Raw genomic sequence first — 55,578 nt, 5'->3', positions numbered from 1 at the left:
CCGCCAACTCCGTGGCCGGCTCGTAGCTGTCGTAGCACGGGTCAAACACGATGACCTCGTCACCGCTGTGGATAACCGCCTGAATTGCACAGAAGATCGCCTGGGTCGCGCCTGGCGTCACCGTCACTTCGCTGTCGGCATTCACGGTCACGCCGTAACTGCGCGCGATCTTCGCGGCAATCTGCTCACGCAATGCCGGCAATCCGGTCATCGGCGAATATTGGTTATGGCCACTGGCAATGTGCCGACCTACCGCGTCGCGCAAGGATTGCGGGCCGTCAAAATCGGGAAAGCCCTGGGACAGGTTGATGGCTCCGGTCTGCGCCGCGAGCTGAGACATCTGCGTGAAAATAGTGATGCCGACATTCGGCAGCTTACTGGTGATCATCGGGGGTTCCCTGCTCAACACCCGGCTCTGACGACGGCGCGGGAGAGCCCGAGGATAGCCCATCCGGCGCCCATAAAAAAAGGGCGCCGGATGGCACCCTTCTCTCATGCGGATGGTTCCCAAGCTCTGCCTGGGAACGGTCAACGGCCAGCGACCTTACTTCTTGTCGCGGCGCTTCTTGTCGGCTTTCTTGTGGTGCGACATCAAGCGACGCTTCTTGTTGACCTGGCGGTCGGTCAGCGTGGTTTTGTTGCCTTCGTACGGGTTATCGCCGCCCTTGAATTCGATGCGGATCGGCGTACCGACCAGCTTCAGCACGCGGCGATAAGTGTTCTCCAGATAGCGCACATACGACTTCGGCACTTTCTCGATCTGGTTACCGTGGATCACGATGATCGGCGGGTTGGCACCACCCAGGTGGGCATAACGCAGCTTGATCCGGCGGTTGTTGACCATCGGTGGCGCGTGCTCGCCAACCGCGTCTTCCAGAATCTGGGTCAGACGGTTGGTCGGCCAGCGGGTGACCGCCGACTTGAACGAGTTCTGCACGGACGCGTAGAGGTTGCCCACGCCAGTACCGTGCAGGGCCGAGATGAAGTGGATGTCGGCGTAGTCGACGAAGAACAGTCGACGTTGCAGCTCGACCTTCACGTAGTCGCGCTCGCTCGGCGTCATGCCGTCCCACTTGTTGATCGCGATCACCAGCGCGCGACCCGATTCAATGGCAAAGCCCAACAGGTTGAGGTCGTGATCGACCACACCTTCGCGGGCGTCCATCACGAAGATCACCACGTTGGCGTCTTTGATCGCCTGCAGGGTTTTGACCACGGAGAACTTTTCGACTTCTTCGTGGATCTTGCCGCGCTTGCGCACACCGGCGGTGTCGATCAGCGTGTACTTCTCGTCGTTTCGCTCGAACGGGATGTAGATACTGTCGCGGGTGGTGCCGGGTTGGTCGTAAACGATAACGCGATCTTCACCGAGCATGCGGTTAACCAGCGTCGATTTACCGACGTTCGGACGACCGATGATGGCGATCTTGATCCCGTCTTTTTCACTCGGGCCTGGAATGCGCTTGGCTTCCTCGCCTTCGGCGACGATCTCTTCCTCTTCGCCTTCTGCCGGCTCGTCATCATCGCGCGGGAAATCGCTCAGGGCGGCTTCCAGCAACTGTGTGATGCCGCGACCGTGAGCACCGGCGATCGGAATCGCGTGGCCCATGCCCAGTGGGGCGAATTCGGCGCGGGCCATTTCCGGGTCGATGTTGTCGACCTTGTTGGCAACCACGTGGGAGCGCTTGTTACGTTTGCGCAGGTGTTCGGCGATCATCTGGTCGGCGGCGGTGAAACCGGCCTTGGCATCTACCAGGAACAGAACAACGTCTGCCTCTTCAATGGCCAGCAGCGACTGCTCGGCCATTTTTTCGTCCATACCATGCTCGTCACCGGAGATACCGCCGGTGTCGATCAGAATGTAGGAACGCCCTTGCCACTTGGCCTCACCGTACTGGCGATCACGGGTCAGACCGGACAAGTCGCCGACGATGGCGTCGCGAGTCCTGGTCAGGCGGTTGAACAAGGTGGATTTGCCGACGTTCGGTCGGCCCACCAGGGCGATTACGGGAACCATGCGGCTCTCCACTTCGTTATTTCAGAAAATACAAAAGCCGCTGCGAGGCAGCGGCTGGTGCTCGGGGCAACGCCTGATAGCGCTGCAAGCCCCGAAAATCCGGGGCCGCCTGGGGGGGTTAACCCCAAGCATAGTTGTTACTTGATGGTCAGGGCTTCCAGTTTGCCACTGTTGCCATACACATAAATCGTGTCACCCACCACCAGCGGACGGGCACGCAGGCCGTCGCTGTCGATGCGCTCACGGCCAACGAAACGACCGTCGACCTGGCTCAGCAGGTGCAGATAACCTTCCAGGTCACCCACAGCTACATAGCTGGAGAACACTTCCGGAGCCGACAATTGACGGCGGGCCAGCGAATCGTTGCTCCACAATGCAGTGGTGGAACGCTCGTCGACGCCTTCAACCGTGCCCGAAGACAGGCTCACGTAAACGCTGCCGAAACCCTGAGCGATACCGGCGTAGCTCGACGCATCGCGCTGCCAGAGTTGACGACCGCTTTCCAGATCCAGTGCCGCAACACGGCCCTGATAGCTGGCCACGTACAGCGTACCGCCGGACAGCAGCAGACCGCCGTCGATGTCGACCACGCGCTCCAGTTCCGAACGGCCCTGTGGAATAGCGATGCGCTGTTCCCAGACCGGCACGCCGTTGGTGATGTCCAGCGCGACCACTTTACCGGTCGACAGGCCTGCCACCGCAAAGCGGTTGGTCACCAGCGGAGCACTGGTGCCACGCAGGGTCAGTACCGCTGGCGTGCTGTCATACACCCAACGCTGGTTGCCGGTGGAGGCATCCAGACCGACCAGACGATCGTCCTGAGTCTGCACCACGACCACGTCGCCGTTGTTGGCCGGCGGCGCGAGCACTTCGCTGTTCACGCGAGCACGCCACTTCTCTTCACCGTTGATGGCGTCGAGGGCGACAACTTCGCCGCGCAACGTACCGATCATGACCAGGCCGTAACCCACGCCTACGGCGCCGGAAACTGGCAGTTCAAGGTCTTTTTTCCACTTAACGTCGCCATTGCTGCGGTCGAGCCCCATGACCACGCCGGTCACATCGGCGGCGTAGATGGTGTCGCCGTCGATCGCCGGCACCAGCATGTTGTAGGTTTCACCCTGACCATCACCGATTGAGCGACTCCACTGTTTGTGCAGAACCACTTCTTCTTTGAAGTCGGTCAGTTCGGCCGGTGGTAATTCTTTTTTGCTGTTGCTGCTGCAACCCGCGGCCAGAATGGCCAGAGCCAGCAATGCTGCATGCTTCCAACGGATCACGTCACGCATCCCCTTTGGCCAGGTCGTCCAGCTTGATTTGAAGGCCACCGACCGCCGCTTCATCCGACAGTGCTGCCTTGGCTTTTTGATACGCCTTGTTCGCGTCGTCAGAACGGCCCAGCTGTACCAGCAGGTCGCCCTTGAGTTCTTCACGAGTGGCCAGGAACGCTTTGTCGGCGTCGCCGTCGAGCAGCTTCAGGGCGTCTTCGGCCTTGTTCTGCGCGCCCAGCACCTGCGCCAGACGCTGACGGGCGATTTCGCCCAGCGCCGGGTTGGCCGGTTTGTCGACGATGGCTTTGAGCTCGGTCGCCGCGTCGTCCAGCTTGCCGCTGTCGACCGCAACCTTGGCCACGAACAGGCTGCCGTACTGCGCGTAGGCAGTACCGCCGAATTCGCTGTTGAGCTTGCCGGCCAGATCCGCAACACGGGCAGCGTCAGGCTTGCCGTCCGGGGTCAGCGTGGTTTCCAGCAATTGCTGATAGAGCACCGAGGCGCCTTGCGACTGGTTGCTCTGATACTTGTGAAAAGCCTGCCAGCCGAACACGATGACCAGCGCCAACAGGCCGCCAGTGACCAGAGGTTTGCCGTTGCGTGTCCACCAGTCCTTCAAATCCGCCAACTGTTCGTCTTCGGTACTCGACACCCCAATACTCCTTAATCGCTAAATCGGCTGTTTAGACAGCTTCAACCCTGCACGACGCAGGTGGCCAGGTGAGCGGCAAGCGCATCCCAGGCAATGCTTTGTTGTTCGCCCTGGCCACGCAGGGGTTTGAAACCTACCACTTGCTGGGCCATCTCGTCGTCACCCAGGATCAGTGCGTACAGCGCACCGCTCTTGTCGGCTTTCTTGAACTGGCTTTTGAAACTGCCGGCGCCGGCATTCACTTGCAGACGCAGGTTTGGAAGTTGATCGCGAACACGTTCAGCCAGGGCCAGACCGGCCAGCTCGGCTTCTTCACCGAAGGCGCAGAGGTAGACATCAACCTGACGGGAGATTTCTTCCGGGATCTGCTCAAGGGTTTCGAGCATCAGCACCAGGCGCTCGATACCCATGGCGAAACCGACGCCAGTGGTTGGCTTGCCGCCCATCTGCTCGACCAGACCGTCATAACGGCCGCCCGCGCAGACAGTGCCTTGGGCGCCGAGCTTGTCGGTGACCCATTCGAAAACGGTTTTGCTGTAGTAATCGAGGCCGCGAACCAGCTTCGGGTTGAGCACGTAAGGAATGCCCACGGCGTCCAGACGCGCCTTCAAGCCTTCGAAGTGTGCACGGGATTCGTCGTCCAGGTAGTCGGCCATTTTCGGCGCGTCGACCAGCACAGCCTGAGTGTCGGCATTTTTAGTGTCGAGCACGCGCAGCGGGTTGGATTTCAGGCGACGCTGGCTGTCTTCGTCGAGTTTGTCGTGGTGCGCCGAGAGGTACTCGACCAGCGCTTCACGATAACGTCCACGGGACTCGCTGGTGCCGAGGCTGTTGAGCTCGAGTTTGACCGCATCACGGATGCCCAGCTCGCCCCACAGGCGCCAGGTCATGATGATCAACTCGGCGTCAATGTCCGGACCGTCGAGGTTGAACACCTCCAGACCAATCTGGTGGAACTGACGATAACGGCCTTTCTGCGGACGCTCGTGGCGGAACATCGGGCCGATGTACCAAAGCTTTTGCACCTGACCACCGCCGGTGATGCCGTGTTCGAGCACAGCGCGCACGCACGCGGCAGTGCCTTCCGGACGCAGGGTCAGGGAGTCACCGTTGCGGTCTTCGAAGGTGTACATCTCTTTTTCGACGATGTCGGTCACTTCACCGATGGAGCGCTTGAACAGCTCGGTGAACTCGACGATCGGCATGCGGATTTGCTTGTAACCGTAGTTATCCAGCAAGCGCGCAACGGTGCCTTCGAAATAACGCCACAGCGGGGTCTGTTCGGGCAGGATGTCGTTCATGCCACGGATGGCTTGTAGAGACTTGCTCACTTTAAATCCTTAAATTCGTTCGGCTCTGGTTCAGGCTCAGCCGCGTGCGATAACCGCTGCGTCAGCTTCGACCTTCTCGGCCGCCTTCTCGCGGATCAGCTTTTCCAGCTCGTCCACCAGATTGTCATTCGTCAGTTTCTGCGACGGCTTGCCGTCGATGTAAATCAGGTTTGGCGTGCCGCCGGTCAAGCCGATATGGGCTTCCTTGGCTTCGCCGGGGCCGTTGACCACGCAACCGATCACCGCGACATCCAGCGGCACCAGCAGGTCTTCAAGACGCCCTTCCAGCTCGTTCATGGTTTTGACCACATCGAAGTTCTGCCTCGAGCAGCTCGGGCAGGCGATGAAGTTGATGCCACGGGAACGCAAATGCAATGACTTGAGGATGTCGTAACCGACCTTCACTTCCTCGACCGGATCGGCCGCCAGCGAAATGCGGATAGTATCGCCAATCCCCTCGGCGAGCAGCATACCTAGGCCCACGGCGGATTTCACCGTGCCCGAACGCAATCCACCGGCTTCAGTGATGCCCAGGTGCAGCGGCTGGACGATTTCTTTGGCCAGCAAACGATAGGCTTCGACGGCCATGAACACGTCGGAAGCCTTCACGCTGACCTTGAAGTCCTGGAAATTCAGGCGTTCGAGGTGTTCGACGTGGCGCAGAGCGGACTCGACCAACGCCGCCGGAGTCGGCTCGCCGTATTTCTTTTGCAGGTCTTTTTCCAGGGAACCGGCATTGACGCCGATGCGGATCGGAATCCCGCGATCACGGGCAGCATCGACCACGGCACGCACCCGGTCTTCGCGACCGATGTTGCCCGGATTGATACGCAGGCAGTCCACACCCAGTTCGGCCACGCGCAGAGCGATCTTGTAGTCGAAGTGAATGTCGGCAACCAGCGGCACCTTGACCAGTTGTTTGATCCTGCCGAATGCCTCGGCGGCGTCCATGTCCGGCACCGATACGCGGACGATGTCGACGCCGGCGGCTTCCAGACGATTGATTTGCGCAACGGTCGCAGCGACGTCATTGGTGTCACTGTTGGTCATGCTCTGAACAGCAATGGGCGCATCGCCGCCCACCGGAACGTTACCGACCCAGATCTTGCGCGAAACGCGACGTTTGATTGGAGATTCGCCGTGCATGACTTATTGACCCAACTTCAGGCGAGCAGTCTCGCCACTGGTGAACGGAGCAACATCGACCGGCTGGCCGTTGTAGCTGACCTGCGCGCCACGGGCATAACCCAGACGTACGGCAAATGGTGGCTTGCCGGCCACTGAAAGGCTGTCGCCCTTACGCTTCAGACCACTGAACAGCACTTTACCGCTGCCGTCGGTGACTTGCGTCCAGCAATCGGCGACGAACTGCACCGATACCTGACCTTGACCCGCCACCGGAGCGGTTGCTGCAACAGCAGGAACCGTCGGCGCGACTGGCGCTGTGATGGTGGGTGCCGGTGTAGCCGGAACCGCAGGTGCCGGGGTGGCCGGAGTAGCAACGACCGGGGCCGGGGTGTGAGCCGGAGCGGCTGGGGTTGCGACCGGAGCAGCAGGAGCCGTCTCGGTGGCCGGAGCGGCGGCTTCAGGGCCAGTCGACTCTGCCGTGGTATCCGATTGCGGCAGTGCCAGCGAAGTCGAACCTTCAGCCTGGTTTTCTGCGACAGCCTGGTCTTCCGGTTCGTCGATCGGGTGAATCTGCGTGGTGCCGTCAGCGCCTTCGACTTCGACGTGCTCAGGCGCCAGGCTGGTCAAATCCTTGGTGCGCAGCGAGGTCTGATCCTGCCACCAGACGAAACCGCCGCCGATGACCGCGATCAGCAACAGCAGGCTGACGATCCGCAAAATGGTATGGGAAACCCGCACTGGTTCTTCGATACGACCCAGCGCATGGACGTTGCTGCCCTGGGAATCGGTGCCGGTGGACTGGTCGAATTGCTGAACCAGAACGGTCTGGTCCATGCCGAGCAACTTGGCATAGGCGCGAATGTAACCGCGAGCGAATGTATGCCCCGGCAGCTTGTCGAAAGCGCCGGCTTCAAGATTGCTCAGGGAAGTCACGGTGAGGTTGAGCTTGAGGGCCACTTCGGCCAGCGACCAGCCATTGCTTTCGCGGGCCTGGCGCAGGGTCTCACCGGGGTTAACGCGATTCGCTGCTACAACTTCGGGATGCGCCGCTTTCATCATTGCTCCGACAGGTATTGCTGATATTCCGGCGTACCGGGATAGAGTCGTTTTAATTGCAGGCCGTAACTGGCGGCCTTGTCGCGATCTTCAAACACTTTTGCCAGCCGAACGCCGAGCAATAGACTACGTGCATTTTGTTCGGTAAGCAGGCTGAAACGGACGTAATAGTCACGCGCGGGCACATAATGCCTGTCTTCGAAAGACAACTCAGCCATTTCCAGCAATGCGCGCGGTTGTTGGCGGTTCAAACGCAGCGCCTTTTCCAGTTGCTGCTGCGCCAAATCACGCTCACCGAGCTTCGAAGCGGTCATGCCGAGGTTTTCGAATACACGCGAACGCTCAGGATACAGGGTATCGGCGGCGGCCTGTTCAAAACGCTCGTAGGCTTCCTTGTAACGCTGTTCTTCGTAGAGAAAACTGCCGTAGTTGTTGAGGATGCGCGCATCGGCGGGACGGGAGGACAAGGCTTTGCGAAAGTGCTCGTCAGCCAGTTTCGGCTCCATTTCGGCCTGAAACACCAGACCGAGGGCGGCATTGGCGTCGGGGTCAGAGCTGTCGAGCTCCAGCGCTTTCTTCAGCGGCACCTTGGCCCGCTCGGTCATGCCCTGCTGCAAGTACCCCAGCCCCAGCTGCACGTAGGCAGCCCGCGCTTCATCGCGGCCCTTGCTGGTCTTCATCGGGTTGTAGTCACCCGACAGGACACAACCAGCACACAGGCTGGCCAACAGCAACAGCAGCGCAAAGCGCAGGGACATAGAGATCCTCTCTTAGTTAGTGTTCGCGGCGTTCTGTGCCAGATCGCTGTCGGCGTTCAATTCACGCACGGCGATGTAACGTTCGCTGCGACGGGTGCGATCCAGCACCTGCCCTACCAATTGACCACACGCGGCGTCGATGTCTTCACCCCGGGTGGTGCGCACAGTGACGTTGAAACCGGCCTGATGCAACTGATCCTGGAAACGACGGATCGCGTTGTTGCTCGGACGCTCGTACCCGGAGTGCGGGAACGGGTTGAACGGGATCAGGTTGATCTTGCACGGGATGTTTTTCAGCAGTTCGATCATTTCCACGGCGTGCTCAAGCTTGTCGTTGACGTCCTTGAGCAAGGTGTACTCGATGGTCAGCACACGTTTTTCGCCAAGGGCGGACATGTAGCGCTGGCACGACTCGAGCAGCATCTTAAGCGGATATTTCTTGTTGATCGGCACCAATTGGTTACGCAATGCGTCATTCGGTGCGTGCAGGGACAACGCCAGGGACACATCGATGTGCTTGGCCAGCTCATCGATCATCGGCACCACACCCGACGTGGACAGGGTCACGCGGCGCTTGGAGATCCCGTAGCCGAGGTCATCCATCATCAGATGCATGGCGGCGACCACGTTGTCGAAGTTCAGCAACGGCTCGCCCATACCCATCATCACCACGTTGGTGATGGCGCGGTCGATGGTCGCCGGGACGCTGCCGAAAGATTTGTTGGCAATCCACACCTGGCCGATGACTTCGGCGGCGGTGAGGTTGCTGTTGAAGCCTTGCTTGCCGGTGGAGCAGAAACTGCAGTCCAGGGCACAGCCTGCCTGGGACGAAACGCACAGAGTGCCGCGTTTGCCCTGGGGAATGTAAACGGTCTCGACACAGCTGCCGGACGCCACGCGCACCACCCACTTACGGGTGCCGTCGCTGGAGATGTCCTCGCTGACCACTTCGGGACCACGGACCTCAGCAACGGCCTTGAGCTTTTCGCGCAAGGCCTTGCTGACGTTCGTCATGGCGTCGAAATCATCGACGCCAAAGTGGTGAATCCATTTCATTACCTGACCGGCACGGAAACGCTTCTCCCCGATTGAGTCGAAGAATTTTTCCATTTCCGGCTGGGTCAGACCCAGCAGGTTTGTTTTAACAGTCGATGTAGTCATGGATTCACCTTCACTCTTTAAGCAATGCTTAGCGAGTGGTTACTTCAGTAGCTGCGAAGAAGTACGAGATTTCGCGAGCAGCAGCGGCTTCGGAGTCCGAACCGTGTACGGCGTTGGCGTCGATCGACTCAGCAAAGTCAGCACGGATGGTGCCGGCAGCAGCTTCTTTAGGGTTGGTAGCGCCCATCAGCTCACGGTTGCGAGCGATAGCGTTTTCGCCTTCCAAAACCTGAACAACAACTGGACCGGAGATCATGAAAGCAACCAGATCACCGAAGAAACCGCGCTCTTTGTGCTCAGCGTAGAAGCCTTCAGCTTCAGCTTTGGACAGCTGCTTCATTTTCGAAGCAACAACTTTCAGGCCAGCTTTTTCGAAACGGGTAACGATTTCGCCGGCTGCGCCTTTTGCAACGGCGTCAGGCTTGATGATGGAGAAAGTGCGTTGAACAGCCATGGTGTAACTCCAGAAACGGTAATTTGCGAAAAATTAAACCCGCGAATTATACGCGGGTTCTTGGGTATTGCCTAACCTGCGAGGACGATCAGTCTACTTCTTCGATCCAGAGAGCCTGAACCGCTTCCAACACCTTCTCGCCGACACGGCCAGAGGTGTTGTCGAAGTCAGGCAGTTCCATGATCCATCGCTGCAGGTCGACGAAATTGACAGAAAGCGGATCAACATCCGGCTTGGCTTCAGCCAATTCTTCTGCAATGCGTTGAACATCATTCCAACCGTAGCTCATGACAGTCTTACCAGTCAGTGCGGCGCTTCGGCCGCATGGTTAAGCGAATATTTCGGAATTTCGACGGTGATATCTTCTTCACCAACGATAGCCTGACATGCCAGGCGTGATTGCGCTTCCAGACCCCAGGCACGATCGAGGAAATCTTCTTCCAGCTCGTCAGCCTCTTCCATCGAGTCAAAACCCTCACGGATGATGCAGTGACAAGTGGTGCAGGCGCAGACGCCGCCGCAGGCGCTTTCCATTTCGATGTGGTGTTCGTGGGCCAGTTCGAGAATCGATGTGCCGGGCGCAGCCTCGACCACCATGCCTTCAGGGCAAAACTTCTCGTGGGGCAGAAAAATGACCTGCGGCATCAGATATCCTCGATTTCATTCAGATTGCGCCCCGACAGAGCGGCTTTCACCGTCTGATCCATGCGGCGGGCAGCAAAAGCATCGGTCACTTGCGACAGACGCTTGGTCTGCTGCTCGATGGCATAGCCATCAGTGCCTTTCATCAGTTCGGTGAGTTCCTGCACTTGCAGATCGATGACCATGCGCTCTTCGGCGTCGAGCAAACGCTCGCCATCAGCCTCCAGAGCCCCCTGCACCGCTTCTATCAGGCGCTGAGCATCGACTTGCTGCTCACGCAGAACGCGGGCGACCTTGTCGTCATTGGCGTGCTGGAACGAATCCTTGAGCATTTTGGCGATTTCGCCGTCGGTCAGACCGTAGGACGGTTTGACCTGAATGCTCGCCTCGACGCCCGAACCCAGTTCACGGGCAGAAACGCTGAGCAGACCGTCGGCATCGACCTGGAAGGTCACGCGAATCTTCGCCGCACCGGCAACCATTGCTGGAATACCGCGCAACTCGAAGCGTGCCAGCGAGCGGCAGTCGCTGATCAGCTCGCGCTCACCTTGCAGCACGTGGATTGCCATGGCCGACTGGCCGTCTTTATAAGTGGTGAAGTCTTGCGCGCGAGCGACGGGGATGGTGGTGTTGCGCGGGATCACCTTCTCCATCAGACCGCCCATGGTTTCCAGCCCCAGGGACAGCGGGATCACGTCGAGCAGCAGCAGTTCGCCGCCATCGCGCTTGTTGCCAGCCAGCGTATCGGCCTGGATCGCGGCACCGATGGCCACCACTTGATCCGGATCGATTTCAGTCAAAGGCTGACGACCGAAGGCTTCGGCAACAGCTTCGCGAACGCGCGGAACGCGAGTCGAACCGCCAACCATGACCACGGCATGCACGTCTTCCAGCTCTACGCCAGAATCGCGAACGGCGCGACGGCAGGCTTTCAGGCTGCGTGCAACCATCGGCTCGATCAGCGCATCGAAGGCTTCGCGGGTCAGCTGTGCTTTCCAGTCACCGTAGGCCACTTCAACACTGGCCGAATCGGTGAGGGCCTCTTTGGCCGCGCATGCGGTTTGCAGCAGATTACGTTGAGCGCCCGGATCGAGATCGGCAGACAGGCCAGCGCTCTCGATGATCCAGCCGGCAATCGCGTGATCGAAGTCATCGCCGCCCAGCGCGCTGTCGCCGCCGGTGGCCAGAACCTCGAACACACCGCCAGTCAGACGCAAAATGGAAATATCGAACGTACCGCCACCCAGGTCGTAAATCGCGACCAGGCCCTCGGCATGCTGATCCAGACCGTAAGCCACAGCCGCGGCGGTCGGCTCGTTGAGCAGACGCAGCACGTTGAGACCGGCCAGTTTGGCCGCGTCTTTGGTGGCCTGACGTTGAGCATCGTCGAAGTACGCCGGAACGGTAATCACCGCGCCCACTAATTCGCCACCCAAGGTCGCTTCAGCGCGCTGACGCAGAACCTTGAGAATATCGGCAGAGACTTCGACTGGGCTTTTCGGACCCTGCACTGTGTCGATGAACGGCATGTGCGATTCGCCACCGACAAAGCGGTATGGCAATTGCTCGCCCAATTGCTTGACGTCGGACAGACCACGACCCATCAAGCGCTTGACCGACAGCACGGTATTCAAAGGATCGGAGGATGCGGCCAGCTTGGCCGACTCGCCGACTTCGACGCGATCGGCGTGATAACGCACAGCGGACGGCAGGATGACCTGCCCGTTTGCGTCAGCCAGTGGCTCGGAAAGACCACTGCGCAACGCAGCGACCAGCGAATTGGTAGTGCCCAAGTCGATCCCCACAGCCAGACGACGCTGGTGCGGTTGAGGACTTTGGCCGGGTTCGGCGATCTGCAGTAGGGCCATCGTGATCAGGACTTATCTGTATATCAGGCGTGCGACCGGAGCGGCACTGGGTTAATCGTCGAGGCGCTCTTCTAACTGGCGCACTTCGTAGGTGAGCTTGTCGAGGAACTGCATGCGCCGCATCAGGCGTTCGGCCTGTTCACGTTGCGCCGCATCATCCCAACAGGCTGCGAAGCTTTCGTTGAGTTCTTCCTGAGCGACCTTCAAGCGACGCTTGAACACCGCGACACCGTTGAGATCGGCGCTGTCCTGGAGGTCTTCGAGTTCTTCGCGCCACTGCATCTGCTGCAAAAGAAACTCGGGGTCATGAACCGTGACCTCCATCGGCACTTCATGCCCGCTGATGGTCAGCAGGTAACGTGCACGCTGGGCTGGACTCTTGAGCGTCTGATAAGCGTCGTTAAGGCGCGCAGACTGCTCGAGTGCCGAGCGCTGCTCACGCTCGGAAGCGTCGGCGAAACGATCAGGATGAACACCGCGCGCCAACTCACGATAGCGCGTGGCCAACTGCTCGAGATCCAGACGGAAACTCGGTTGCAGCTCGAATAAAGCGAAATGACAAGGAATACCCACGACAAGCCTCAGATGTTGAAGCTTTCGCCGCAGCCACATTCACCGCGAACGTTGGGATTGTTGAACTTGAAGCCTTCGTTCAACCCTTCCTTGACGAAATCGAGCTCGGTGCCGTCCAGGTAGGCCAGGCTCTTCGGGTCGATGATCACTTTTTCGCCGTGACTCTCGAACACCTGATCCTCTGCAACCACCTCGTCGACAAACTCCAGCACGTAGGCAAGGCCGGAACAGCCTGTGGTGCGAACACCCAGACGAATCCCTTCACCTTTGCCGCGCCCGTCGAGGGAGCGCCGCACGTGTCGAGCAGCCGCTTCTGTCATGCTGATAGCCATCGTTGACTCCTTACTCGTCGCCTAATGCTTAGATCAAGCCTTTCTTCTGCTTGTAATCGCGAACAGCCGCCTTGATAGCGTCTTCAGCGAGTACCGAGCAGTGAATTTTCACTGGCGGCAGGGCCAGTTCTTCGGCCAACTGGGTGTTCTTGATGGTTTCCGCTTCGTCCAGGGTCTTGCCCTTCATCCACTCGGTGGCGAGGGAGCTGGAAGCGATCGCCGAACCGCAGCCGTAGGTCTTGAACTTGGCGTCTTCGATAACACCCTGATCGTTGACCTTGATCTGCAGACGCATCACGTCGCCGCACGCCGGAGCGCCGACCATGCCGGTGCCAACATCAGGATCTTCCGCGTTCATCTTGCCGACGTTGCGCGGGTTTTCGTAGTGGTCGATGACCTTTTCGCTGTAAGCCATGATTCTCAATCCTCACTCATCAGGGCCGCTCTTGAGACCCTGCAACTGCGCTGCGTCAGCCGCCGCGTCGCTACAGGATCTGTATCCGGCGGCTTCTATATTTAGTGTGCCGCCCACTCGATCTTCGAGATATCGACGCCGTCTTTGTACATGTCCCACAGCGGCGACAGAGCGCGCAGCTTGGTAACGGCCTCGCAGACTTTCTGCGCGGCGTAATCGATTTCTTCTTCGGTGGTGAAACGGCCGAAGGTAAAGCGGATCGAGCTGTGTGCCAGTTCGTCGTTGCGGCCCAGGGCGCGCAGCACGTACGAAGGCTCCAGCGATGCCGAGGTGCAGGCCGAACCGGACGACACCGCCAGATCCTTGAGCGCCATGATCAGCGACTCGCCTTCAACGTAGTTGAAGCTCAGGTTCAGGTTGTGTGGAACGCGGGCGGTCAGGCTGCCGTTGACATACAGCTCTTCCAGATGTTCGACCTGCTTGTAGAAACGGTCGCTCAACGCCTTGATGCGGACGTTTTCGGCAGCCATGTCTTCCTTGGCCACACGGAACGCTTCGCCCATGCCGACAATCTGGTGAGTCGCCAGCGTACCGGAGCGCATGCCACGTTCGTGACCGCCGCCGTGCATGGTCGCTTCGATGCGCACACGCGGCTTGCGGCTGACGTACAGCGCGCCGATGCCTTTAGGGCCATAGGTTTTATGGGCGGAGAACGACATCATGTCGACTTTCAGTTTCTGCAGGTCGATATCGACCTTGCCAGTGGACTGAGCGGCGTCGACGTGGAACAGGATGCCTTTGGAACGAAGCAGCTCGCCGATGGCGGCGATGTCGTTGACGGTGCCGATTTCGTTGTTCACATGCATCACGGAGACCAGGATGGTGTCATCGCGCAGTGCAGCTTCAATCATGGCCGGAGTGATCAGACCGTCGGTCTGAGGCTCGAGATAGGTCACTTCGAAACCTTCACGCTCCAGTTGGCGCATGGTGTCGAGGACAGCCTTGTGCTCAATCTTGGTGGTGATCAGGTGCTTGCCCTTGGAGGCGTAGAAATGTGCCGCTCCCTTGATTGCCAGGTTGTCGGACTCGGTGGCACCGGAGGTCCAGACGATCTCACGCGGGTCGGCATTGACCAGATCGGCCACCTGACGACGGGCGTTTTCGACGGACTCTTCAGCTTTCCAGCCGAACACGTGGGAACGGGAAGCCGGGTTACCGAAGTTTCCGTCGACCAGCAGGCATTCACTCATTTTTTGCGCAACACGCGGATCAACCGGGGTGGTCGCAGAGTAATCAAGGTAAATCGGCAATTTCATGGACTATCTCCTAAATCAGGGCTGGCGTGCCGCTAGCTCTCTGGCTGTCATTCGACGGCGGACGCTTCAATCTTGTCCAGGCGTGGCGCCTTGCTGTTGCAACGGCGCTGGTCCTGACGCTGGGCTACTTCTTGCACCTCACGGCGAGTCACAAGGTCAGCCAAGCTGATACCACTTAGAAATTCGTGAATCTGCAGGCTCAAGTCGCACCACAGATGATGGGTCAGGCAGGTGTCGCCGGAGTGGCAATCGCCCTGGCCCTGGCACTTGGTCGCATCGACCGATTCGTTGACCGCATCGATCACTTGCGCCACCTGGATGCCCTGCATGTCGCGAGACAGCTGGTAGCCACCACCGGGACCGCGAACACTGGAGACCAGGTTACTGCGGCGCAGCTTGGCGAAAAGCTGTTCGAGGTAGGACAGGGAGATGCCTTGGCGCTCGGAGATATCGGCCAGGGACACGGGCCCGTGCTGCGCGTGCAACGCCAGGTCAAGCATGGCGGTCACGGCGTATCGGCCTTTTGTAGTCAGTCGCATGGACAGTTACCACGGAGTTCGGAATGGGCGGGAGTATGCAATTCCCGAGCATTTAAGTCAACTATAAGACCTAGTGCTTTAGTCGGGTTTACCCGCAAAAGAGCGCGCGAATGATAGCAGGGTCTGCGGCTTAATGGCACACCCGTTGCCGTCGCTACACCTGAACACGATGACAAGGGCTGTCGAACCCCGCAACAACCCTTGCCAGCGCATCAACCGGCTTTGGATTCATCTTTGCCCTTCACACAGGCGAAGTCTTCTTCGCGCAGCTCGGGCAGATCTTTCGCACAGTAATTGCTGCCCAGATCCTTCAGTGCGCCGCACATCCCCTCCAGACGCCCGTCCACCGCCTGCAGGTGATCGAGCAACTGGCCGATGGCACGCGCCACCGGGTCAGGCATGTCTTCGCTGACGCCATAGGCATCGAAGCCGATTTTCTCGGCCATGGCCTTGCGCTTGGCGTCCTGCTCTTCGTCGGACTTGACGATGATTCGCCCGGGAATCCCCACCACCGTGGCACCCGGCGGCACCTCTTTGGTCACCACCGCATTGGAGCCAACCTTGGCACCAGCACCAACAGTGAACGGGCCGAGCACCTTGGCCCCTGCACCGACTACAACACCATCACCCAGGGTCGGATGCCGCTTGCCTTTATTCCAGCTGGTTCCACCAAGGGTCACGCCTTGATAAATAGTCACGTCATCGCCAATTTCGGCGGTCTCACCAATAACGATGCCCATACCGTGATCGATGAAGAAGCGCCGCCCGACTTTGGCGCCCGGATGGATCTCGATCCCGGTCAACCAGCGACCGAAGTTCGACACTAGCCGCGCCAGCCATTTCAGCTCATTGCGCCACAGCATGCCCGCCAATCGATGAATCCAGATCGCGTGCATGCCGGGGTAGCAGGTCAGGACTTCAAAAGCGTTACGCGCCGCCGGATCTCGATGGAATACGCTTTGGATATCTTCACGCAAACGCTCAAACATCATTTAGTCCTTCCGCTTAAGAAGCTCACCACGGGCCGCTTTCTGGGTTTCCGTGAGGATGCCACGCAAAATATTCATTTCCGCCCGGCTGACCGAGCTGCGTCCGTACAACCGGCGCAGGCGCGCCATCAAGTGTCGCGGCTTTTCCGGATCGAGGAATTCGATGGCGACCAGCGTCTGCTCCAGATGCTCATAGAATCGCTCCAGCTCATCCATGGTCGCCAGCTCGGCACTTTTCACCGAAGCCACTTCTTCTTTCTCGATCTTGGTCGGCTGACCTTGGGCCGCCAGCCAAGCCATGCGCACCTCATAGCTCAGCACCTGCACCGCCGCCCCGAGATTCAGCGAACTGAACTCAGGATCGGAGGGAATGTGCACGTGAAAGTGACATCGCTGCAGCTCGTCATTGGTCAGACCGGAATCTTCACGACCAAATACCAGTGCGATTTCCGCGCCCTGCCCAGCCTCTTCGACCACTTTGCTGCCGCATTCACGCGGATCCAGCAGCGGCCACGGAATGCGCCGGTCACGGGCGCTGGTACCGAGCACCAGATTGCAGCCGACCAAGGCATCTTCCAAAGTGGCGACGACTTGCGCCTTTTCAAGGATGTCGCCGGCACCGGAAGCACGTGCATCGGCTTCGTGGTGCGGAAACAGGCGCGGCTCGACCAGCACCAGCCGCGACAGACCCATGTTTTTCATGGCGCGCGCGGCCCCGCCGATGTTGCCGGGGTGACTGGTATTGACCAGGACGACACGAATGTTCTGCAGCAAGGGAGGCGCTCTCGGACACAGGAAAGGGGTGCAAATCTTACAGAACAGCCTACCGTTAAGCTATGAAAGCGAACAGCGTCCTTCACCTGAAGAAAAGTTCTGATAGAATGCGCGGCTTTCTTTAACAACCTTAGGTGACACATCCATGCAGCCCATGCTGAATATCGCGCTGCGCGCCGCCCGCAGCGCCAGTGAACTGATCTTCCGCTCCATCGAGCGCCTGGATACCATCAAGGTCGACGAAAAAGACGCCAAGGATTACGTATCCGAGGTTGATCGCGCCGCCGAACAGAAAATCATCGATGCCCTGCGCAAGGCGTACCCGAATCACTCGATCCAGGGTGAAGAGACTGGCCTGCACGCTGGCACCGGCATCGAAGGCGAAGAATACCTGTGGATCATCGATCCGTTGGACGGCACCACCAACTTCCTGCGCGGCATTCCGCACTTTGCTGTCAGCATTGCCTGCAAATACCGCGGTCGCCTGGAGCACGCAGTTGTTCTGGATCCGGTTCGCCAGGAAGAATTCACCGCCAGCCGTGGTCGTGGCGCCCAACTGAACGGTCGTCGACTGCGCGTCAGCGGTCGCACCAGCCTCGACGGTGCTCTGCTGGGCACTGGCTTCCCGTTCCGTGATGACCAGATGGACAACCTCGATAACTACCTGGGCATGTTCCGCGCCCTGGTTGGCCAGACCGCCGGCATCCGCCGCGCCGGCTCGGCAAGCCTGGACCTGGCTTATGTGGCCGCCGGTCGTTTCGACGCGTTCTGGGAGTCGGGCCTGTCAGAGTGGGACATGGCTGCAGGCGCGCTGTTGATTCAAGAGGCTGGCGGCTTGGTGAGCGACTTCACTGGCGGTCACGACTTCCTTGAAAAAGGCCACATCGTTGCCGGCAACACCAAATGCTTCAAGGCAGTCCTGACGGCGATCCAGCCGCACCTGCCGGCTTCGCTGAAGCGCTAAGCTTCTGGCGAAATGAAAAAGCACCCTTCGGGGTGCTTTTTTTATGCCCGCTTATCAACCAGCAGACACAAAAAAGCACCCCGAAGGGTGCTTCTTTTAAAACAAGAACCGATTACTGACCCGGCGCATTCTGCGACAGGATCAGCTTGCCTTCCTTGTCGACAGGAATCTGATTGCCCGGATCACGATCCATCCGCACCTTGCCTTCCTTGCCATCCAGCGAATAACGCACGTCGTAACCTACAACCTTGTCACTGATGTCATTCACCGTGTTACAGCGAGTCTGAGTCGTGGTGTAGGTATCGCGATTCTGCATGCCTTCCTGAACCTTGTTACCGGCATAACCACCACCGACCGCACCGGCCACCGTGGCAATTTTCTTGCCGGTGCCGCCGCCAATCTGGTTACCCAACAAACCACCCGCTACCGCACCAATGGCGGTGCCGAGGATCTGGTGTTGATCCTGAACCGGTTTCTGCCGGGTTACTGCCACGTCCTTGCACACTTCACGTGGAGTCTTGATCTGTGTCTTGACCGGTTCAACGGCCAAAACCTGCGCATACTCAGGGCCGCTTTTAACCAGGCTGTAGGTGGCAACAGCACCCCCGGCAGTCACACCGACAGCACCCAATACCGCACCAACCAGCAACGACTTGTTCACATGAACCTCCTGACCATCACATGCGGGACGCGCCCGCGCTTCTCCCAGCCTTGGAGCATAAAAAAAGGCGCGAGTTCAACTCGCGCCTTTTTCGACTGACAACCGGGAAAACGATGGCCGTTATGGACGGTCGTCGACTTCCTTCTCGGTGTTGGCCGGTGGAATCAGGTCTTCAGTGCTCAGGTTCAGCCAGATCAGCACCACGTTCGCGATGTAGATCGACGAGTAGGTACCCGCCAATACACCGATGAACAGGGCGATGGAGAAGCCGAACAGGTTATCGCCGCCGAAGAACAACAGCGCCGCAATCGCCAGCAAGGTGGAGATCGACGTTGCCATGGTGCGCAACAGGGTCTGCGTGGTCGAGATGTTGATGTTCTCGATCAACGAAGCCTTGCGCAGCACACGGAAGTTTTCACGCACGCGGTCGAATACCACGATGGTGTCGTTCAGCGAGTAACCGATGATCGCCAGTACCGCCGCCAGCACCGTCAGGTCGAAGGTGATCTGGAAGAACGACAGGATACCGATGGTCACGATCACGTCGTGGATCAGCGAAACGATGGCGCCGACCGCAAATTTCCACTGAAAGCGGAAAGCCAGGTAGATCAGGATGCCGCCGAGCGCCAGCAGCATGCCGAGGCCGCCCTGGTCGCGCAGCTCTTCGCCGACCTGCGGGCCGACGAACTCGACGCGCTTGACGGTCGCCGGGTTATCGCCGCCGACCTTCTGCAGCGCTTCTGCAACCTGATGGCCCAGTTGCGGGTCTTCACCCGGCATACGCACCAGCAAATCGGTGGTTGCACCGAAGTTCTGCACGATGGCTTCGTGGTAACCCGAAGTCACCAGTTGCTCACGCACCTTGGTGACGTCAGCCGGACGCTCGTAGGTCAGCTCGATGAGCGTACCGCCGGTGAAGTCCAGACCCCAGTTCATGCCCTTGTGGAAGACGCTGAAAATGGCCAGCACCGTAAGAAACACTGTGACGCCGAACGCAAAGTTGCGAACGCCCATGAAGTTGATTGTACGTAACATGGCAGCCCCTTAAATCCACAACTTCTTGAAGTCACGTCCGCCAAAGATCAGGTTGACCATTGCGCGGGTCACCATGATGGCCGTGAACATCGAGGTAAAGATCCCGAGGGACATGGTCACTGCGAAACCTTTGACCGGGCCGGTGCCCATGGCAAAGAGAATCCCGCCGACCAGCAATGTAGTCAGGTTGGCGTCGAGAATCGCGGTGAATGCCCGGCCGAAGCCTTCGTTGATTGCACGCTGCACGGTCATGCCGGCAGCGATCTCTTCACGAATCCGCGAGAAGATCAGCACGTTGGCGTCGACCGCCATACCCATGGTCAGCACGATACCGGCGATACCCGGCAGGGTCAGCGTTGCCCCCAGCAGCGACATCAGCGCCAGCAGCAGCACCATGTTCACCGCCAGTGCGACGGTGGCGATGATGCCGAAGAAGCGGTAGATGGCGATGATAAACAGCGACACGAACAACATGCCCCACAGCGATGCATCGATACCTTTGGTGATGTTGTCAGCACCCAGGCTCGGGCCGATTGTGCGCTCTTCAGCGAAGTACATCGGAGCGGCCAGACCACCGGCACGCAGCAGCAGCGCCAGCTCGGACGATTCACCCTGACCGTTCAGGCCAGTGATGCGGAATTGCGCACCCAGCGGCGACTGAATGGTCGCCAGACTGATGATCTTCTTCTCTTCCTTGAACGTCTGCACGGCGACATCTTTCTCGACGCCATCAACCACTTGCTTGACGTAAGTAGTCACCGGACGCTGTTCGATGAAGATCACCGCCATGCTGCGACCGACGTTGGAGCGGGTTGCGCGGCTCATCAACTCGCCACCGTGGCCATCCAGACGGATGTTCACTTCTGGCGTACCGTGCTGCGAATCGAAACCGGCCTTGGCGTCGGTTACCTGGTCACCAGTGATGATCAGACCACGCTCGATCTGAGCAGGCGGACGCTTGCCTTCGCGGAACTCGAAAGTTTCGGAAGTGGCTTTGGAAGCACCAGGCTCTGCAGCCAAGCGGAATTCAAGGTTGGCCGTCTTGCCGAGAATACGCTTGGCTTCGGCAGTGTCCTGCACGCCCGGCAGCTCAACCACGATGCGGTTGGCGCCCTGACGCTGGACGATCGGTTCGGCAACACCCAGCTCGTTGACGCGGTTACGTACCGTGGTCAAGTTCTGTTTGATGGAGTATTCACGGATTTCCGCCAGCTTGGCCGGGGTCATCGCCAGACGCAGCACCGGCTGACCGTTGAGGTCGGCCGGAACAATGTCGAAATCGTTGAAGTTTTTGCGGATCAGCGCACGGGCCTGTTCGCGGGAATCAGCGTCGCTGAAGCCCAACTGAATGGCACCGCCCAGTTGCGGCAGGCTGCGATAGCGCAGCTTCTCTTTGCGCAGCAGGCTCTTGACGTCGCCTTCGTAAACTTTCAGGCGTGCGTCGAGGGCTTTGTCCATGTCCACTTCGAGGAGGAAGTGCACACCACCGGACAAGTCCAGACCCAGCTTCATCGGGTGCGCGCCCAGATTGCGCAGCCATTGCGGAGTGGTCTGTGCCAGGTTCAGCGCGACGACGTAGTCATCACCCAATGCCTTGCGCACAACGTCTTTGGCCGGCAGCTGATCTTCAGCCTTGGTCAGACGGATCAGACCACCTTTGCCGTTTCCGGCCAGCGAAGCTGCCTTGACGTTGATCCCGGACTCGTGAAGCGCGGTGCTTACGCGATCCAGATCGGCCTGATTGACCTGCAGAGCCGTGCTGGCGCCGCTGATCTGAATGGCCGGGTCATCGGGGTAAAGATTGGGAGCGGAATAAATCAGACCGATCGCCAGCACCGCCAGGATCAGAATGTATTTCCACAGAGGATATTTGTTCAGCATCACGCCGCCCGTTATGACGCGGGGCGCCTTGCGCGCCCCGTCGATTGAGTAGAAGTTGTTGCTCTTAGATCGCTTTCAGCGTGCCTTTTGGCAGCGTGGCAGCGATGGCGCCTTTCTGGAACTTCATTTCCACGGTGTCGGAAACTTCCAGAACCACGAAGTCATCGGCCACTTTGGTGATCTTGCCGGCGATGCCGCCGGTGGTAACCACTTCGTCGCCCTTCTGCAGGCTGCTCAGCAGGTTCTTCTGCTCTTTGGCGCGCTTGGCCTGTGGACGCCAGATCATCAGGTAGAAGATGACCAGGAAGCCGACCAGGAAAATCCACTCGAAGCCGCCGCCCATTGGGCCTGCAGCAGCCGGTGCAGCTGCGTCAGCCATGGCGTTAGAGATAAAAAAGCTCATTTAGCACTCCAGTTGCAAATGTTGAATCTTGGGGTCAGAAAACTCAGTCCAAAGGCGGAACGGGGAGCCCGCGTTTGGCGTAGAAGGCATCGACAAAGGCGGCCAATGTACCCTGTTGAATAGCCTCGCGCAAACCAGCCATGAGCACCTGATAATGGCGCAAGTTATGGATGGTATTGAGCATGCTGCCAAGCATTTCGCCGCACTTGTCCAGGTGATGCAGATAAGCGCGCGAGAAGTTCTGGCAGGTATAGCAATCGCAGGTCGGATCCAGTGGCGAATCATCATGGCGATGGAACGCGTTACGGATCTTCAGCACGCCGGTATCAATGAACAGATGCCCATTGCGGGCATTACGGGTTGGCATCACGCAATCGAACATGTCCACACCGCGGCGCACACCCTCAACCAGATCTTCCGGTTTGCCAACGCCCATAAGGTAACGAGGTTTGTCAGCCGGCATCATGCCCGGCAGATAATCCAGCACTTTGATCATCTCATGCTTGGGTTCGCCCACCGACAGACCGCCGATGGCCAGGCCATCGAAGCCGATCTTGTCGAGACCTTCCAGCGAACGCATGCGCAGATCCTGGTGCATGCCGCCCTGAACGATACCGAAGAGCGCCGCGGTGTTGTCACCGTGGGCGTTTTTCGAACGCTGAGCCCAGCGCAGCGACAGTTCCATCGACACCCGAGCGACGTCTTCGTCAGCCGGGTACGGCGTGCATTCGTCGAAGATCATCACGATGTCGGAGCCCAGATCGCGCTGAACCTGCATCGACTCTTCCGGGCCCATGAACACTTTCGAGCCATCGACCGGAGAGGCGAAGGTCACGCCCTCTTCCTTGATCTTGCGCATGGCGCCGAGGCTGAACACCTGGAAACCGCCGGAGTCGGTCAGGATCGGGCCTTTCCACTGCATGAAATCGTGCAGGTCGCCGTGCTCCTTGATCACCTCGGTGCCCGGGCGCAACCACAAGTGGAACGTGTTGCCCAGAATGATCTCCGCGCCAGTGGCGACGATGTCACGCGGCAGCATGCCCTTGACGGTGCCATAAGTACCGACCGGCATGAACGCCGGGGTCTCGACGCTGCCACGCGGGAAGGTCAGGCGACCACGACGTGCCTTGCCATCAGTGGCCAGAAGCTCAAAGGACATTCGACATTCGCGACTCATTCTGTTTCCTCTGGGCCTGTTTCTTTAGGGGCAGTCGGTGCGGGGTTACGGGTGATGAACATTGCATCACCGTAGCTGAAAAAGCGGTATCCGTTGTCTACGGCGGCTTTGTAGGCGGCCATGGTTTCGGGATAACCGGCGAACGCCGAAACCAGCATCAACAGCGTGGATTCGGGCAAATGGAAATTGGTCACCAGGGCATCGACCACATGGAACGGCCGGCCCGGGAAGATAAAGATATCGGTGTCGCCACTGAACGGCTTGAGCACGCCATCGCGCGCAGCACTTTCCAGTGAACGCACGCTGGTGGTGCCGACAGCAATCACGCGGCCACCGCGCGCACGACACGCAACGACTGCATCGACCACATCCTGGCCGACCTCCAGCCATTCGCTGTGCATGTGGTGATCTTCGATTTTTTCGACGCGCACCGGCTGAAACGTACCTGCGCCCACGTGCAGCGTAACGAACGCGGTCTCGACGCCTTTGGCGGCAATCGCCTCCATCAGCGGCTGATCGAAATGCAGCCCCGCCGTCGGCGCCGCCACCGCGCCCAGACGCTGGGCGTACACCGTCTGATAGCGCTCGCGATCCGAGCCTTCATCAGGGCGGTCTATATAAGGAGGCAACGGCATGTGCCCGACGCGATCAAGCAGCGGCAGCACTTCTTCATCGAACCCCAGCTCGAACAACGCATCGTGACGGGCAAGCATCTCGGCTTCGCCACCGCCGTCGATGAGAATCTTCGAACCCGGCTTCGGCGACTTGCTGGAGCGCACATGCGCCAGCACGCGATGCGAATCGAGCACCCGTTCGATGAGGATTTCCAGCTTGCCGCCGGAGGCTTTCTGCCCAAACAGCCGCGCCGGAATCACCCGGGTATTGTTAAACACCATCAAATCGCCCGGGCGCAAATGCTCAAGCAAATCAGTGAATTGACGGTGTGCGAGGGCGCCGCTGACACCATCAAGGGTCAACAGGCGACTACCGCGACGCTCGGCCAAAGGGTGGCGGGCGATCAGCGAATCAGGAAGCTCGAAAGTAAAGTCAGCAACGCGCATGATGGGGTTCGTCTAGCAGGGCCGGAAAGTCTAGCGGAAATATCGAAAATTGACCATGAAACGTGATTGACCAACGGTAATGACCTCTCTATACTTCGCCGCCATTGAGCCCTGATGGCGGAATTGGTAGACGCGGCGGATTCAAAATCCGTTTTCGAAAGGAGTGGGAGTTCGAGTCTCCCTCGGGGCACCAAAATCAAGAAAGGTCTTGCTTAGCAAGGCCTTTTTTTTCGCCTGCCGGAAAGTGCCGCTGGCTTGTCCGGCGAGATCTTGCAAAGGTCCGCACCATGGAAACGTCACTGGAAACAGTCGCCCTTTTCTCCCTCAAACTCGCCTATGAGGAAGAAGGCCTGAGCCCGATTTTACGGGACGACATGGTCATGGGCGACTATCAGAAAGACGTGTTCGAGTTGCTGGTACGGCGCGGAGATGTCGAGACCATTCAGTTCAAAATGAATGAATGTCTGAGGTTGGCGATGAATGCGCTAGGCGGTGTCGAGAAACCGCTGGGACGTGAGTTGCACAAGTTGTCTGCCGAATTCGGTCGGGCCCAATCGCTGGAGCAACTGGCTCAGCCACTCCTCGCGCTCAAGGGTTATTTAAAAGACATTCTTTGATCTGCTTCACGTCGCGCCCGGCCACTCAGCGCCGAGCCTTCAGCACCCGGATGTCGGTCGGAAAACCATCCGCCCCCACAAGCTTCTTCCAGCCCAGATACTGAAACTCACCCTTCTCATCAATGTAATCGCCCTTCTCCACTGACCTGCCACCAATCACAGCTACTCGCTTCACCTCACCGCACCCGCCATCCGAAGGCCTGACGGTGTAGATGACATACGGCTTCACGTATTGAGTGGCGCGGAAGTGCTGGCCGCAGACTTCGTCGACGGTTATCAACATGGTTTTCAAGCGTGCTTCGCCGTCGGTGTCTTCGTGCAGTCTCAGGAAGGAAATATCGCCGACGTCGCTGAAGCCGAGGGAGCGGGCGCGCTGGTATTCGGGGGAATTCTGATGGGCGATCCGGCCCTCCTCCACGCCACGCTGCATCTGGGCGGCGAACTCGGCCTTGCCTTGGGCGATGGTTGACTCGGCTTGGGCAGCCACGCTTTCGCATTGAGCGAACTCCCCGGAGTCGAGGTGCTGTGGCGCCAGATTAGCGCGGTGTTCACTCATGGTTCGCAGGTTGCTTTCCAGCGCAAACATCACGTCGTAGGCCGTGGTGCGACCGCTTTGCACATCGGCCATTTTCTCCTGCGCCTTCTGGCAATTGCCGGCGTAGTACTTCCAGCTGTTTTCCGGATGTTCTTTCCACTCGGCGAATGCCGGGGCCATGACAACGCCTAGGGTGAGCGCACAGAACAGGCGCGAGGTTTTAGCAACTGCTGACATGTGTAGTCCGTTACAGAGTTGGGGCAGTGGCGCGACGCTACTATTTTGCTATCTTGCCGTCCACTTTCGCTGGAGGCGTTCACTACGCCGCTTCCGCAATCGCGCAAAAAGGAAAGAATTCAATGGATGCTTTGTGGTGCCTGCTCGTCATCGCTGGAACGTGGTATTGGGTCGTGAAACAGCGTGGCGAATGGAATCTGTTTCTCGCCAACCTCGCTGGCCTTGGCAGTGGCCTGGTGGTGGGCATGGTCTTCACCCTGGTTTACGACGGTCTGTTCGGGACGACGATGGCGACGCCAAACCTTGCTCGCAGCCTGCAGGTTTTGATGACCAGCGGCGGCGTATTGGCAGGCATCTGGATGTGGGTGGCTAATCGTGGCGAGCCACAACATCCGGTCGCACGTCAGCTTCTGGGAGCATTGTGTGGGTTCGCCGGCGGCGCGACTGCGCTGGTGTTACTGGCGATGATTTACTGAAGCGATTGTCGATTGCAGCGCCTGACCATCGAGGCACTTTGGCGAATGGCGATGGCGCGGCGCTTCTATTTTGATATCTTGCCGTCCATCGACAACGCTGCATTTTCGCGAGCGATGTTTTCAGGCTTTTGAAGGTTTAAGGAAAGGATAAAATGGAGTTTCTGCGTTTTCTGGCATTTGTCGCAGCCTGGGGTTTCATGTGGCGCTGGGTGGTGAAAAACCGCGGTAGCTGGAATCTTTTTTACAGCAACATGGTGGGTGCGGCGGGCGGTTTTATTGTTGCGCTGGTGGTGTTGTCGATCACTTTTTCAGTGTTTCCGTCGCCGCATGGATATGAATCCGCGCAGTCAGAAAATGTCGTGACCCGTGAAGCTGAACCTACTTCGTTGTTGCCGGAAGCCGAGTCGGTTGCAAACCCCGCAGCGCTGAATGACGCTCCCGTGTTTGCCGCTATCGAGCCAGACGATAAACCGTCTCCAGCGGATTCCGCATTGTTGCCGAACTACGCCGGCCGGGCGCCGAAATCAATCGGCTTACAGACCGTGCTGGATCAAAGCGACTATGAGGGTCGCATGGCCCTGGCAGCGCTGAACAAGAAATTGCGCGGCGACTCAACAGCCGATAAATCGATGATCGCGTATGTTATGTGCAGCCCGTTTGTGACCAGCACCTTGCGCTTCCCCGCTTCGGCGCGTTTTGCTGACAGCCAGGCGCTGGTCAGCCACCGTTTCAAGGATCAGGTTTACACCTTCAGCAACAGCGTCACCGCGCGCAACATGAACGGCGACGATGTCACTTACCGTTTTGACTGCTCCGTGCAAGAGCAACCGAGAGTCGACGCGACGCCTGCGCAATGGCGTTTGTTGGCGCTGAAGCTGCAAAAGGCCGACTCTTAAGCCACGTTTAAGGGTTCGAGGCGCCGGCTGCGCTATCATCGCCGACCTGTGCGCCTTGAGCTTTTCCCCTGATGTCTCCAACACCTGATGACCTGACCTCGCTGCCTCCCGTTCTGGCCGGCCCGCTGCTGCGACGGCTGGAGCAGAAGCGCGTGGTGCTGTGGCTGGTCGGTACTCGCGAGCTGTCGCTGACCTTGCGCCTGCAAGGTGTAGGAGACATTCCACTGGATGCGGGGAAATGCACGGTCATTGCTGTGGGCACTTGTGCGTTCGTTCACCTCATTGACGTCAACCTTGACGGCATCCTGCCTTGCGATACACGGATCGATTACGACTTGCTGATCGACGGCCAACACTGCATCGCCAACTGGGCGCCGCATCTGCTGTACAGCGATGCCAAGTGCCCGAACTTCGTCGTGCGCTCGCGTATCGATCAGTTGCTCCATGGTTCCTGTCGTAAACCGCATCATGCTGCGGCGGACGGCTTGCTGTGCGTCGATCAACTGCTGGCGGCCGAAACCGAGCCGCAACAGCGCCCGGCCCTGCTGATGATGAGCGGCGATCAGATTTACGCCGACGATGTTGCAGGCCCGATGCTACGAGCGATTCACGCCGTGATCGAGCGTCTCGGTCTGTTCGACGAATACCTCGAAGGCGCCGTGGTCAGCGACAGCGCCAGACTCTACGAACACCCGGCCAGTTATTACCACCGTGCGGATTTGTTACCGGCGCTGGAGAGCAACGAGACATTGCGTGAGCGATTTTTCGGCGGCGCGCGTAAGCCGATTTTTACCAGCAGCAGCGCCGACAATCATTTGGTGACTTTCGCCGAAGTCATGGCGATGTATCTGCTGGTGTGGTCTCCCGTCGCGTGGACGCTGATCGAGCCAACAGCCCCGACGCTCACGCCCGTACGCCTAAAGCGCTACGCCCTGGAACAGAGTCGGATTGGCGGTTTCAAGGCAGGCCTCGGGCAGGTTTCCCGAGCGTTGGCGCACTTGCCGAGCCTGATGATTTTTGACGATCACGACATCACCGATGACTGGAATCTGTCCGCACAATGGGAGGAAACGGCCTACGGTCATCCGTTCTCCAAGCGCATCATCGGCAACGCGTTGCTCGCCTACATGCTGTGCCAGGGCTGGGGCAACAACCCGGATGTGTTCAAGGATGTGCTGGAGAAAACCCGACGCTTGAGCGCCAGCGCCGATGACCGTTACCTCGACAGTCCTCTGCAAGACGACCTGATCGATGACCTGTTGCGTTTTCAACACTGGCATTACGTCTTGCCAAGCAGCCCGGCACTGGTGGTCATCGACACGCGCACCCGCCGCTGGCGCAGCGAGGTCGCGCTCAAACAGCCTTCGGGATTACTCGACTGGGAAGCCTTGAGCGAACTGCAACAGGAATTACTCGATCACCCGTCGGCAATCATCGTTTCCCCCGCGCCGATCTTCGGCGTGAAGCTGATTGAAACCGTACAGAAAGTCTTCAGCTGGTGCGGTTATCCGTTGCTGGTCGATGCAGAAAACTGGATGGCCCATCGCGGTGCCGCGCAGGTGATCCTGAACATTTTCCGACACTCAAGGACACCGGGGAACTACGTGGTGCTGTCCGGTGATGTGCATTATTCCTTCGTCTACGAAGTGCTTATCCGACACCGCAAGGCCGGCCCACGGATCTGGCAGATCACCAGCAGCGGGATCAAGAACGAGTTTCCGAAAACCCTGCTGGAATGGTTCGACCGCCTCAACCGCTGGCTCTACTCGCCGCGCTCACCGCTGAACTGGTTCACCAAACGCCGCCGCATGCGAATCGTGCCATACACACCCGAACACGCCGAAGCAGGGGAACGCCTGTGGAATTCGGCAGGCATCGGCCAAGTGTTTTTCAACGAGCAGGGACAACCACGGGAGATTATTCAGCACAATTCGAACGGGGCGGTGAAGACGCGAATGCTGGCGCCGGATCTGGCGGATTATCCGGACTGAGCACTTCTCGTGCGGGAGAGAGCCTGCTCGCGAATGCGGTCGAACATTGAACATTAATGCCGACTGTCACGACGCTTTCGCGAGCAAGCTCGCTCCCACAGGGTTGTCGGATACCCATTAATTCACGGAGACAATCCGTCCAACACCTCTCACAATCATCTCCACCTCCCGCTCATCAATCGTCAGTGGTGGCAGCAGCCGTATGGTCTTGCCACGCGTGACGTTGATCAGCAACCCGTGATCGCGTGCGGCGATCAGCGTCAGATCGCGGATCGGCTGTTTCAATTCGATGCCGATCATCAAACCCTGTCCCCGAATCGCCAACACATTGGGGTTGTCCGCCAGTTCCGCCCGCAAGCGGCTCTGCAGGCGCTCACCTTGGACCCGTGCATTGTCCAGCAAGCTCTGCTCTTCGATGATATCGAGCACCGTGCAACCCACCCGGCAGGCCAGCGGGTTGCCGCCGAACGTGCTGCCATGACTGCCCGGGGTGAAGAGATCCGCCGCCCTGCCCCGCGCCAGACAAGCGCCGATGGGCACACCATTGCCGAGGCCTTTGGCCAGAGTCATGACGTCGGGAACGATGCCTTCATGCTGAAACGCAAACCACTGGCCAGTGCGACCGATGCCAGTCTGGATTTCGTCGAGCATCAGCAACCAGGCGTGCCGATTGCACAGTTCACGCAAGGCTTTGAAATAGTCGGGCGGGGCCAATTGAACGCCGCTTTCGCCTTGAATCGGTTCGACCAGAATCGCCACGATCCGCTCACCGTGCTTGCGCTGCACTTGCTCCAGCGCCGCAAGATCACCGAACGGCACTTTGACAAAGTCTCCCGGCAGTTCGTTGAAGCCCAGCCGAACTGCCGGGCCGTCACTGGCCGATAGCGTGCCGAGTGTGCGGCCATGAAACGCGTTGGCCATCACCACCACCAGCGGCCGTTCGATGCCCTTGCGCCAGCCATACAAACGCGCGAGCTTCAGTGCCGTTTCATTGGCCTCGGCCCCGGAGTTGTTAAAGAACGCCCGCTCCATACCCGATAACGCCGTCAGCCGCTTTGCCAACTGTTGTTGCCAGTCGATGCTGTACAGGTTGGAGGTATGCAGAAGCAATCCCGCCTGCTCGCTGATCGCCGAAACAATCCGCGGATGCGAGTGGCCGACATTGGTCACCGCGACCCCGGCAACCGCGTCCAGATACTCGCGACCGGCCTGATCCCACAGGCGAGTGCCCAGGCCCTTGATGAAACTCAAGGCCAGTGGTTGGTAGGTATTCATCAGGGCGGCGGTCATGACTTCAAACTCCAGTGAAGGTCGGTGTGTTTGCAGTATGGTTAGCCACCAGAACTGGATAAACTCGCGAAAACTTCAATCATTTAAAAGCAGAGCTTGATAATGGATCTGTTCCAGTCGATGAGCGTTTACGTCAAAGTTGTCGAGGCCGGGAGCATGACGGCAGCTGCGTTGCAGTGCGACATGTCGACGACGATGGTCGGTAATCATCTGCGCGCTCTGGAGCAGAGGCTCGGCGTGCAACTGCTGCAACGCACCACCCGGCGTCAGCGGCTCACCGAGTTCGGCAGCGTTTATTACCAGCGGTGCCTGGATGTATTGGGACTCGTGGCGGACTCCGAGCGTCTGGCGGAACAGGCGCTCGATGAACCCCGTGGCCTGCTGCGAATTACTGCGCCGCTGACCTTTGGCGTTGAGCGTCTTGCTCCTGCACTCAGTGAGTTTTCCCTGCAATACCCACAGGTCAAAATGGATGTGGTGCTCACCAATCGCCGCCCGGATCTGCTGGAAAGTGGCCTCGACGTAGCCTTCCGGCTGGGCCACTTCGAACAGTCGAACCTGATCGCCCGCCCCTTGATCGACTATACCCTGACCGTGTGCGCTTCTGCGCAATACGTCGCTCGACGAGGTATGCCGCTGACCCCTGAAGAATTGCAGCAGCACGACTGCCTGTCGTTCGCCTATCCTGCTGGCGATGACTGGCAATCGGTGGAAAAACGCTGGCGTCTGAGCGGCCCTGACGGCGAGATTCTGGTCGATGTAAGCGGCCCCATGCTCATCAACAGCTCTGCCGGTTTGCATCAGGCTGCTCGCACCGGCATGGGCATCGTGATGCTGCCCGATGCACTGGTGGAGCAGGATCTGCGCGAGGGCAAACTGGTAAGAGTCATTCCTGACTTTCAACCGCCCAGTCGCCCTTTGCATCTGCTGTACGCCCCGGATCGCTATCGCCTGCCGAAGCTGCGCCGCTTCGTCGAATTTGCGATGCAGACGTGGGGTAGATCCTGAGACATCAGGAACCACTCTTCACCAACACCGGTTTCTCTAGATAACGCTGCGCAAACACCTGCTTCAAATTTGCCACCTTGGGCATGTCGTTGATCACAATGTACGGGTAGCTCGGGTGTTCGGTCAGGAAGTCCTGGTGATAGTCCTCCGCCGGATAGAAGCCGTTGTAGGTTTCCAGTTTCGTGACGATCGGTTTGTTGAATGCGTGGGCCGCGTCAAGTTGAGTGATGTAGGCCTGCGCAATTTTCTGCTGATCGGCGTTGACGGGGAAAAGCGCTGAACGATATTGCGTGCCGCTGTCAGGCCCCTGTCGATTGAGTTCGGTGGGGTTGTGGGCTACCGAGAAGTAAATTTGCAACAGACTGCCGTAACTGACTTGCGTCGGATCGAAGGTGACTTGCACCGATTCCGCGTGGCCGGTATCGCCTTCGCTGACGCGCTCGTATTCGGCGGTGTTGGCCGCTCCACCGGCATACCCGGAGACAGCTTTCTGCACGCCTTTGACGTGTTGAAAAACGCCCTGCACACCCCAGAAACAGCCCCCGGCAAACACCGCCGTTTCGCTGTGCGCTTGCGTGGTTTCGTCGAGGGTAGGCGGTGGAATGATGACTGCCTCTTCACCCCCCAATGAAAAGGCCGAGACCTGGCCCACCACACCGGCCACGGCAACTGCCAACAACACCCGACGCCATGTACTTCTACTTTTCATCTCAGTCACTCCCGATCAGCCGAAGGTAAAGGCGTAGGCCGACACGCCCGGGTCAAGAAACTCGATGCTGAAGGTTCTGTCCTTCACACCACCGGTTTGCCGAACCAATTGATACAGCCGTTGTTCGGTCACGCGGCCCGTGCCGTCCGGCGCGACATCGACGCCATGGGCATCGCCCGGTGCCTGTCCATCAATGGAGATTTTGAAGCGAACCGGTTTGCCATCGACTCCCGGCCCCAGAACCAGATGCAGGTCGCGGGCGTGGAAGCGGTAAGCGATGGAGCTGGACGGAGCGCTGGCGGTGGCGTGTTCGGCGCCGACGTTCCACTGGCCGCCGAGGCTCCAGTCATTCAGGGTCAGATTGGCCGGTGGGACATAAGCCGAAACTTTGTCCGGGACCAGGCTGAGATCGGGTACGAAATGTTCCGCGCGCTGATAGCCGACATAGGTTTCCGGCGATTGCACTTCATTCATGTCCGGCGCCAGTTGCACACCTTTTGCGTCTGCATTGATCAAGCCGTCCGCGACCGTTTTCGAACCAGCCTCGCGCAACAACTGTTGGATGATCCGCTCCGACTCTGCGTAGTCCCCTTCGCCAAAATGGTGGTAACGAATGCGTCCCTGCGCGTCGGCGAAGTAATGCGCCGGCCAGTATTCATTGTTGAAAGCGCGCCAGATCTTGTAGTCGTTATCGATGGCCACCGGGTAGTTGATGCCCAGTTCCTTCATGGCTTTGGTGACATTGCCGACATCACGTTCAAAGGCGAACTCCGGCGCGTGTACACCAATCACTACAAGCCCCTGATCGCGATACTTCTCGGCCCAGGCTTTGACGTAAGGCAAGGTGCGCAGGCAGTTGATGCAGGAGTAAGTCCAGAAATCCACCAGCACCACTTTGCCTTTCAATGCCTGAGCATCCAGCGGTGGCGAATTGAGCCATTGCACAGCACCGTCCAGCGCTGGCAACTGACCTTCGACCGGCAAGGTGGCCGGTGCCTTCGCGGCCATTTTCATCGCACCACCCGCCGCCATCATGCTGCCATTCGCCGCGCCGTCGTCAGCAGGAGTCTGCGCCATCATCGCGCCGTTCGAATGGGTGGATTGGCCCGAAAGCCTGCCGACCAGCGCCTGTTCGAGGCCGCCGGTGGACGCGGTCGAAACCCGCGCCAGAATCCCGGTATCAAGACCCAGAGCGATTGCCGCGACACCCGCCAACATCGCCGCCCCCAGGCCACGACGAATCCATTCACCGGTGCCGATCGAGCGTTTCATCAGCGCGAAGACCTTACCGCCCAGCAGCAGCGCCGCGGCCAGCGACGTGGCCGCGCCCGCCGCGTAAGCGAGCAACAACAGCGTGGTGGCGATGCTTGCGCCTTGCAGGGCAGCACCGGTGAGAATCAATCCGAGAATCGGTCCGGCGCACGGAGCCCAGAGCAGGCCCGTAGCGACGCCGATCAGAAACGAAGCGCCGGGACGCGGGCGATTGTCCTGACCGGCGGCTTGCGACAGGCGACTGCCCGCCGATACCAGCGGCCGGGTCAGACGCTCGGCCACTTGCGGCAGCAGCAATGTCAGCCCGAACAGTGCAACGAACAGCAACGCGAGCCAGCGCCCGTACTGATTGACTTGCACCACCCAACCGCCGCCCACCGCCGCCAACGAGGCGACGAGCGCGAAGGTGACCGCCATCCCCGCCAGCAGCGGCAAGCCACTCTTGATAAACGGCTGCCCGGTGCGAGCGAAGACAAAAGGCAGAACCGGCAGGATGCAGGGACTGACAATCGTCAGCACTCCACCGAGATAAGCGAGAACCAAGAGCCACATAAATCCGTCCTGTTGAAAGTGAGGAGCGCAAACGAGTCATGGCTTATGCCGCCACGGCTTTGAAGGTCATGGCCAGACCGTTCATGCAGTAACGCAGGCCGGTGGGTTTGGGACCGTCGTCGAAGACATGCCCCAGATGACCGCCGCAGCGTCGACAGTGAACCTCTTCGCGAACCATGCCGAAGGAGCGGTCGTGACGGGTAGCCACCGCACGCTCCAGTGGTGCCCAGAAACTCGGCCAACCGGTGCGGCTGTCGAATTTTGTGGCGGAGGAAAACAGCGCCAGATCGCAGCCGGCACAGGCAAATGTGCCCGTTCGGTGCTCATTGTTCAGCGCACTGCTGTAAGCCCTTTCTGTGCCCTCTTCGCGCAATATCTGATACTGCTCGTCGCTCAGCATCGAGTGCCATTCGCTGTCGCTGTGCGTCACTTCGAATACCTCGTCGGCATAGGCCTGGCTGACCAGCGCGGTGCTGGTCGACAATTTTGGCAATACACCTGCCACCAGGGCTGTAAACCCTAGCCCGCCGCCCGCTAACAGAATCTGTCGCCGTGAAAACATGGCCGTCTCCCGAAATTCCAGATGCCCTTTCTGGAACACAGCCTAGGCTTGGTTTGATCGCCAAATCCTCACGGGAAGTTAACGAATTCGTGATAACTCGCCCGGAGGAAAACCCGCACAATGCGCTTATCGCGCCGAAGGATTGAGCTTCATGGAACAGACCAAACGCGTTCTCGTGGTCGAGGACGACCTGCACATCGCCGACCTCATTTGCCTGCATCTGCGGGACGAACAATTCGAGGTGACCCACAGCGCCGACGGCGACGAAGGCATGCGCCTGCTGCAGCAAGGTCATTGGGATGCCTTGATTCTCGACCTCATGCTGCCGGGGGTCGACGGTCTGGAAATCTGCCGCTGCGCCCGGGCCATGGCCCGCTACACACCGATCATCATCACCAGTGCGCGATCCAGCGAATTGCACCGCATTCTGGGTCTGGAACTGGGCGCCGATGACTACCTCGCCAAGCCGTTTTCCATGCTGGAACTGGTGGCCCGGGTCAAAGCCCTGCTGCGTCGCGTCGATGCCATGGCGCGCAATCTGAAGATGGACGCCGGCAGTCTCAGCCTGGAAGGTTTGACCATCGATCCGATCACACGCGACGTCTCCCTCGATGGCCAGCGACTGGATCTCACGCCGCGAGAGTTCGACTTGCTGTATTTCTTCGCGCGGCAACCGGGCAAGGTGTTCTCGCGCATGGATCTGCTCAATGCTGTCTGGGGCTACAGCCACGAAGGGTATGAGCACACGGTCAACACGCACATCAATCGCCTGCGGGCGAAGATCGAAAAGGATCCGGCCCAGCCCACGCGTATCCTCACTGTGTGGGGTCGCGGTTATAAATTCGGTACCGAGCAGCCATGAAACTGACCCTGACGCAGCGCCTGTCACTGGTATTTGCCGTGTTGTTGCTGGTGTGCTGCGGCACGTCAGCCTGGCTGCAAGTGCGTTCCAGCCAGATGCACGAGCTGGAAGTGGTGCAAGGCCTGTCACGGGATCTGGCGCAGCATATCGCCCACGACACGGTGCTGATGGACAGCAATGGCCTGATGCCCGGTGCCGTGCGCGAACTGTTCAGCCAGTTGATGCTGGTCAACCCGAGTGTCGAGGTGTACCTGCTCGACACCGAGGGGCGGATTGTCGGTAATGCCGCTCCGCAGGGCCGCATGCGCCGAGACAAAGTCGACCTTGCGCCGATCCGGCAATTGCTCAGCGATCAACCGTTGCCGATCCTCGGCGATGACCCGCGCAGTGTTGATGGCCGCAAGGTTTTCAGCGCCGCGCCGCTGCAGGTCAATGGCAAAGCGGCCGGCTATCTCTACGTGGTGTTGCTCAGCGAAGAACACGACCGGTTCGCCGAACGCGGTGCCACCAGCGCAGCACTGAACACGGCATTGTTGTCGATCGCTGTGGTCGCATTGCTCTGCCTGATCGCCGGTCTCACTGCTTTCAATCTGATTACCCGGCCCTTGCGGCGACTGACCGAAACCGTCAGCCATTTTGATATCGACGGCGCCCCTCAGCCGCTGCCGGCTGCACCGGTGCCTGTGGATAAACGCGCCGACCAGGATGAAATTGCCGTGCTCGATGCAGCCTTTCAGCAGATGCAGACCCGGCTCGGTGAACAGTGGCGCTCATTGACCCGGCAGGATCAGGAACGCCGCGAGCTGGTGGCGAACATCTCCCATGACCTGCGCACACCGCTGGCGTCGCTGCACGGCTATCTGGAAACCCTCTCGCTGAAGGACGCGACGTTGTCAGCCGATGAGCGTCGGCGCTATCTGGGCATTGCCCTGGATCAGAGCCGCAAGGTCGGCGGGCTGGCGCAATCGCTGCTGGAACTGGTGCGCCTGGAGCACGGTTTTGTACAACCAGTGCTGGAGCGCTTTTCCCTGATTGATCTGGTGCAGGACATTTTCCAGAAATTCGAACTCAGTGCCGAAGCGCGACAGGTCGAACTCAAGGCGCACTTCGTGCCCAATCTGCCTGGCGTGTTCGCCGACCTCGGGCTGATCGAGCGAGTGTTGACCAATCTGGTGGACAACGCATTGCGGCATACCCCGCAGGGGGGCGAAATTGCGCTCGATCTGGCCAGCCGCGGAACGCTTGTCGATGTGACCGTGAGTGACAGCGGGCCGGGGATCGCTCCGCAGTTGCGCGAAGGTCTGTTCCTGCGCCCGTTCAATATTGGAGGCGCTCGACGTGATGGCGGTCTGGGGCTGCGCATCGTTCACCGCATCCTGCAATTGCATGGCCGGGAGATTCAGCTGGTGGACGTTGCCGGTCGCGGTGCGACGTTTTGCTTTTCCCTGCCGGTTGATCAGCAAACCGCCGAACAATGGATGGTGCGATCGATGAACCTGAACACGCCGGGCAAATAGTTGGGACCACCGGACCGTTGCTCCGTGACAACGCCGCCTCGCTCCCCTAAATTAGTCGGCCTGAAAAAGACCTGGTTCTTTCTCGTCTCAACTCAAGTTAAAAAGTAGTGAAATTTCAATGTCCGATTTCAACACCGCTGAATCCGTAGTTACCGAATCGTCCAAAGCGGAATACGAAAACTCCATCAATCTTTCACAACACCTGCCACAAGCCAAAATCATCAGCGAGATGGTCCTGGACGCGTTCCAGTCGACCCGCGAAAGCGATCAGATCCGCGAACTGCGTGCGGCGATCCGTCAGGCCCACGACAGCTTCGATGACGACAAGGCCTACGAATTGATGGGCGAACTCAAGCGCCTGAAGGATGCCGAGGCTGCCGACATCGCCGCCCTTGAAGACCTGAGCAGCAAGTTTTCCATTGGCCGCATCCTGTCCTGCTTCAAGGACGATCCGGCTTTCCAGGAAATCGTTTATGGCCTGGCGCTCAAGGTCCTGAACCAGACCCACCAGGCGATCAGCAACCCGAGCGGCGGCAAGAGCAAAGCTGCACGGGCGAAGAAAGAAGTCGAAATCTTCACCATCAGCAAGGACGGCATCAGCGTGACCTTGCCCCTGCGCACGCCGCGCTCGCGCCTGAACGTTGACCGTGAAGCGCTGGAATTCCTCGGTTTCAGCTTCGTTGGTGAAGGCGAAGAAGCCGAACTCGACGGCGAAACCTTCCTCGATAATTCCGGTACCGAACACGCGGTAAATCGCAAGAACATCATCACCGCACTGCAGCAGCAGACCGCGTTCGAGGGTTACAGCATCGCCGCTCAGTAAGGCATCGACGCTGACGAAAAAGCCCCGCTCTGAAATTCAGGCGGGGCTTTTTGTTGTCCGGCGTTCGCGGGATTACGCGACTGGGTGCAATGCCGCGATCATGTCCACTTCAATGGCGGCATTTTTCGGCAATTGGTAAACGCCGACCGTTGTCCGGGTGTGGCGACCGGCATCACCCAATACGTGGCTGAAAACGTCGGAAGCGCCGTTGGCGACTTCGCTAAGGTCGACGAAATCCGGGGTCGATTTCACGTAGACCGTGACCCGCAGCAGCGCCCTGACTTTGTCCAGCGAGCCCACCGCATCAACGATGAAAGCAAGGCACCGCATGGCGCTGATACTCGCCGCCGCTTGCGCATCCTTGAGGGTCAACTCCAGACCAACCCGGCCCGGGTACTGAATCTTCCCTTCGGTGCGCGGCACCATGCCACTGATGTACAGCTCATCGCGGTGACGCACCAGCGGTGCATAATTACCGCCCACGGTGTTCTCGCCATTGATGTCGTAGTTCAGCTCTTTTGCCAGGACAATGAAGCGCTCGTCGCAGGTCATCCTCTCAGTCATTTCGCCCAGCCTCTTGATCGATGCATGAAGTGCAGAAGGTTCATGAAGGATGAGCGCCGGACATCGCAAATACGGCTGGTCATCGACATGGCTGGATCCAAATCTAGGGCTTTTACCCAGCGACCGCAACCTGTCGATTCCCGCTAATCATTGGTTGCCAGACCTCGTATTCAAAAGAAAACCGGCCCTGAGCCGAGGCAACAAAAAACCCCGCACATTTCTCAATGGCGGGGTTTCTGTGCAGCATTCAAACCTTACGGCGCGTACGTCAGCAGCAGCTCGGCCGGCACCTTGAAGTCCAGAGACATCATGACGCTCAGCGCGGTGATGGTGAAGATCGAGAACACGAACAGCTTGCGTGCCCAGACCGTGTCATCCACCGCCTTGTAGCCGGTCCAGGCCATGTACAACCAGTACATGCCCATGGCGGCAGCGACGGCGAGGTAGCTCATGCCGGCGTAGCCGCTGAAGGTCAGCATCAAGGTCGCCACGAGGAACGCCAGGATGTAGAGCAGGATGTGCTTCTTGGCCACTTGGATCCCGCGCTTCACTGGCAACACCGGAATCGATGCGGCCAGGTAATCGTTGAAGCGGAAGATCGCGATGGCGTAGGAATGCGGCATCTGCCACAGGCTGAACATCACCAGCAGGGTCAGCGCGGCCATGTCGAAGCTGTTGGTCACGGCCACGTAGCCGATCACCGGCGGCATGGCGCCCGACAGACTGCCCACCAGCGTGCCGTGAACCGACTTGCGCTTGAGGTACAGGCTGTAGAAGCCGACGTAGATAACGAAGCCGATTACGGCGAACAAAGCAGCCAACGGGTTGGCCACCTTGTACAACAATGCAACGCCGAGAACACCCAGAATGGTCGCATAGACCAGGGCCAGTTTCAGGGAGATCAAGCCCTGAACCAGCACCCGGTTCTTGGTGCGTTCCATCTTCAGGTCGATGTCGCGGTCGATGCAGTTGTTGAACACGCAACCGGAGGCGACGACCAGGGAGGTGCCGATCATGGCTGCCAGAAACACGGCCAGATCGACATGCCCTTTCGAGGCCAGGAAGAACCCGCCTGCCACAGAAAGCACGTTACCGAAAATGATCCCCGGTTTGGTGATTTGGATAAAGTGCTTGAGCGACATCGGGTCTACCTCACTTCGCCATCATGTACGTGTGGATGCTGAACATGATCCACAGCGACAGGCCAACCAGCAGCACGATCACGATGGCCGTGAAGACAAACGCAATCACGTTGTTACGCTGAGCGATGGAACGGTCCAGGTGCAGGAAGTAATACAGGTGAACGATCACCTGGATCACGGCGAACAACAGAACGATTGCCAGCGTCGTCGACTTCGGCAAGGTCGGGTACATCACCAGGCCGAACGGGATAACGGTCAGGATTACCGACAGGATGAAGCCGATGGCGTACGACTTTGCGCTGCCGTGGCCAGCATCATGGCTGTCATGGGAGTGTGCATTAGCCATTACAGGGTCCCCATCAGGTAAACAACGGTGAATACGCAGATCCACACCACGTCCAGGAAGTGCCAGAACAGGCTCAGGCAGCTCAGACGGGTCTTGTTGGTCGCCGTCAGGCCGTGCTTGTTGACCTGGTACATCATGATGCCCATCCAGATCAGACCTGCGGACACGTGCAGACCGTGGGTACCGACCAGGGTGAAGAACGCGGACAGGAAGCCCGAACGGCTAGGACCGAAGCCCTCGGAGATCAGCAGGTGGAACTCGTTGATCTCCATGGCGATGAAGCCTGCGCCGAGCAGGAAGGTCATGAACAACCAGCCCAGAACCTGCTGCTTTTTACCTTTGTACAACGCCAGCATGGCGAAGCCGTAGGTGATCGAACTGAACAACAGCAGAGCGGTTTCGCCCAGCACGTAAGGCAGTTCGAAGATGTCGTGGCCCGACGGGCCACCGGCAACGTTGTTTACCAGTACCGCGTACACCGCGAAGATCGACGCAAACAGAATGCAGTCGGTCATCAGGTAGAGCCAGAAACCGTATACGGTCATCTCGCCCGAGTCGTGGTGATGGTCATCGTGCCCATGGTCGTGGCCATGGGCGTGTCCAGCATTGGTCACTAAGTTCGACATTGTTTAAGCCTGTTCCAACTTGGTTTCAACACGGGTCGCGGAAGCAGGGATCTTCCCGGCCGCTACCAGACGCTTGTGCTGCTCGGCTTCGATGCGCTCGATCGTTTCAACCGGAACCATGTAGCCCTGGTCGTCACGTGCAGCGTGGATCACGAAGTAGATGACAGTGCCGGCCAGGCTGGCGATCGCCAACCACCAGATGTGCCAGATCATCGCGAAACCGAAGACGGTCAACAGTGCGCCCATCACTACGCCAGTGGCGGTGTTGTTCGGCATGTGGATCGGCTCGTACTTCGCCGGACGCTGGTACGCAGTACCGTTTTCCTTGGCTTCGGTGAACGGGTCGATGCAGTCAGCCTTAGGCAGCACAGCGAAGTTGTAGAACGGAGGTGGCGACGAGGTCGACCATTCCAGGGTGTGTGCATTCCACGGGTCACCGTGATCGCAAACGTTCTCTGGCTTGTTGCGGTCACGTACCGACACGTACAGCTGGATCAGCTGGCAGGCGATACCCACAGCGATCATCACCGCACCGAACATGGCAACGTACAGGTACGGTACCCACTCAGGGTTGGTGGTGGCGTTCAGACGACGGGTCATGCCCATGAAGCCCAGTGCATAGAGCGGCATGAACGCGACGAAGAAGCCCGAGATCCAGAACCAGAACGCTGCTTTACCCCAGCCTTCGTGCAGCTTGAAGCCGAACGCTTTCGGGAAGTAGAACGCGAAACCTGCGATGTAACCGAATACCGCGCCGCCGATGATCACGTTGTGGAAGTGCGCGATCACGAACAGGCTGTTGTGCAGAACGAAGTCAGCACCCGGGATGGCCAGCAGTACGCCGGTCATGCCGCCGATGGCGAAGGTCACCATGAAGCCCAGAGTCCACAGAACCTGGCTGGTGAAGCGCAGACGGCCCTGGTAGATGGTGAACAGCCAGTTGAATAGCTTCACACCCGTCGGGATGGAAATCAGCATCGTCGCCAGACCGAAGAAGGCGTTGACGCTGGCACCCGAACCCATGGTGAAGAAGTGGTGCAGCCAAACCATGAAGCCCAGTACCGAGATCGCGCCCGAAGCGTAGATCATCGAGTGGTGACCGAACAGTTTCTTGCCGGTGAAGGCCGAGATCACTTCCGAGAAGATGCCGAATGCCGGCAGGATCAGGATGTAAACCTCAGGGTGGCCCCACGCCCAGAACAGGTTGACGTACATCATTGGATTGCCACCAAGTTCATTGGTGAAAATGTGGAAATCCATGTAACGGTCAAGGGTCAGCAGTGCCAGGGTAGCGGTCAGGATCGGGAACGAAGCCACGATCAGAACGTTTGCCCAGGTGCAGGTCCAGGTGAAGATCGGCATGTCCATCAGTTTCATGCCTGGGGTACGCATTTTCAGCACGGTCGCGAGGAAGTTAACCCCCGTTAACGTTGTACCTAACCCGGATAGCTGTAGCGCCCAGATGTAGTAGTCCATGCCCACGCCAGGGCTGTACTGCAGACCCGACAGCGGTGGATACGCAACCCAACCGGTCTTGGCGAATTCGCCGACGCCCAGGGACAGGTTGATCAGCACAACGCCGGATACCAGCAGCCAGAAGCTCAGGGAGTTCAGGAACGGGAAGGCAACGTCACGCGCGCCGATCTGCAGCGGCACTGCAAGGTTCATCAGGCCGGTGAAGAATGGCATCGCCATGAAGATGATCATGATCACACCGTGAGCGGTGAAGATCTGGTCATAGTGTTCAGGTGGCAGGTAGCCAGGCGAACCCTCGGTGGCCATGGCCAGCTGGGTACGCATCATGATGGCGTCGGCGAAGCCGCGCAGCAGCATGACCATGGCGACGATGATGTACATCACGCCGATTTTCTTGTGGTCGACCGAGGTCAACCACTCGGTCCACAAGTAAGTCCACTTCTTGAAGTAGGTGATTGCAGCGAACAGCGCCAGACCACCGAGGGCGATCATGGCGATGGTCACCATCACGATCGGCTCGTGGAATGGGACTGCTTCCCAACTTAATTTACCAAACATCGTTTACTCCTCTGCCCCGGCAGCTGAATGCGAACTCGAGTCAATTTCCGTGGCCGCCACTTCTTTCTCTTTCTTCTCGTGCTTCAGCGGCTTGCCCGGCTTCATACCTTCGTACTTGTCGACGATGATCTGGAACTGGTTCGGCGTGACCGAGGAGTAGAGCTCGACTGGGTTGTTCTGGCTTGGCTTGGCAAGGGCTGCGTATTCAGCTTGATCAAGCTGTTTAGGTGACTTCTTGACTTCACTCACCCAGGCGTCGAAATCTTCCTGAGTCGTAGAGATAGCTTTGAACTTCATGCCGGTGAAACCTGCGCCGCTGTAGTTGGCGGAGATACCGTCCATTTCAGCGTTGCGGTCAGCGATCAGGTGCAGCTTGGTCTGCATGCCCGCCATCGCGTAGATCTGGCCGCCCAGACCCGGGATGAAGAACGAGTTCATCACAGCGTCAGAGGTGATCTTGAAGTTGATTGGCGTGTGCGCCGGGAACACGATCTTGTTGACCGTGGCAATGCCTTGTTCCGGGTAGATGAACAGCCACTTCCAGTCCAGCGCGACCACTTCGATGGTCACAGGCTTGACGTCGGATTCGATTGGACGATACGGGTCCAGTTCGTGGGTGGAGATGTAGGTGATGTAACCCAGGGCAATGATGATCAGGACCGGGATAGTCCACACAGCCACTTCGATTTTGGTCGAGTGCGACCATTTCGGGGTGTAGACGGCGTTCTTGTTCGACGCGCGGTACTTCCAGGCGAACAGGAAGGTCATGACGATAACCGGCACAACGACCAACAGCATCAGCAGGGTCGCGGTGATGATCAGGTTGCGCTGTTCCAGGCCGACCTGGCCCGTTGGATTGAGCAAGGTCATGTTGCAGCCTCCCAGCAACAACGTGCCGAGCAGCGGCACTAGGCCTAGTAATCTGGGGTACCTGTTTTTACTCATCTCACGACCTCTAAAGCAGCTTGCGCAATGCAGTTGGGTTTTGATCGCCAACACTTCACCCTGCCAAGGGTTGGCATTTTCTTTGGATTGAATAAGGGCCGCCCGTCGCGCGTCAGACGCTCGACAAATCCTGGGACAGCGGTGAGTTCTTATTCGAATTCGTGGTCAAAGGCCTTGTTACAGACCAATTCCATTTGGTGCGGAAAGTTGGAAGGCACCGACACCTGGGTGTCTTGAAAGCCTTTCGGCCTGCTCGACACCCGACTTCCTGCTCGCCTCCTTAATAAAGGCTGAACAGTGCCGGGAATTCAGTGCGGGCGATTGTAGATAGGTAGCGCCCTATACACCATGTCTTATCCCGAAATAATTTTTATCCGTTCGGGCAACAATCCATCACCGTTTTTGCAAAAGTTCCGCATGTTATCGAAATCGATTCTCAACAAAAACACCAAAAAATGTAGGTGTATCCGCCTCAGTTCAGACAGCTCCGAAGGCTTTTTCCGAATGCCGGATCAGCGCAAAGCCCGATATTCCAAGGCTTCTGGCCAATTGCCAGAGCGTGTTAAAACTGCCTGATCTGGCACTCGCGTGCAAAAGCAGCAAAACGCTGAAACAGACCAATCCTTTTTTGTAACAACGCCCCAATCGGCGCCCCTGAAAGCCACTGCGACACTGCGCGTGTGACAACATGTCGCACACTTGCCGCAGCCTTCCTTGCCATTCGTCACGGTGTTTTCACAAACGCCATGAAATGCAAAACGCCCCGATTGGCTGATACGCAAATCGGGGCGCTTTCTGTATCGGCAAGAATGCCGAAGAGTTGACTCAGCGCAGTGCTTTTCGGTTACGCGAGGTCAGCAGCGGCACCAGAATCACCACCAGCACGAATGCCACCAGCGCCCATTGCGCCAACGACAGACCGAGGATCGGCGGGTACGGCGTCGAGCAGAAGCCATCAACCTGGAAGCCCAGCGGGAAGATCTTCGCCAGCGGCAGATCATCGACAATCGGCTGCAACACATCGATGCCGCAACTCACTGCCGGATAGAACTGGGTATACACGTGATGCCCGGCGACACCGGCGCCAGCAATCGCGCAAATCACCACCAGCACTTCAAATACCGTGATGCTGCGGCGAGTGCGCATGGCCGCACCGATGAACGCGAACACGGCGATCAGCAGCAAGGCGTAACGTTGCAGGATGCACAGCGGGCATGGCGCTTCGCCGAGCACGATTTGCATGTACAGCGCGCCACCGATCAGCGCCAGGCAGATGATCCCCAGCAGCACCAGAAAGCGCCGCTCACGTCCCAATCGAATCGTTTCCTCGCTCATCGCGTTTCCCTTTCATGTCCATGGTTCAGCTGGCCGGCGGCTGCGCTTGCAGTTGCGCCATCAGGCTGATGTTGTCTTCGATATGCCAATTGGCCGCGATGCGACCGTTGTCGATCTGATAGATATCGGTTGCCCGGAAGTCTACACGCTGGCCCTGCCCTTTGAGAGCCTTGAACGTGCCGGTGAAATGCCCGCGAAAGTGCAGATGCACCACTACGCGATCACCGGCGATGATCATTTGCTCGATGTCACAGCTCAAATCCGGAACCGCTGTGCGAAAGAACTTCGACGCCAGCAATGGCCCGGTCGGCCCTTGCACTCGGCCTTCGGGTGGCGTCTTGTCGACAAATTGCGGCGACAAGGCAGCGGCGGCCAACGCCTCCTCGCCTGAATCCCAGAAACTGCCGTAACGCCGCGCCGCCAGTTCCATCGCCTCTAGTTGTGCCTTGGGCAGACTCTGATCGACGATCAGCGTCTGCGGTTTGATCAGGGCAGATTCGGCAGAAGCGAAAGGGCTGGCCAGCAAGGCGGCCGACAAGCCCAAAGCAGCAAGGCTGAAATGACGGGACAGAGCGATGTGCGACATGGGGGCGATCCTGATCTTGTAAACGAACGAGCGCCTATCATCAGCATCGGGGAATAAACGATAAACCGGTTAAGAAACGATTAACCTTTAAACACTTTTTAAGAATCGAGACCGTAGGGACGCAATCGCGGGCAAGCCCGGCTACCACAGGGTCAGCGTCGTTCACGGTTTTTGTGGACGGCATGAATTCTGTGGGGCCGGGCTTGCCCGCGATGCAGACGACTCGGTCTTGAGTGTTATTCCAAAGCTGCTGCCGGCCCGAAGAACTCATACCGGCTCTGCTTCTCCGGCACACCCAGCGCTTGCAGGTGTCGCTTGATCGCGCCCATGAAGCCTTTCGGCCCGAGGAAGTAAGCATCGACGTCACGCTGCGCCGGCAGCCATTCGCCGAGTAATTCCTGACTCAACATCCCGACCTTGTCCGCTGCCGGGCTCACGCCGTCATCTTCGGCGTAGCAATAGAAGCGTTTGAGCTGCGGATGACGCTCGGCCAGACCGTCGATCCAGTCACGGAACGCGTGCACGCTGCCGTTGCGCGCACTGTGGATGAAGTACACCGGACGCTCGGTTTGCAGCGCCGCTTCCAGCATGGCCAGAGTCGGGGTGATGCCGACGCCGCCGCTGATCAGCACCAGCGGTTTGTCGCTGGTAGTCAGGGTGAATTCGCCCGATGGCGGGAACAGCTGAATGCTGGCGCCGACTTGCAGTTGATCGTGCAAATGGTTAGAGGCACGGCCACCCGGTTCGCGTTTGACGCTGATGCGGTACTGACCTTTGTTCGCCAGCGCCGACAGCGAGTAGTTGCGGCGGATTTCTTCGCCGTCGAGGATCAATTTTATGCCGATGTACTGACCCGGCTCGGCCGCCAGAATCGGGCCTTTGTCCGCGGGTTCGAAGTAGAACGAAATGATTTCCGCGCTCTCCTCGACCTTGGCCGTGACGATGAATTCCCGCGCCCCGCGCCAGCCGCCGACGGCTTGCTCCTTCTGGTCATAAATGGCGGTTTCGGCGCCGATCAGGATATCGGCCAGTTGCCCGTAAGCCGCGCCCCAGGCACTCATCACTTCCGGCGTGGCGATTTCTTCGCCGAGCACTTCGGAGATCGCGCGCAGCAGGCAGGTGCCGACGATCGGGTAGTGCTCCGGCAGGATCTGCAGGGCCACGTGCTTGTTGATGATCTTCGCTACCAGATCGCCTAGCTGATCGAGCTGATCGATGTGCCGCGCGTACATCAACACGCCGTTGGCCAGGGCACGGGGCTGGTCACCGCTGGCCTGGTGGGCCTGGTTGAACAGCGGGCGGACTTCCGGGTACTCGGAGAGCATCATGCGGTAGAAATGGGTGATCAGCGCTTCACCGCCGCTTTCCAGCAGAGGCACAGTGGATTTGACGATGGCACGATCCTGGACGCTAAGCATAAGGGTGACTCCTGAGCTTTCTCTAAAAGTGCCTTATCCATTCCAGTATTCGTGCCAACTATTTTTTTATACAAATCAATAGCTTGAAAATTATGTAGTCAGATCGACACAAGCACCTCTATAGTCGCTTCGACTACAACGTGTCTCTTTGACTACAAGCCTATGTCCGCCAAATCATTGCTCACCGCCCTGCTCCCACTGGTCTCCGACCTGTCCCGCGAACTGCCCGAAGGCGAGCGCTATCGACGCCTGCTCGAAGCCATGCGCGCCCTGCTGCCCTGCGATGCCGCCGCGCTGCTGCGCCTTGACGGCGAATCGCTGGTGCCACTGGCGGTGGACGGTTTGAGCACCGACACTCTCGGCCGACGCTTCAAGGTCAGCGAACACCCGCGCTTCGAAGTGCTGCTAGCCGGCGAAGGGCCGACACGTTTCGCCGCCGATAGCGACTTGCCCGATCCGTACGACGGACTCATCGACGGCCTCGACGATCATCTCGAAGTTCACGATTGCCTCGGCTGTCCGTTGTTCGTCGATGAAAAACTCTGGGGCCTGATCACCCTCGACGCCCTTGATCCGGAGCGCTTCGAACCGATCGAACTGGATGCCTTGCAGGCGTTTGCCAGCCTCGCCTCAGCCACAGTCAACGCCGCCGAACGCATCGAACGTCTGGCGATTCGCGCTGAAGACGAACACCAGCGCGCCGAGGTCTACCGCCAGGCCAGCGGCCAGCAGAACCGCGAAATGATCGGCCAGAGCAAGGCGCATAAACGGCTGGTGGAAGAAATCAACCTGGTCGGCGGCAGCGACTTGACCGTGCTGATCACCGGCGAAACCGGGGTCGGCAAGGAACTGGTAGCCCAGGCGATCCACGCCGCTTCCAAGCGCGCCGACAAACCAATCATCAGCCTCAACTGCGCGGCCCTGCCGGACACTCTGGTGGAAAGCGAATTGTTCGGTCACGTGCGCGGCGCCTTCACTGGCGCCACCAGCGACCGCCGCGGCAAGTTCGAACTGGCCAATGGCGGCACGCTGTTTCTCGACGAAGTCGGTGAGTTGTCGCTGACCGTGCAGGCCAAGTTGTTGCGGGTTCTGCAAAGCGGCCAGTTGCAGCGCCTGGGTTCCGACAAGGAACATCAGGTCGATGTGCGCCTGATCGCCGCGACCAACCGCGACCTGGCCGAAGAGGTGCGCAGCGGTCGTTATCGTGCCGACTTCTATCATCGCCTGAGCGTGTACCCGCTGCGGGTTCCGGCGCTGCGTGATCGCGGGCGCGATGTGTTGTTGCTCAGCGGCTTCTTTCTCGAGCAGAACCGCTCGCGCATGGGCCTCAACAGCCTGCGCCTCAACAACGATGCCCAGGAAGCCTTGCTTGCCTACACCTGGCCGGGCAACGTGCGAGAACTGGAGCACCTGATCGGGCGCAGTGCGCTGAAAGCCTTGGGCAACTGCAAGGTGCGGCCAAAGATCCTCAGTTTGAGTGCCGCCGATCTCGATTTGCCGCGTGAGGTTGTGGATAACCCGGTTGAACCGGTTGCCGGGGTGGTGGCTTCTGTACCGCTGATCAGCGGGGATCTGCGCGCCGCTACCGAGGAATATCAGCGGCGCTTGATCGGTGCGGCACTGGAGCGTAATCAGGATAACTGGGCGAGTGCGGCTCGGGAGTTGGGGCTGGACAGAGCCAACCTTGGCAGAATGGCCAAACGGTTGGGCATGAAATAACCACTCCACGCGGCTCGCCACAGGGATTTTTGTCCGGCCGACAACGGACCTAAAGCCCAACCTTTTGACGCCGATAACCCGGCATCAATAGTTTTTGGCGATTTGCACCCTCGCCCACCACCTTTTTCCACAGAAGGTTTTTATGTCTTCCAACAAAGCCCGCGCAGACTCACTTTCGCTTCTGCTGTTTACCTTGCGCAGCGGCAAGCTGATGGCGATCAACCTGCTGAAAGTCAGTGAAATCATTCCCTGCCCGCCGCTGACCAAGCTGCCGGAGTCGCACCCCCACGTCAAAGGCATCGCTACCCTGCGCGGCGCATCGCTGTCGGTCATCGACCTGAGCCGCGCCATCGGCGAGCGCCCACTGGAAGACCCGAACGGCGGCTGCCTGATCGTCACCGACGTCAGCCGTTCGAAGCAAGGCCTGCACGTGCAGGCGGTGAGCAAAATCGTCCATTGCCTGACCACCGACATCAAACCGCCGCCCTTCGGTTCCGGCGGTTCGCGCGCCTACATCACCGGCGTGACCTCGGTCGACGGCACACTGGTGCAAGTGCTGGACATCGAAAAAGTCATCCACAGCATCGCCCCGGCGCAGATCGAAATGGCCCCGACCGACCTGACCATGGAAGATGCCGAAGTCCTCGGCAACGCGCGGATTCTGGTGGTCGACGACAGCCAGGTAGCGCTGCAGCAATCAGTGCACACCCTGCGCAACCTTGGCCTGCAATGCCACACTGCGCGCAGCGCCAAGGAAGCGATCGACTGTCTGCTCGACCTGCAAGGCACCGCGCAACAGATCAACCTGATCGTCTCCGACATCGAAATGTCCGAGATGGACGGCTATGCCTTCACCCGCACCCTGCGCGAGACGCCGGACTTCTCCCACCTTTATGTGCTGCTGCACACCTCGCTCGACAGCGCGATGAACAGCGAGAAAGCACGGTTGGCTGGGGCCAATGCGGTGTTGACCAAATTCTCCTCGCCGGAACTGACCCAGCGCCTGATCGAAGCGGCCAAGCACGTCGCGGCCAACGGGCACTGAGTGTTGTGTAAGGCATATTGCTTTTTGATGCGGCGGGATCTGAAAACAGACGTCCCGGATGTCTGCTGGCCAGCAGGAATCAAGGTCAGCACTTACCACCCGGAACTGGCGCCCGCCGTGCATGAGCTGATGCAACTCGGTTACCGCGAAGGTGGCGGTCGAGTGCCGTCACTGGAGGACTGGCAGCAGCGGTTTGAACACGATCCTGAATACGATCCGCAACTGTGCTTCATCGCCTGCGATGCCGACGGTGTCGTCGGTGTGGCGCAGTGCTGGACCAGTGCCTATATCAAGAATCTGGTGGTGCATCCGTGCGCCCAAGGCCGAGGTTTGGGTCGGACACTGTTGCTGCATGCCTTCAAGGTGTTTCAGCAAAGGCGCGAAGGCTTCGTCGATCTGAAGGTGCTGGAGGACAACCTGCGAGCGCAGCGGCTGTATGAAAATGCCGGGATGTATGTAGTCCGCCGGGAACTGGTGCCGGACTGACAGACAACTTTTCATCATCAGGCATACTCCAATCCTGGCCACTCACGACCCAGGATGCCTGACCATGAAAACCCTCACCCTCAGCCTGCTCTGCCTCACCGCCCTCGCCTCTCAGGCCCAAGCCTCCAGCCCTGTCGCCTGGGCCGCCTACGACAAAACCGTACTCGCCAGTTGCACCAAGGCCAGCGGCCTGAAAAACGTCAAACCGGTCGGCACTCCCGCACAATTCGATGACCGCGTCGGCTACACCGCCGTGTTGCTGCAAGGTCAGTACCCGCAAAAACACATGAAAGGCCAGCAAGGCACCGAGCTGTGCCTCTACAACAAACAGTCGAAAACCGCGTTCGTCACCGAGTGGGACTCGATCCGTCCGACTGCCAAAGCTCAGTGAATGGCGCATAACTTGCTTCGATGCCGGTCTGCATGGCGGCTTTACGTCGCCGTTCCACACCCCGATTGAAGAATGATCGCCCGATGAATACGACATTTTCCTGCGTAGGCTGCGGCAAATGCTGCACCGACCATCATGTGCCGCTAACCCTGGCCGAGGCCCGCATGTGGGCGGCGGATGGCGGTCAGGTGATCGTGCTGGTTGAGGCGTTTCTCGGCAATGGTCTGGGCTTGCCGGCGCAACAGCGTGAGCACGCCGAGCGCCGTTCGGTGGTGGTACGCAGCGGCGCCACCGACGCGCATGTGGCAATCACCTTTGCCGCGTACAACGTCGGCCCCTGCCGGAATCTTGACGAAGACAAGCTGTGCCGGATCTATGAACGCCGGCCGCTGGTGTGCCGAATTTATCCGGCGGAAATCAATCCGCACATCCCGCTCAACCCGGCGGCCAAGGATTGCCCGCCAGAGTCGTGGGTTCAGGGATCTCAACTGATCGTTGGCGGTGAACTGGTGGATCAGGAACTGATTGAGCTGATCCAGCGCTCAAGGCAGGCGGATCGCGACGACATTCGAATCAAGGATGCGATTTGCGCCATGCTCGGGATTCGCACAACGGCGCTCAAGGGTGACGGGTTCACCGCGTACTTGCCGAATATGGCGGTGTTTGCCAGCGTGATCGACCAAGTGCAAACCCAACCACAGAACGAGGCGCACAGTGAATGGCTGTTTCATGTGTCCGGCGATGACATCGCCGGCCAAGTAATGGCGGCCGGAGCGCAGGTGGTGAGCGAGCCGGCGCAGACCTATGCGTTCATCTCTTTGCGAGCAGCTTGATCCAGGCTCTTTAGCGTCTGGTCAGGCCTCTTCGGGAGCAAGCCCCCTCCCACAGGGTTATCGGTTGGTCACCTATTTTGTGTACAACTCAGATCTCTGTGGGAGGGGGCTTGCTCCCGAAGCGGCCGGCACAGACAACCTCAATCCCGAACCTGCCGCCGCCCCCAGAACTCCCGCGCCAACAAGCGTAAATCCCCCGCCAGCCCCGCCACATCCTCGGAATTGCGCTGACTCTCGCGCCCTTCATCCACCGTCACCTCACACGCGGTGCGAATGCTGACGATGTTGCGATTGATGTCCTCGCTCACCGCACTCTGCTGCTCGACGGCCGCCGCGATCTGCAGGCTCATCTCGGTAATCTGCTCGACCCGCTCGCTGATGCCATCCAGCGCCCGCGCCGCCCGTTGTGTCTGTTCCACGCTGTTATCCACATGCTCGCTGCTCTGCTGCATGACCAGCACCGCATCGCGCGCGCCGCTTTGCAGGGTGCTGATCATCCGTTGAATTTCATTGGTCGATTGCTGCGTGCGCTGCGCCAGCCCGCGCACTTCATCGGCGACCACGGCAAACCCGCGCCCGGCATCCCCCGCCCGCGCCGCTTCGATCGCCGCGTTGAGCGCCAGCAGATTGGTCTGCTCGGCGATACTGCGGATCACCTCCAGCACGCCGGAAATTTCGCTGCTGTGACCTTCGAGTTGATGAATCACCTCGGTCGCTCGCCCCAGTTCTTCGGCCAGACGTAACACCGCGCTGCGGCTTTCACCGACCAGCAAATGCCCTTCACGGGTTTCCGTGCCGGCCATGTCCGCCGCCACCGAGGCTTGCTGCGCATGGCTGGCGACCTGCGCAACACTGGCGGCCATCTGATGAATCGCCGCCGCGACCTGATCGGTTTCCGCCTGTTGCGCCAGTGAACTGCTGTGGCTGCTCTGCAGATGATCGACCAATTGCGCGGCATGCCCGGCCAACTGCTGCGACGCATCACCGATGCGCCCCACCACCGCGCCGACCTGCGCTTCGAGCATCTGCAGGGCGAACTCGATCTGCCCGATCTCATCCCGCCGCCCGGTATAAATGCCCTGGCTCAGCGGGTTATCCGCCACATGGCGCGCACGCTCGGTCAACCGCTCCAGCGGCCGCAGAATCCAGCGTACGCCCAGCGCACAAGTGCCACTGCCGATGACAAACGTCACGCCATCAATCCACGCCGACTCCGGCCGCAGCCAGGCTTCCAGCCCCAACACCCCAGCGAGCAAGCCACTGGCCAGCGCCGTGATCTTTGCGCGCAAGCTGAAATTCGGCCGTTGCCAGCGCGCCTTGCGCTCACCACGCAACTGCGCGTACGCCCGCTCCGCCGCCGCCACTTGCCGGGCATCCGGCCGGGTGCGCACCGATTGATACTCCACCGCCGCACCGTTCTGCGTGACCGGCGTGACGTACGCGCTGACCCAATAGTGATCACCGTTCTTGCAACGATTTTTCACCAGCCCCATCCACGAGCGGCCACTTTTCAGCGTCCGCCACATGTGCGCGAATGCCTGCGTCGGCATGTCCGGATGCCGCAGCAGGTTGTGCGGCGTACCGAGCAATTCGTCGCGGCTGTAACCGCTGATCTTTATGAAATCGTCGTTGGCGTAGGTGATCGCGCTGGTCAGATCGGTGGTCGAAAGAATGTTCGCATCCAGCGCCACATCGACGCTGCGGCCGGTCACCGGGAGATTGATCTTCATGAATAGCGCGCTCGTTTTATCGGAAAGAGTCGGCAGGGCTGCTGACTCTAAGCGCACCAATTGGTTAAACGTTGATCTGGCTCAGGATCTGAGCACTTAGCCATCACTGCGACCGAAAATCGCAGGCGATGGACAAAGGAGGGATGAAACTCAGCGCTTGCCCATCGAACGACGAGTGCCCGGCGGCGCCATGCCCGGTGTCTTGGTGTGGCCGTTCTTGGCGCCGTTCTTGTACCACGGCTGATTCGAGCCTTTGGCAGCGGCCAGTTCACCCGGTTTGAAGGGGAACTTGAACGCCGGGATCTCGGCTTTGGTTTCGTTGGCGTCAGCCATTTCAGCGGCGACATCGCTCACGGCGTCGTCAACCGGCGGTTGGGTTGGGGAAGTCATAAAAGCTCCGGAAAGCATAAAGTCGGGCCCGAACAGTGAGCCGCGAAGGCGCGCAGTATACCTGTGCGCCGCAACTCGGCAGCTGAAGATTTATGCCACAAGCCGAACGGTTTACAGGTACGTGATGACGACGATGCCTTTGTCGGTCGAGGTCTTTAGTGGTACGTAGGTCATGTTCATCGGCAGCGTTTCATGGCTGCACGCGTTGCGATAGGTACCGATGTCCAGCTTCAGACCGGGCTTGATTTCGACCTGGCGGGATTCGCGGGTATTCAATGCACCGACTCGCCCGACTTCACAGCCGGAATCGACGATCTGCCCGGTAAACCGGATCTCGCCGGATTGACTGCCTGGCGCGGCGAAGGCTGTGAGTGGAAGCAAGAGAAGCACGTACGGCAGAGCGGTTTTCAGCTTCATTTCAAGACACTCCCGGAATGAGCGACCCAGAGAAAACCCGGGCTACACAATGTTTATCCGCGAGCAGGGACGGATCTTGAGAAGCGTAGTTGGCAAATGGGTCCCGAATTGGGACTGATCGGTCCCTTTTGGGGACCGTTATACCGCCATCGCGAGCAGGCTCACTCCTACAGTGGGAATGCATTTCAAATGTAGGAGCGAGCCTGCTCGCGAAGAACGATGACGCGGTCCGAGGACGGATTACGTTTGCGGATCAACCCGATCCAGCGCCCGGTTAACCGCCAGTTCGGCGAGCATGACGATCTGCTGGATCGCCAGTGCCGTACTGCGTTGCGGACGGCTGAGCTGATCGGCCAGATCACTGGCCATGACGTTGGCTGAAGCCAGCGATTCACAGGCGTGGGCGAGCAGACTTTCGGTGTCGATGTTCGGCTGGATAAGGAACATCGTGCTGGGCTGTCGTGGTTTGACCGGTTCGGGGCAGAGATAGAAATCGAGGGCGCGCTTGATGGCTTCGCGGGTTTTGATCTGGTCGTCGGCGCGGAGAGCGTCTTCGAGTGGGGTCGGGGTTTCGAGGGGTGGATCGGGTACGGGCTTAGTCATAGATATGTTCCTAATCAAAAGCCAACACGTGCCGTTTCTCACGCGGCGGAGTGGTGGCAGCTATGTGCGGAGTGAGAAACCGGTAGGAACAAGCCCGGCCGAACCGAAGTTCGCCCGCACACAGCCGCCATAAAAATTGCAGGGCAGCAAATAGCCAGCGGCAATTATGGTGGTACTGGTGTTGGATTAACAGTTCCTAAGGGCTCTCACACCCGATCGCCGAGTTTTCGGCGACAACCAAAGACTAGAGAGCGCACGTCCGACGGACAACCTGAAAACCTTGTGGGAAGGTTCTGGTTATTCGACACAAATTTAAACAGCCAAAAGCCAACCTTCACCCTAGCCCTCTCCCAGAGGGAGAGGGGACTGACCGCGGTGTTTGGGGGAGGTACGCCGACGTGAAATACCGAGTCGAACTCAGATTCTGAAACAGATCAAAAGCCCCTCACCCTAGCCTTCTCCCAGAGGGAGAGGGGACTGACCGAGGTGTTTGGGGGAGGTACGCCGACGTGAAATACCGAGTCGAACTCAGTTTCTGAAAAGCCCACAAACCGGCTCCCTCTCCTCGGGGAGAGGGCTGGGGTGAGGGGCAGCCCCACCACAGAATCAAAGCCGACCACGCTGTGCTCTTCACCACTCAATAGGCCGAGTGTCAGCTCGCCTGCTCTTGATCTTGATCCACGGGCGACGTCGGAAGGCTGAGTGGAGGGGTTGATCCGGGGGGGGGAGCGCAGCGACCGTTTGGCGCAGCCAAACACATCGAGAGGAGGTGCAGCGCAGCAAACCGTAGGCGATGCCCCCCGGATCAATCCCGCAGCGAAGGAACCCCGAGCCCCAGCGAGCGGGCCGCACGTTGGAGCAAGCGTTTTTTTGCTTACTTTTTTTTGGCGTTTGTAAAAAAAGTGAGTCGCCGTAAGGGCGAAACCCTAAGCCGCCGTTACCGCAGCAACGGATATACACCCAAAGAAAACTGACAGCGCTGACAGCCAGCCGTCACCCTCCTGACCGCAAGACAGGTTTATAAATACCCCAATCCTGCCCAAACTCCGTCCGGCGCCCACATCGCATGCAAATCCAAAAGCACAAAGCCCTGCTAGCCACCCTGCTCATCATCCTGGCAGCCACCGGCCTATGGTTTGCACTCAAACCCGCCCCGACCAAAC

The 55,578-nt window shown here is 59.1% G+C and carries 57 protein-coding genes, 1 tRNA gene and 2 pseudogenes (1 of these 60 only partly in view); 15 read left to right on the top strand and 45 right to left on the bottom strand.

Annotation, left to right across the window (positions count from 1 at the left end):
* The 20 genes from F2P67_RS07095 to trmJ all read right to left on the bottom strand — a co-directional run.
* Nucleotides 1–388 carry the 5' end (the start) of a pyridoxal phosphate-dependent aminotransferase gene (locus F2P67_RS07095; RefSeq protein WP_166218914.1) on the bottom strand. 761 nt of this gene lie to the left of the window's left edge, so 388 of the gene's 1,149 nt are visible here — the first part of the coding sequence; the start codon lies at nucleotides 386–388; its stop codon lies off the left edge, out of view.
* Nucleotides 389–544: 156 nt separating this feature from the next.
* Nucleotides 545–2,017, bottom strand: coding sequence for a ribosome biogenesis GTPase Der (gene der, locus F2P67_RS07090; RefSeq protein WP_166218912.1), 1,473 nt, complete (start codon nucleotides 2,015–2,017; stop codon nucleotides 545–547).
* A 137-nt stretch (nucleotides 2,018–2,154) separates the two neighbouring features.
* Nucleotides 2,155–3,306, bottom strand: a complete 1,152-nt coding sequence (bamB, locus tag F2P67_RS07085; RefSeq protein WP_166218910.1) for an outer membrane protein assembly factor BamB — start codon at nucleotides 3,304–3,306, stop codon at nucleotides 2,155–2,157.
* Nucleotides 3,299–3,940, bottom strand: coding sequence for a tetratricopeptide repeat protein (locus tag F2P67_RS07080; protein ID WP_166218908.1), 642 nt, complete (start codon nucleotides 3,938–3,940; stop codon nucleotides 3,299–3,301). The genes bamB and F2P67_RS07080 overlap by 8 nt, the downstream gene beginning before the upstream one ends.
* A 41-nt stretch (nucleotides 3,941–3,981) precedes the next feature.
* Nucleotides 3,982–5,271 (bottom strand): histidine--tRNA ligase, encoded by a 1,290-nt coding sequence (hisS, locus tag F2P67_RS07075; RefSeq protein WP_166218906.1) that lies wholly within the window; start codon nucleotides 5,269–5,271, stop codon nucleotides 3,982–3,984.
* A gap of 36 nt (nucleotides 5,272–5,307) precedes the next feature.
* Nucleotides 5,308–6,417: a flavodoxin-dependent (E)-4-hydroxy-3-methylbut-2-enyl-diphosphate synthase gene (gene ispG / locus F2P67_RS07070; RefSeq protein WP_007964434.1), complete on the bottom strand. Its 1,110-nt coding sequence runs from the start codon at nucleotides 6,415–6,417 to the stop codon at nucleotides 5,308–5,310.
* Nucleotides 6,418–6,420: 3 nt separating this feature from the next.
* Nucleotides 6,421–7,455, bottom strand: a complete 1,035-nt coding sequence (locus F2P67_RS07065; RefSeq protein ID WP_166218904.1) for a RodZ domain-containing protein — start codon at nucleotides 7,453–7,455, stop codon at nucleotides 6,421–6,423.
* Nucleotides 7,455–8,213 (bottom strand): type IV pilus biogenesis/stability protein PilW, encoded by a 759-nt coding sequence (pilW, locus tag F2P67_RS07060; protein WP_166218902.1) that lies wholly within the window; start codon nucleotides 8,211–8,213, stop codon nucleotides 7,455–7,457. The genes F2P67_RS07065 and pilW overlap by 1 nt, the downstream gene beginning before the upstream one ends.
* A gap of 12 nt (nucleotides 8,214–8,225) precedes the next feature.
* On the bottom strand, nucleotides 8,226–9,374 hold the full coding sequence (gene rlmN, locus F2P67_RS07055) for a dual-specificity RNA methyltransferase RlmN (RefSeq protein ID WP_166218900.1): 1,149 nt from the start codon (nucleotides 9,372–9,374) through the stop codon (nucleotides 8,226–8,228).
* 28 nt (nucleotides 9,375–9,402) lie between these two features.
* The gene (gene ndk / locus F2P67_RS07050) at nucleotides 9,403–9,828 is read right to left on the bottom strand and encodes a nucleoside-diphosphate kinase (protein WP_003227894.1); all 426 of its coding nucleotides are present in this window, start codon (nucleotides 9,826–9,828) and stop codon (nucleotides 9,403–9,405) included.
* Between the two features lie 88 nt (nucleotides 9,829–9,916).
* Complete coding sequence (gene iscX / locus F2P67_RS07045; RefSeq protein ID WP_027619659.1) at nucleotides 9,917–10,117, bottom strand: Fe-S cluster assembly protein IscX; 201 nt, start codon at nucleotides 10,115–10,117, stop codon at nucleotides 9,917–9,919.
* Between the two features lie 14 nt (nucleotides 10,118–10,131).
* Nucleotides 10,132–10,473 carry an ISC system 2Fe-2S type ferredoxin gene (fdx, locus tag F2P67_RS07040; RefSeq protein WP_007916885.1) on the bottom strand — a complete coding sequence of 114 codons (342 nt, stop codon included), beginning with the start codon at nucleotides 10,471–10,473 and terminating at the stop codon, nucleotides 10,132–10,134.
* Nucleotides 10,473–12,338 carry a Fe-S protein assembly chaperone HscA gene (hscA, locus tag F2P67_RS07035; protein ID WP_166218898.1) on the bottom strand — a complete coding sequence of 622 codons (1,866 nt, stop codon included), beginning with the start codon at nucleotides 12,336–12,338 and terminating at the stop codon, nucleotides 10,473–10,475. The genes fdx and hscA overlap by 1 nt, the downstream gene beginning before the upstream one ends.
* A gap of 51 nt (nucleotides 12,339–12,389) precedes the next feature.
* Nucleotides 12,390–12,911 carry a co-chaperone HscB gene (gene hscB / locus F2P67_RS07030; RefSeq protein WP_166218896.1) on the bottom strand — a complete coding sequence of 174 codons (522 nt, stop codon included), beginning with the start codon at nucleotides 12,909–12,911 and terminating at the stop codon, nucleotides 12,390–12,392.
* Nucleotides 12,912–12,919: 8 nt separating this feature from the next.
* Nucleotides 12,920–13,243 (bottom strand): iron-sulfur cluster assembly protein IscA, encoded by a 324-nt coding sequence (iscA, locus tag F2P67_RS07025; protein ID WP_003227904.1) that lies wholly within the window; start codon nucleotides 13,241–13,243, stop codon nucleotides 12,920–12,922.
* Nucleotides 13,244–13,271: 28 nt separating this feature from the next.
* A complete protein-coding gene (gene iscU, locus F2P67_RS07020; protein WP_003227907.1) occupies nucleotides 13,272–13,658 on the bottom strand; it encodes a Fe-S cluster assembly scaffold IscU in 387 nt (128 codons plus the stop codon).
* Nucleotides 13,659–13,759: 101 nt separating this feature from the next.
* Nucleotides 13,760–14,974 carry an IscS subfamily cysteine desulfurase gene (locus F2P67_RS07015; RefSeq protein ID WP_166218894.1) on the bottom strand — a complete coding sequence of 405 codons (1,215 nt, stop codon included), beginning with the start codon at nucleotides 14,972–14,974 and terminating at the stop codon, nucleotides 13,760–13,762.
* A gap of 47 nt (nucleotides 14,975–15,021) precedes the next feature.
* On the bottom strand, nucleotides 15,022–15,513 hold the full coding sequence (gene iscR / locus F2P67_RS07010; protein WP_003227911.1) for a Fe-S cluster assembly transcriptional regulator IscR: 492 nt from the start codon (nucleotides 15,511–15,513) through the stop codon (nucleotides 15,022–15,024).
* A 212-nt stretch (nucleotides 15,514–15,725) separates the two neighbouring features.
* Entirely contained in the window at nucleotides 15,726–16,502 is a 777-nt protein-coding gene (gene cysE, locus F2P67_RS07005; protein ID WP_007964422.1) for a serine O-acetyltransferase, read from the bottom strand.
* A gap of 3 nt (nucleotides 16,503–16,505) precedes the next feature.
* Nucleotides 16,506–17,276 (bottom strand): tRNA (cytosine(32)/uridine(32)-2'-O)-methyltransferase TrmJ, encoded by a 771-nt coding sequence (gene trmJ / locus F2P67_RS07000; RefSeq protein ID WP_166218892.1) that lies wholly within the window; start codon nucleotides 17,274–17,276, stop codon nucleotides 16,506–16,508.
* Between the two features lie 145 nt (nucleotides 17,277–17,421).
* On the opposite strand from trmJ, the gene suhB reads away from it, so the two are divergent.
* Nucleotides 17,422–18,240 (top strand): type III secretion system regulator SuhB, encoded by an 819-nt coding sequence (gene suhB, locus F2P67_RS06995; protein WP_016773320.1) that lies wholly within the window; start codon nucleotides 17,422–17,424, stop codon nucleotides 18,238–18,240.
* Nucleotides 18,241–18,352: 112 nt separating this feature from the next.
* On the opposite strand, the gene F2P67_RS06990 is transcribed toward suhB, so the two are convergent.
* The 6 genes from F2P67_RS06990 to queA form a co-directional block, all read right to left on the bottom strand.
* Nucleotides 18,353–18,901 carry a glycine zipper 2TM domain-containing protein gene (locus F2P67_RS06990; RefSeq protein ID WP_166218890.1) on the bottom strand — a complete coding sequence of 183 codons (549 nt, stop codon included), beginning with the start codon at nucleotides 18,899–18,901 and terminating at the stop codon, nucleotides 18,353–18,355.
* A gap of 120 nt (nucleotides 18,902–19,021) precedes the next feature.
* Entirely contained in the window at nucleotides 19,022–19,936 is a 915-nt protein-coding gene (secF, locus tag F2P67_RS06985; RefSeq protein ID WP_166218888.1) for a protein translocase subunit SecF, read from the bottom strand.
* A 9-nt stretch (nucleotides 19,937–19,945) separates the two neighbouring features.
* Nucleotides 19,946–21,817, bottom strand: a complete 1,872-nt coding sequence (secD, locus tag F2P67_RS06980; protein ID WP_166218886.1) for a protein translocase subunit SecD — start codon at nucleotides 21,815–21,817, stop codon at nucleotides 19,946–19,948.
* A gap of 64 nt (nucleotides 21,818–21,881) precedes the next feature.
* The gene (yajC, locus tag F2P67_RS06975; protein WP_007916913.1) at nucleotides 21,882–22,220 is read right to left on the bottom strand and encodes a preprotein translocase subunit YajC; all 339 of its coding nucleotides are present in this window, start codon (nucleotides 22,218–22,220) and stop codon (nucleotides 21,882–21,884) included.
* A gap of 43 nt (nucleotides 22,221–22,263) precedes the next feature.
* Entirely contained in the window at nucleotides 22,264–23,379 is a 1,116-nt protein-coding gene (tgt, locus tag F2P67_RS06970) for a tRNA guanosine(34) transglycosylase Tgt (protein WP_166218884.1), read from the bottom strand.
* Nucleotides 23,380–23,393: 14 nt separating this feature from the next.
* Nucleotides 23,394–24,458: a tRNA preQ1(34) S-adenosylmethionine ribosyltransferase-isomerase QueA gene (gene queA / locus F2P67_RS06965; protein ID WP_166218852.1), complete on the bottom strand. Its 1,065-nt coding sequence runs from the start codon at nucleotides 24,456–24,458 to the stop codon at nucleotides 23,394–23,396.
* A 108-nt stretch (nucleotides 24,459–24,566) separates the two neighbouring features.
* On the opposite strand from queA, the gene F2P67_RS06960 reads away from it, so the two are divergent.
* Nucleotides 24,567–24,651 (top strand) — tRNA-Leu (locus F2P67_RS06960).
* 94 nt (nucleotides 24,652–24,745) lie between these two features.
* Nucleotides 24,746–25,075, top strand: a complete 330-nt coding sequence (locus F2P67_RS06955) for a hypothetical protein (protein WP_166218850.1) — start codon at nucleotides 24,746–24,748, stop codon at nucleotides 25,073–25,075.
* Nucleotides 25,076–25,100: 25 nt separating this feature from the next.
* On the opposite strand, the gene F2P67_RS06950 is transcribed toward F2P67_RS06955, so the two are convergent.
* Complete coding sequence (locus F2P67_RS06950) at nucleotides 25,101–25,847, bottom strand: hypothetical protein (RefSeq protein ID WP_166218848.1); 747 nt, start codon at nucleotides 25,845–25,847, stop codon at nucleotides 25,101–25,103.
* A 122-nt stretch (nucleotides 25,848–25,969) separates the two neighbouring features.
* Between F2P67_RS06950 and F2P67_RS06945 the strand changes: the two genes are divergently transcribed.
* The 3 genes from F2P67_RS06945 to F2P67_RS06935 all read left to right on the top strand — a co-directional run bounded on the left by F2P67_RS06945 (nucleotide 25,970) and on the right by F2P67_RS06935 (nucleotide 29,210).
* Entirely contained in the window at nucleotides 25,970–26,323 is a 354-nt protein-coding gene (locus tag F2P67_RS06945; RefSeq protein ID WP_166218846.1) for a hypothetical protein, read from the top strand.
* 152 nt (nucleotides 26,324–26,475) lie between these two features.
* The gene (locus tag F2P67_RS06940) at nucleotides 26,476–27,219 is read left to right on the top strand and encodes a hypothetical protein (RefSeq protein WP_166218844.1); all 744 of its coding nucleotides are present in this window, start codon (nucleotides 26,476–26,478) and stop codon (nucleotides 27,217–27,219) included.
* Between the two features lie 71 nt (nucleotides 27,220–27,290).
* A complete protein-coding gene (locus F2P67_RS06935) occupies nucleotides 27,291–29,210 on the top strand; it encodes an alkaline phosphatase D family protein (protein ID WP_166218842.1) in 1,920 nt (639 codons plus the stop codon).
* A 117-nt stretch (nucleotides 29,211–29,327) separates the two neighbouring features.
* Here the strand turns inward: F2P67_RS06935 and F2P67_RS06930 are convergent, their stop codons facing one another.
* Entirely contained in the window at nucleotides 29,328–30,500 is a 1,173-nt protein-coding gene (locus F2P67_RS06930) for an aspartate aminotransferase family protein (RefSeq protein ID WP_166218840.1), read from the bottom strand.
* A 102-nt stretch (nucleotides 30,501–30,602) separates the two neighbouring features.
* On the opposite strand from F2P67_RS06930, the gene F2P67_RS06925 reads away from it, so the two are divergent.
* Nucleotides 30,603–31,508, top strand: a complete 906-nt coding sequence (locus tag F2P67_RS06925; RefSeq protein ID WP_166218838.1) for a LysR family transcriptional regulator — start codon at nucleotides 30,603–30,605, stop codon at nucleotides 31,506–31,508.
* A 4-nt stretch (nucleotides 31,509–31,512) separates the two neighbouring features.
* Here F2P67_RS06925 and msrA read toward each other — a convergent pair whose 3' ends face one another.
* From msrA to msrB, 3 genes are read right to left on the bottom strand one after another with little or no spacing between them, the layout of a single operon-like run.
* On the bottom strand, nucleotides 31,513–32,217 hold the full coding sequence (gene msrA / locus F2P67_RS06920; protein WP_166218836.1) for a peptide-methionine (S)-S-oxide reductase MsrA: 705 nt from the start codon (nucleotides 32,215–32,217) through the stop codon (nucleotides 31,513–31,515).
* Between the two features lie 15 nt (nucleotides 32,218–32,232).
* Nucleotides 32,233–34,041 (bottom strand): cytochrome c biogenesis protein DipZ, encoded by a 1,809-nt coding sequence (locus tag F2P67_RS06915; RefSeq protein WP_166218834.1) that lies wholly within the window; start codon nucleotides 34,039–34,041, stop codon nucleotides 32,233–32,235.
* A 43-nt stretch (nucleotides 34,042–34,084) separates the two neighbouring features.
* Complete coding sequence (gene msrB / locus F2P67_RS06910) at nucleotides 34,085–34,603, bottom strand: peptide-methionine (R)-S-oxide reductase MsrB (protein ID WP_166218832.1); 519 nt, start codon at nucleotides 34,601–34,603, stop codon at nucleotides 34,085–34,087.
* 151 nt (nucleotides 34,604–34,754) lie between these two features.
* On the opposite strand from msrB, the gene F2P67_RS06905 reads away from it, so the two are divergent.
* From F2P67_RS06905 to F2P67_RS06895, 3 genes are all read left to right on the top strand, one after another.
* The gene (locus tag F2P67_RS06905; protein ID WP_166218830.1) at nucleotides 34,755–35,465 is read left to right on the top strand and encodes a response regulator transcription factor; all 711 of its coding nucleotides are present in this window, start codon (nucleotides 34,755–34,757) and stop codon (nucleotides 35,463–35,465) included.
* On the top strand, nucleotides 35,462–36,982 hold the full coding sequence (locus F2P67_RS06900) for a sensor histidine kinase (RefSeq protein ID WP_166218828.1): 1,521 nt from the start codon (nucleotides 35,462–35,464) through the stop codon (nucleotides 36,980–36,982). The genes F2P67_RS06905 and F2P67_RS06900 overlap by 4 nt, the downstream gene beginning before the upstream one ends.
* Before the next feature lie 118 nt (nucleotides 36,983–37,100).
* The gene (locus F2P67_RS06895) at nucleotides 37,101–37,805 is read left to right on the top strand and encodes a hypothetical protein (RefSeq protein ID WP_166218826.1); all 705 of its coding nucleotides are present in this window, start codon (nucleotides 37,101–37,103) and stop codon (nucleotides 37,803–37,805) included.
* A gap of 72 nt (nucleotides 37,806–37,877) precedes the next feature.
* Here F2P67_RS06895 and F2P67_RS06890 read toward each other — a convergent pair whose 3' ends face one another.
* The 9 genes from F2P67_RS06890 to hmpA all read right to left on the bottom strand — a co-directional run bounded on the left by F2P67_RS06890 (nucleotide 37,878) and on the right by hmpA (nucleotide 46,801).
* Nucleotides 37,878–38,369 carry a RidA family protein gene (locus tag F2P67_RS06890; RefSeq protein WP_166218824.1) on the bottom strand — a complete coding sequence of 164 codons (492 nt, stop codon included), beginning with the start codon at nucleotides 38,367–38,369 and terminating at the stop codon, nucleotides 37,878–37,880.
* 254 nt (nucleotides 38,370–38,623) lie between these two features.
* On the bottom strand, nucleotides 38,624–39,511 hold the full coding sequence (gene cyoE, locus F2P67_RS06885) for a heme o synthase (RefSeq protein WP_053123579.1): 888 nt from the start codon (nucleotides 39,509–39,511) through the stop codon (nucleotides 38,624–38,626).
* Between the two features lie 10 nt (nucleotides 39,512–39,521).
* Nucleotides 39,522–39,857 (bottom strand): cytochrome o ubiquinol oxidase subunit IV, encoded by a 336-nt coding sequence (gene cyoD / locus F2P67_RS06880; protein WP_166218822.1) that lies wholly within the window; start codon nucleotides 39,855–39,857, stop codon nucleotides 39,522–39,524.
* Complete coding sequence (locus F2P67_RS06875; RefSeq protein WP_007956720.1) at nucleotides 39,857–40,483, bottom strand: cytochrome o ubiquinol oxidase subunit III; 627 nt, start codon at nucleotides 40,481–40,483, stop codon at nucleotides 39,857–39,859. Before F2P67_RS06875 ends, cyoD begins: the two co-directional genes overlap by 1 nt.
* Before the next feature lie 3 nt (nucleotides 40,484–40,486).
* On the bottom strand, nucleotides 40,487–42,517 hold the full coding sequence (gene cyoB / locus F2P67_RS06870; protein WP_166218820.1) for a cytochrome o ubiquinol oxidase subunit I: 2,031 nt from the start codon (nucleotides 42,515–42,517) through the stop codon (nucleotides 40,487–40,489).
* A gap of 3 nt (nucleotides 42,518–42,520) precedes the next feature.
* Nucleotides 42,521–43,462 carry a ubiquinol oxidase subunit II gene (gene cyoA, locus F2P67_RS06865; RefSeq protein WP_008084799.1) on the bottom strand — a complete coding sequence of 314 codons (942 nt, stop codon included), beginning with the start codon at nucleotides 43,460–43,462 and terminating at the stop codon, nucleotides 42,521–42,523.
* 825 nt (nucleotides 43,463–44,287) lie between these two features.
* On the bottom strand, nucleotides 44,288–44,797 hold the full coding sequence (locus F2P67_RS06860; RefSeq protein ID WP_166218818.1) for a disulfide bond formation protein B: 510 nt from the start codon (nucleotides 44,795–44,797) through the stop codon (nucleotides 44,288–44,290).
* Between the two features lie 25 nt (nucleotides 44,798–44,822).
* On the bottom strand, nucleotides 44,823–45,383 hold the full coding sequence (locus tag F2P67_RS06855) for an ester cyclase (RefSeq protein WP_166218816.1): 561 nt from the start codon (nucleotides 45,381–45,383) through the stop codon (nucleotides 44,823–44,825).
* Nucleotides 45,384–45,619: 236 nt separating this feature from the next.
* Nucleotides 45,620–46,801 carry an NO-inducible flavohemoprotein gene (gene hmpA / locus F2P67_RS06850; RefSeq protein WP_166218814.1) on the bottom strand — a complete coding sequence of 394 codons (1,182 nt, stop codon included), beginning with the start codon at nucleotides 46,799–46,801 and terminating at the stop codon, nucleotides 45,620–45,622.
* Nucleotides 46,802–46,963: 162 nt separating this feature from the next.
* On the opposite strand from hmpA, the gene norR reads away from it, so the two are divergent.
* The 5 genes from norR (at nucleotide 46,964) to F2P67_RS06825 (ending at nucleotide 51,275) form a co-directional block, all read left to right on the top strand.
* Nucleotides 46,964–48,520: a nitric oxide reductase transcriptional regulator NorR gene (gene norR / locus F2P67_RS06845; protein ID WP_166218812.1), complete on the top strand. Its 1,557-nt coding sequence runs from the start codon at nucleotides 46,964–46,966 to the stop codon at nucleotides 48,518–48,520.
* A gap of 142 nt (nucleotides 48,521–48,662) precedes the next feature.
* Nucleotides 48,663–49,565 carry a chemotaxis protein CheV gene (locus F2P67_RS06840; protein WP_166218810.1) on the top strand — a complete coding sequence of 301 codons (903 nt, stop codon included), beginning with the start codon at nucleotides 48,663–48,665 and terminating at the stop codon, nucleotides 49,563–49,565.
* A 27-nt stretch (nucleotides 49,566–49,592) separates the two neighbouring features.
* Complete coding sequence (locus tag F2P67_RS06835) at nucleotides 49,593–50,051, top strand: GNAT family N-acetyltransferase (RefSeq protein ID WP_166218808.1); 459 nt, start codon at nucleotides 49,593–49,595, stop codon at nucleotides 50,049–50,051.
* A 64-nt stretch (nucleotides 50,052–50,115) separates the two neighbouring features.
* The gene (locus F2P67_RS06830) at nucleotides 50,116–50,442 is read left to right on the top strand and encodes a hypothetical protein (RefSeq protein WP_166218806.1); all 327 of its coding nucleotides are present in this window, start codon (nucleotides 50,116–50,118) and stop codon (nucleotides 50,440–50,442) included.
* Between the two features lie 83 nt (nucleotides 50,443–50,525).
* Nucleotides 50,526–51,275: a YkgJ family cysteine cluster protein gene (locus F2P67_RS06825; protein WP_166218804.1), complete on the top strand. Its 750-nt coding sequence runs from the start codon at nucleotides 50,526–50,528 to the stop codon at nucleotides 51,273–51,275.
* Nucleotides 51,276–51,415: 140 nt separating this feature from the next.
* Here the strand turns inward: F2P67_RS06825 and F2P67_RS28040 are convergent.
* From F2P67_RS28040 to F2P67_RS06805, 5 genes and pseudogenes are all read right to left on the bottom strand, one after another.
* A pseudogene (locus F2P67_RS28040) lies at nucleotides 51,416–52,420 on the bottom strand (methyl-accepting chemotaxis protein); the annotation flags it as partial.
* Nucleotides 52,421–52,723: 303 nt separating this feature from the next.
* Nucleotides 52,724–53,005: pseudogene (locus F2P67_RS28035) on the bottom strand (PAS domain-containing protein); the annotation flags it as partial.
* Nucleotides 53,006–53,155: 150 nt separating this feature from the next.
* On the bottom strand, nucleotides 53,156–53,395 hold the full coding sequence (locus F2P67_RS06815; RefSeq protein ID WP_103304502.1) for a hypothetical protein: 240 nt from the start codon (nucleotides 53,393–53,395) through the stop codon (nucleotides 53,156–53,158).
* A 111-nt stretch (nucleotides 53,396–53,506) separates the two neighbouring features.
* The gene (locus F2P67_RS06810; RefSeq protein ID WP_166218800.1) at nucleotides 53,507–53,812 is read right to left on the bottom strand and encodes a type 1 fimbrial protein; all 306 of its coding nucleotides are present in this window, start codon (nucleotides 53,810–53,812) and stop codon (nucleotides 53,507–53,509) included.
* Between the two features lie 240 nt (nucleotides 53,813–54,052).
* A complete protein-coding gene (locus F2P67_RS06805; protein ID WP_166218798.1) occupies nucleotides 54,053–54,415 on the bottom strand; it encodes a DUF6124 family protein in 363 nt (120 codons plus the stop codon).
* Nucleotides 54,416–55,578 lie beyond the last annotated feature (1,163 nt).

This window comes from Pseudomonas atagonensis (genome assembly GCF_011369485.1).
Taxonomy (GTDB): Bacteria; Pseudomonadota; Gammaproteobacteria; order Pseudomonadales; family Pseudomonadaceae; genus Aquipseudomonas; species Aquipseudomonas atagonensis.
Note: the sequence above shows the minus strand (reverse complement) of the source record. Positions and strands in the feature narration are given on the sequence as shown.

Bases quoted from the DNA above. Each gene is read 5' to 3' on its own strand.
- F2P67_RS06830 (WP_166218806.1), top strand. From the start codon at position 50,116: ATGAAAACCCTCACCCTCAGCCTGCTCTGCCTCACCGCCCTCGCCTCT.
- queA (WP_166218852.1), bottom strand. From the start codon at position 24,458: ATGCGCGTTGCTGACTTTACTTTCGAGCTTCCTGATTCGCTGATCGCC.
- F2P67_RS06940 (WP_166218844.1), top strand. From the start codon at position 26,476: ATGGAGTTTCTGCGTTTTCTGGCATTTGTCGCAGCCTGGGGTTTCATG.
- rlmN (WP_166218900.1), bottom strand. From the start codon at position 9,374: ATGACTACATCGACTGTTAAAACAAACCTGCTGGGTCTGACCCAGCCG.
- cyoE (WP_053123579.1), bottom strand. From the start codon at position 39,511: ATGTCGCTCAAGCACTTTATCCAAATCACCAAACCGGGGATCATTTTC.
- bamB (WP_166218910.1), bottom strand. From the start codon at position 3,306: ATGCGTGACGTGATCCGTTGGAAGCATGCAGCATTGCTGGCTCTGGCC.
- cysE (WP_007964422.1), bottom strand. From the start codon at position 16,502: ATGTTTGAGCGTTTGCGTGAAGATATCCAAAGCGTATTCCATCGAGAT.
- iscA (WP_003227904.1), bottom strand. From the start codon at position 13,243: ATGGCTATCAGCATGACAGAAGCGGCTGCTCGACACGTGCGGCGCTCC.
- secD (WP_166218886.1), bottom strand. From the start codon at position 21,817: ATGCTGAACAAATATCCTCTGTGGAAATACATTCTGATCCTGGCGGTG.
- fdx (WP_007916885.1), bottom strand. From the start codon at position 10,473: ATGCCGCAGGTCATTTTTCTGCCCCACGAGAAGTTTTGCCCTGAAGGC.
- iscX (WP_027619659.1), bottom strand. From the start codon at position 10,117: ATGAGCTACGGTTGGAATGATGTTCAACGCATTGCAGAAGAATTGGCT.
- cyoB (WP_166218820.1), bottom strand. From the start codon at position 42,517: ATGTTTGGTAAATTAAGTTGGGAAGCAGTCCCATTCCACGAGCCGATC.
- F2P67_RS06815 (WP_103304502.1), bottom strand. From the start codon at position 53,395: ATGACTTCCCCAACCCAACCGCCGGTTGACGACGCCGTGAGCGATGTC.
- F2P67_RS06915 (WP_166218834.1), bottom strand. From the start codon at position 34,041: ATGTGGCTCTTGGTTCTCGCTTATCTCGGTGGAGTGCTGACGATTGTC.
- F2P67_RS06895 (WP_166218826.1), top strand. From the start codon at position 37,101: ATGTCCGATTTCAACACCGCTGAATCCGTAGTTACCGAATCGTCCAAA.
- F2P67_RS06860 (WP_166218818.1), bottom strand. From the start codon at position 44,797: ATGAGCGAGGAAACGATTCGATTGGGACGTGAGCGGCGCTTTCTGGTG.
- F2P67_RS06925 (WP_166218838.1), top strand. From the start codon at position 30,603: ATGGATCTGTTCCAGTCGATGAGCGTTTACGTCAAAGTTGTCGAGGCC.
- F2P67_RS06805 (WP_166218798.1), bottom strand. From the start codon at position 54,415: ATGACTAAGCCCGTACCCGATCCACCCCTCGAAACCCCGACCCCACTC.
- yajC (WP_007916913.1), bottom strand. From the start codon at position 22,220: ATGAGCTTTTTTATCTCTAACGCCATGGCTGACGCAGCTGCACCGGCT.
- F2P67_RS07065 (WP_166218904.1), bottom strand. From the start codon at position 7,455: ATGAAAGCGGCGCATCCCGAAGTTGTAGCAGCGAATCGCGTTAACCCC.
- F2P67_RS06900 (WP_166218828.1), top strand. From the start codon at position 35,462: ATGAAACTGACCCTGACGCAGCGCCTGTCACTGGTATTTGCCGTGTTG.
- cyoA (WP_008084799.1), bottom strand. From the start codon at position 43,462: ATGAGTAAAAACAGGTACCCCAGATTACTAGGCCTAGTGCCGCTGCTC.
- F2P67_RS06905 (WP_166218830.1), top strand. From the start codon at position 34,755: ATGGAACAGACCAAACGCGTTCTCGTGGTCGAGGACGACCTGCACATC.
- iscU (WP_003227907.1), bottom strand. From the start codon at position 13,658: ATGGCTTACAGCGAAAAGGTCATCGACCACTACGAAAACCCGCGCAAC.
- msrA (WP_166218836.1), bottom strand. From the start codon at position 32,217: ATGAAAAGTAGAAGTACATGGCGTCGGGTGTTGTTGGCAGTTGCCGTG.
- der (WP_166218912.1), bottom strand. From the start codon at position 2,017: ATGGTTCCCGTAATCGCCCTGGTGGGCCGACCGAACGTCGGCAAATCC.
- norR (WP_166218812.1), top strand. From the start codon at position 46,964: ATGTCCGCCAAATCATTGCTCACCGCCCTGCTCCCACTGGTCTCCGAC.
- cyoD (WP_166218822.1), bottom strand. From the start codon at position 39,857: ATGGCTAATGCACACTCCCATGACAGCCATGATGCTGGCCACGGCAGC.
- F2P67_RS06840 (WP_166218810.1), top strand. From the start codon at position 48,663: ATGTCTTCCAACAAAGCCCGCGCAGACTCACTTTCGCTTCTGCTGTTT.
- F2P67_RS07015 (WP_166218894.1), bottom strand. From the start codon at position 14,974: ATGAAATTGCCGATTTACCTTGATTACTCTGCGACCACCCCGGTTGAT.
- pilW (WP_166218902.1), bottom strand. From the start codon at position 8,213: ATGTCCCTGCGCTTTGCGCTGCTGTTGCTGTTGGCCAGCCTGTGTGCT.
- ndk (WP_003227894.1), bottom strand. From the start codon at position 9,828: ATGGCTGTTCAACGCACTTTCTCCATCATCAAGCCTGACGCCGTTGCA.
- msrB (WP_166218832.1), bottom strand. From the start codon at position 34,603: ATGTTTTCACGGCGACAGATTCTGTTAGCGGGCGGCGGGCTAGGGTTT.
- suhB (WP_016773320.1), top strand. From the start codon at position 17,422: ATGCAGCCCATGCTGAATATCGCGCTGCGCGCCGCCCGCAGCGCCAGT.
- F2P67_RS06950 (WP_166218848.1), bottom strand. From the start codon at position 25,847: ATGTCAGCAGTTGCTAAAACCTCGCGCCTGTTCTGTGCGCTCACCCTA.
- secF (WP_166218888.1), bottom strand. From the start codon at position 19,936: ATGTTACGTACAATCAACTTCATGGGCGTTCGCAACTTTGCGTTCGGC.
- F2P67_RS06935 (WP_166218842.1), top strand. From the start codon at position 27,291: ATGTCTCCAACACCTGATGACCTGACCTCGCTGCCTCCCGTTCTGGCC.
- F2P67_RS06945 (WP_166218846.1), top strand. From the start codon at position 25,970: ATGGATGCTTTGTGGTGCCTGCTCGTCATCGCTGGAACGTGGTATTGG.
- F2P67_RS06825 (WP_166218804.1), top strand. From the start codon at position 50,526: ATGAATACGACATTTTCCTGCGTAGGCTGCGGCAAATGCTGCACCGAC.
- F2P67_RS06835 (WP_166218808.1), top strand. From the start codon at position 49,593: ATGCGGCGGGATCTGAAAACAGACGTCCCGGATGTCTGCTGGCCAGCA.
- F2P67_RS06810 (WP_166218800.1), bottom strand. From the start codon at position 53,812: ATGAAGCTGAAAACCGCTCTGCCGTACGTGCTTCTCTTGCTTCCACTC.
- F2P67_RS06855 (WP_166218816.1), bottom strand. From the start codon at position 45,383: ATGTCGCACATCGCTCTGTCCCGTCATTTCAGCCTTGCTGCTTTGGGC.
- iscR (WP_003227911.1), bottom strand. From the start codon at position 15,513: ATGCGACTGACTACAAAAGGCCGATACGCCGTGACCGCCATGCTTGAC.
- tgt (WP_166218884.1), bottom strand. From the start codon at position 23,379: ATGTCCTTTGAGCTTCTGGCCACTGATGGCAAGGCACGTCGTGGTCGC.
- hmpA (WP_166218814.1), bottom strand. From the start codon at position 46,801: ATGCTTAGCGTCCAGGATCGTGCCATCGTCAAATCCACTGTGCCTCTG.
- F2P67_RS06890 (WP_166218824.1), bottom strand. From the start codon at position 38,369: ATGACTGAGAGGATGACCTGCGACGAGCGCTTCATTGTCCTGGCAAAA.
- F2P67_RS06955 (WP_166218850.1), top strand. From the start codon at position 24,746: ATGGAAACGTCACTGGAAACAGTCGCCCTTTTCTCCCTCAAACTCGCC.
- ispG (WP_007964434.1), bottom strand. From the start codon at position 6,417: ATGCACGGCGAATCTCCAATCAAACGTCGCGTTTCGCGCAAGATCTGG.
- F2P67_RS06875 (WP_007956720.1), bottom strand. From the start codon at position 40,483: ATGTCGAACTTAGTGACCAATGCTGGACACGCCCATGGCCACGACCAT.
- hscA (WP_166218898.1), bottom strand. From the start codon at position 12,338: ATGGCCCTACTGCAGATCGCCGAACCCGGCCAAAGTCCTCAACCGCAC.
- F2P67_RS06930 (WP_166218840.1), bottom strand. From the start codon at position 30,500: ATGACCGCCGCCCTGATGAATACCTACCAACCACTGGCCTTGAGTTTC.